Annotated in this window: 50 protein-coding genes and 3 pseudogenes (1 of these 53 cut by a window edge); 22 read left to right on the top strand and 31 right to left on the bottom strand. The window is 62.5% G+C overall.

What is annotated here, in order from left to right; translation table 11 throughout:
* Nucleotides 1-149: 149 nt before the first annotated feature.
* Complete coding sequence (locus ACVWVP_RS21505; RefSeq protein WP_457407897.1) at nt 150-1,040, bottom strand: LysR family transcriptional regulator; 891 nt, start codon at nt 1,038-1,040, stop codon at nt 150-152.
* Nucleotides 1,041-1,142: 102 nt separating this feature from the next.
* On the opposite strand from ACVWVP_RS21505, the gene ACVWVP_RS21510 reads away from it, so the two are divergent.
* Nucleotides 1,143-2,558: an aldehyde dehydrogenase family protein gene (locus ACVWVP_RS21510; protein WP_457407899.1), complete on the top strand. Its 1,416-nt coding sequence runs from the start codon at nt 1,143-1,145 to the stop codon at nt 2,556-2,558.
* A 134-nt stretch (nt 2,559-2,692) separates the two neighbouring features.
* The gene (gene mrdA / locus ACVWVP_RS21515) at nt 2,693-4,585 is read left to right on the top strand and encodes a penicillin-binding protein 2 (RefSeq protein WP_259174370.1); all 1,893 of its coding nucleotides are present in this window, start codon (nt 2,693-2,695) and stop codon (nt 4,583-4,585) included.
* Nucleotide 4,586: 1 nt separating this feature from the next.
* Here the strand turns inward: mrdA and ACVWVP_RS21520 are convergent, their stop codons facing one another.
* The gene (locus tag ACVWVP_RS21520; RefSeq protein ID WP_178925823.1) at nt 4,587-4,988 is read right to left on the bottom strand and encodes a GFA family protein; all 402 of its coding nucleotides are present in this window, start codon (nt 4,986-4,988) and stop codon (nt 4,587-4,589) included.
* A 135-nt stretch (nt 4,989-5,123) separates the two neighbouring features.
* On the opposite strand from ACVWVP_RS21520, the gene ACVWVP_RS21525 reads away from it, so the two are divergent.
* The 3 genes and pseudogenes from ACVWVP_RS21525 to ACVWVP_RS21535 all read left to right on the top strand — a co-directional run bounded on the left by ACVWVP_RS21525 (nt 5,124) and on the right by ACVWVP_RS21535 (nt 6,266).
* Nucleotides 5,124-5,525, top strand: a complete 402-nt coding sequence (locus ACVWVP_RS21525) for a sigma factor (RefSeq protein ID WP_457407903.1) — start codon at nt 5,124-5,126, stop codon at nt 5,523-5,525.
* A pseudogene (locus ACVWVP_RS21530) lies at nt 5,441-5,728 on the top strand (hypothetical protein); the annotation flags it as partial. The gene ACVWVP_RS21525 and the pseudogene ACVWVP_RS21530, both read left to right, overlap by 85 nt.
* A 79-nt stretch (nt 5,729-5,807) precedes the next feature.
* Entirely contained in the window at nt 5,808-6,266 is a 459-nt protein-coding gene (locus ACVWVP_RS21535) for an SRPBCC family protein (RefSeq protein ID WP_178925824.1), read from the top strand.
* Nucleotides 6,267-6,367: 101 nt separating this feature from the next.
* Here ACVWVP_RS21535 and ACVWVP_RS21540 read toward each other — a convergent pair whose 3' ends face one another.
* Nucleotides 6,368-6,952, bottom strand: coding sequence for a hypothetical protein (locus ACVWVP_RS21540; protein ID WP_457407906.1), 585 nt, complete (start codon nt 6,950-6,952; stop codon nt 6,368-6,370).
* 87 nt (nt 6,953-7,039) lie between these two features.
* Nucleotides 7,040-9,271, bottom strand: a complete 2,232-nt coding sequence (locus ACVWVP_RS21545) for a TonB-dependent receptor (protein ID WP_457407909.1) — start codon at nt 9,269-9,271, stop codon at nt 7,040-7,042.
* Nucleotides 9,272-9,488: 217 nt separating this feature from the next.
* On the opposite strand from ACVWVP_RS21545, the gene ACVWVP_RS21550 reads away from it, so the two are divergent.
* The 4 genes from ACVWVP_RS21550 to ACVWVP_RS21565 all read left to right on the top strand — a co-directional run bounded on the left by ACVWVP_RS21550 (nt 9,489) and on the right by ACVWVP_RS21565 (nt 13,898).
* On the top strand, nt 9,489-11,846 hold the full coding sequence (locus ACVWVP_RS21550; RefSeq protein WP_457407911.1) for a DNA polymerase II: 2,358 nt from the start codon (nt 9,489-9,491) through the stop codon (nt 11,844-11,846).
* A gap of 69 nt (nt 11,847-11,915) precedes the next feature.
* Nucleotides 11,916-12,494 (top strand): GNAT family N-acetyltransferase, encoded by a 579-nt coding sequence (locus ACVWVP_RS21555; protein ID WP_457407913.1) that lies wholly within the window; start codon nt 11,916-11,918, stop codon nt 12,492-12,494.
* Between the two features lie 12 nt (nt 12,495-12,506).
* Nucleotides 12,507-13,139: a glutathione S-transferase N-terminal domain-containing protein gene (locus ACVWVP_RS21560; protein WP_178925957.1), complete on the top strand. Its 633-nt coding sequence runs from the start codon at nt 12,507-12,509 to the stop codon at nt 13,137-13,139.
* Between the two features lie 165 nt (nt 13,140-13,304).
* Complete coding sequence (locus ACVWVP_RS21565) at nt 13,305-13,898, top strand: DUF4174 domain-containing protein (RefSeq protein ID WP_457407916.1); 594 nt, start codon at nt 13,305-13,307, stop codon at nt 13,896-13,898.
* A gap of 45 nt (nt 13,899-13,943) precedes the next feature.
* Here the strand turns inward: ACVWVP_RS21565 and ACVWVP_RS21570 are convergent, their stop codons facing one another.
* Genes ACVWVP_RS21570 through ACVWVP_RS21625 form a run of 12 tightly spaced genes read right to left on the bottom strand, consistent with a single transcriptional unit; the run spans nt 13,944 to nt 29,325 of the window.
* Nucleotides 13,944-14,993 carry an acyltransferase family protein gene (locus ACVWVP_RS21570; protein WP_457407919.1) on the bottom strand — a complete coding sequence of 350 codons (1,050 nt, stop codon included), beginning with the start codon at nt 14,991-14,993 and terminating at the stop codon, nt 13,944-13,946.
* A 37-nt stretch (nt 14,994-15,030) separates the two neighbouring features.
* Complete coding sequence (gene murJ, locus ACVWVP_RS21575; RefSeq protein ID WP_457407921.1) at nt 15,031-16,440, bottom strand: murein biosynthesis integral membrane protein MurJ; 1,410 nt, start codon at nt 16,438-16,440, stop codon at nt 15,031-15,033.
* A gap of 2 nt (nt 16,441-16,442) precedes the next feature.
* Nucleotides 16,443-17,876, bottom strand: a complete 1,434-nt coding sequence (locus ACVWVP_RS21580) for an O-antigen ligase family protein (protein ID WP_259174376.1) — start codon at nt 17,874-17,876, stop codon at nt 16,443-16,445.
* Nucleotides 17,873-18,976 carry a glycosyltransferase family 4 protein gene (locus ACVWVP_RS21585; protein ID WP_457407924.1) on the bottom strand — a complete coding sequence of 368 codons (1,104 nt, stop codon included), beginning with the start codon at nt 18,974-18,976 and terminating at the stop codon, nt 17,873-17,875. Before ACVWVP_RS21585 ends, ACVWVP_RS21580 begins: the two co-directional genes overlap by 4 nt.
* Complete coding sequence (locus ACVWVP_RS21590) at nt 18,967-20,184, bottom strand: glycosyltransferase family 4 protein (protein WP_457407927.1); 1,218 nt, start codon at nt 20,182-20,184, stop codon at nt 18,967-18,969. The genes ACVWVP_RS21585 and ACVWVP_RS21590 overlap by 10 nt, the downstream gene beginning before the upstream one ends.
* An 8-nt stretch (nt 20,185-20,192) precedes the next feature.
* The gene (locus ACVWVP_RS21595; protein ID WP_457407929.1) at nt 20,193-21,521 is read right to left on the bottom strand and encodes a beta-galactosidase; all 1,329 of its coding nucleotides are present in this window, start codon (nt 21,519-21,521) and stop codon (nt 20,193-20,195) included.
* Entirely contained in the window at nt 21,511-22,701 is a 1,191-nt protein-coding gene (locus ACVWVP_RS21600) for a glycosyltransferase (protein ID WP_457407932.1), read from the bottom strand. Before ACVWVP_RS21600 ends, ACVWVP_RS21595 begins: the two co-directional genes overlap by 11 nt.
* Complete coding sequence (locus tag ACVWVP_RS21605) at nt 22,701-24,692, bottom strand: GumC family protein (protein ID WP_259174381.1); 1,992 nt, start codon at nt 24,690-24,692, stop codon at nt 22,701-22,703. Before ACVWVP_RS21605 ends, ACVWVP_RS21600 begins: the two co-directional genes overlap by 1 nt.
* 14 nt (nt 24,693-24,706) lie before the next feature.
* Nucleotides 24,707-25,483, bottom strand: coding sequence for a polysaccharide biosynthesis/export family protein (locus ACVWVP_RS21610; protein ID WP_178926065.1), 777 nt, complete (start codon nt 25,481-25,483; stop codon nt 24,707-24,709).
* Between the two features lie 29 nt (nt 25,484-25,512).
* A complete protein-coding gene (locus ACVWVP_RS21615) occupies nt 25,513-26,424 on the bottom strand; it encodes a glycosyltransferase family 2 protein (RefSeq protein ID WP_178926064.1) in 912 nt (303 codons plus the stop codon).
* A gap of 1 nt (nt 26,425) precedes the next feature.
* Nucleotides 26,426-27,886 (bottom strand): mannose-1-phosphate guanylyltransferase/mannose-6-phosphate isomerase, encoded by a 1,461-nt coding sequence (locus ACVWVP_RS21620; RefSeq protein ID WP_457407935.1) that lies wholly within the window; start codon nt 27,884-27,886, stop codon nt 26,426-26,428.
* Nucleotides 27,886-29,325 (bottom strand): undecaprenyl-phosphate glucose phosphotransferase, encoded by a 1,440-nt coding sequence (locus ACVWVP_RS21625; protein WP_259174393.1) that lies wholly within the window; start codon nt 29,323-29,325, stop codon nt 27,886-27,888. The genes ACVWVP_RS21620 and ACVWVP_RS21625 overlap by 1 nt, the downstream gene beginning before the upstream one ends.
* 616 nt (nt 29,326-29,941) lie before the next feature.
* Between ACVWVP_RS21625 and ACVWVP_RS21630 the strand changes: the two genes are divergently transcribed.
* Nucleotides 29,942-30,571, top strand: a complete 630-nt coding sequence (locus ACVWVP_RS21630) for a LysE family translocator (protein ID WP_178925734.1) — start codon at nt 29,942-29,944, stop codon at nt 30,569-30,571.
* Between the two features lie 83 nt (nt 30,572-30,654).
* On the opposite strand, the gene inhA is transcribed toward ACVWVP_RS21630, so the two are convergent.
* The gene (gene inhA / locus ACVWVP_RS21635) at nt 30,655-31,335 is read right to left on the bottom strand and encodes an isonitrile hydratase (RefSeq protein WP_457407939.1); all 681 of its coding nucleotides are present in this window, start codon (nt 31,333-31,335) and stop codon (nt 30,655-30,657) included.
* A 90-nt stretch (nt 31,336-31,425) separates the two neighbouring features.
* On the opposite strand from inhA, the gene ACVWVP_RS21640 reads away from it, so the two are divergent.
* On the top strand, nt 31,426-32,394 hold the full coding sequence (locus ACVWVP_RS21640; RefSeq protein ID WP_457407941.1) for a GlxA family transcriptional regulator: 969 nt from the start codon (nt 31,426-31,428) through the stop codon (nt 32,392-32,394).
* Here ACVWVP_RS21640 and ACVWVP_RS21645 read toward each other — a convergent pair.
* The 6 genes from ACVWVP_RS21645 to ACVWVP_RS21670 form a co-directional block, all read right to left on the bottom strand.
* Entirely contained in the window at nt 32,364-33,290 is a 927-nt protein-coding gene (locus ACVWVP_RS21645; protein WP_178925737.1) for an alpha/beta fold hydrolase, read from the bottom strand. The two genes, ACVWVP_RS21640 and ACVWVP_RS21645, sit on opposite strands and share 31 nt — an antisense overlap.
* A gap of 84 nt (nt 33,291-33,374) precedes the next feature.
* Nucleotides 33,375-33,848, bottom strand: a complete 474-nt coding sequence (locus ACVWVP_RS21650; protein ID WP_457407944.1) for an isochorismatase family protein — start codon at nt 33,846-33,848, stop codon at nt 33,375-33,377.
* 49 nt (nt 33,849-33,897) lie between these two features.
* Entirely contained in the window at nt 33,898-35,724 is a 1,827-nt protein-coding gene (locus ACVWVP_RS21655; protein ID WP_457407945.1) for a glycoside hydrolase family 15 protein, read from the bottom strand.
* Nucleotides 35,717-36,517 carry an SDR family oxidoreductase gene (locus ACVWVP_RS21660; protein ID WP_457407946.1) on the bottom strand — a complete coding sequence of 267 codons (801 nt, stop codon included), beginning with the start codon at nt 36,515-36,517 and terminating at the stop codon, nt 35,717-35,719. The genes ACVWVP_RS21655 and ACVWVP_RS21660 overlap by 8 nt, the downstream gene beginning before the upstream one ends.
* Before the next feature lie 138 nt (nt 36,518-36,655).
* A complete protein-coding gene (locus ACVWVP_RS21665) occupies nt 36,656-37,147 on the bottom strand; it encodes an ester cyclase (protein WP_457407948.1) in 492 nt (163 codons plus the stop codon).
* A 41-nt stretch (nt 37,148-37,188) separates the two neighbouring features.
* Nucleotides 37,189-38,301: an alkene reductase gene (locus ACVWVP_RS21670; protein WP_457407949.1), complete on the bottom strand. Its 1,113-nt coding sequence runs from the start codon at nt 38,299-38,301 to the stop codon at nt 37,189-37,191.
* A gap of 111 nt (nt 38,302-38,412) precedes the next feature.
* Here ACVWVP_RS21670 and ACVWVP_RS21675 point away from each other — a divergent pair, with 111 nt between their 5' ends.
* The 6 genes from ACVWVP_RS21675 (at nt 38,413) to ACVWVP_RS21700 (ending at nt 45,029) form a co-directional block, all read left to right on the top strand.
* Nucleotides 38,413-39,324: a LysR family transcriptional regulator gene (locus tag ACVWVP_RS21675; protein ID WP_457407950.1), complete on the top strand. Its 912-nt coding sequence runs from the start codon at nt 38,413-38,415 to the stop codon at nt 39,322-39,324.
* Between the two features lie 129 nt (nt 39,325-39,453).
* Nucleotides 39,454-39,954: a sigma-70 family RNA polymerase sigma factor gene (locus ACVWVP_RS21680; RefSeq protein WP_176999320.1), complete on the top strand. Its 501-nt coding sequence runs from the start codon at nt 39,454-39,456 to the stop codon at nt 39,952-39,954.
* 32 nt (nt 39,955-39,986) lie between these two features.
* Nucleotides 39,987-40,937, top strand: a complete 951-nt coding sequence (locus tag ACVWVP_RS21685) for a FecR family protein (protein ID WP_259174621.1) — start codon at nt 39,987-39,989, stop codon at nt 40,935-40,937.
* Between the two features lie 97 nt (nt 40,938-41,034).
* Entirely contained in the window at nt 41,035-43,440 is a 2,406-nt protein-coding gene (locus tag ACVWVP_RS21690) for a TonB-dependent siderophore receptor (RefSeq protein WP_259174405.1), read from the top strand.
* 304 nt (nt 43,441-43,744) lie between these two features.
* The gene (locus ACVWVP_RS21695; protein WP_457407953.1) at nt 43,745-43,918 is read left to right on the top strand and encodes a type III secretion effector protein; all 174 of its coding nucleotides are present in this window, start codon (nt 43,745-43,747) and stop codon (nt 43,916-43,918) included.
* A gap of 478 nt (nt 43,919-44,396) precedes the next feature.
* Nucleotides 44,397-45,029, top strand: coding sequence for a type III secretion effector protein (locus tag ACVWVP_RS21700; protein WP_457407954.1), 633 nt, complete (start codon nt 44,397-44,399; stop codon nt 45,027-45,029).
* Between the two features lie 6 nt (nt 45,030-45,035).
* On the opposite strand, the gene ACVWVP_RS21705 is transcribed toward ACVWVP_RS21700, so the two are convergent.
* Entirely contained in the window at nt 45,036-46,187 is a 1,152-nt protein-coding gene (locus tag ACVWVP_RS21705) for an MFS transporter (protein WP_457407956.1), read from the bottom strand.
* A gap of 356 nt (nt 46,188-46,543) precedes the next feature.
* Between ACVWVP_RS21705 and ACVWVP_RS21710 the strand changes: the two genes are divergently transcribed.
* Nucleotides 46,544-47,530, top strand: a complete 987-nt coding sequence (locus tag ACVWVP_RS21710; RefSeq protein ID WP_457407958.1) for a diaminopimelate epimerase — start codon at nt 46,544-46,546, stop codon at nt 47,528-47,530.
* 17 nt (nt 47,531-47,547) lie between these two features.
* Here ACVWVP_RS21710 and codA read toward each other — a convergent pair whose 3' ends face one another.
* The 5 genes from codA to ACVWVP_RS21735 form a co-directional block, all read right to left on the bottom strand.
* Complete coding sequence (gene codA / locus ACVWVP_RS21715) at nt 47,548-48,783, bottom strand: cytosine deaminase (RefSeq protein WP_457407960.1); 1,236 nt, start codon at nt 48,781-48,783, stop codon at nt 47,548-47,550.
* A gap of 46 nt (nt 48,784-48,829) precedes the next feature.
* A complete protein-coding gene (locus tag ACVWVP_RS21720; protein WP_178924323.1) occupies nt 48,830-49,453 on the bottom strand; it encodes an NUDIX hydrolase in 624 nt (207 codons plus the stop codon).
* Between the two features lie 8 nt (nt 49,454-49,461).
* On the bottom strand, nt 49,462-49,902 hold the full coding sequence (locus ACVWVP_RS21725) for a GNAT family N-acetyltransferase (protein ID WP_178924325.1): 441 nt from the start codon (nt 49,900-49,902) through the stop codon (nt 49,462-49,464).
* 92 nt (nt 49,903-49,994) lie between these two features.
* Entirely contained in the window at nt 49,995-50,351 is a 357-nt protein-coding gene (gene queD / locus ACVWVP_RS21730) for a 6-carboxytetrahydropterin synthase QueD (RefSeq protein ID WP_003190259.1), read from the bottom strand.
* A 154-nt stretch (nt 50,352-50,505) separates the two neighbouring features.
* Nucleotides 50,506-51,585: a patatin-like phospholipase family protein gene (locus tag ACVWVP_RS21735; RefSeq protein ID WP_457407965.1), complete on the bottom strand. Its 1,080-nt coding sequence runs from the start codon at nt 51,583-51,585 to the stop codon at nt 50,506-50,508.
* A 150-nt stretch (nt 51,586-51,735) separates the two neighbouring features.
* Here ACVWVP_RS21735 and ACVWVP_RS21740 point away from each other — a divergent pair, with 150 nt between their 5' ends.
* Genes ACVWVP_RS21740 through ACVWVP_RS21750 form a run of 3 tightly spaced genes read left to right on the top strand, consistent with a single transcriptional unit; the run spans nt 51,736 to nt 54,037 of the window.
* Nucleotides 51,736-52,059 (top strand): PepSY domain-containing protein, encoded by a 324-nt coding sequence (locus ACVWVP_RS21740; RefSeq protein ID WP_178925841.1) that lies wholly within the window; start codon nt 51,736-51,738, stop codon nt 52,057-52,059.
* Nucleotides 52,059-52,727 carry a response regulator transcription factor gene (locus tag ACVWVP_RS21745; protein ID WP_259174420.1) on the top strand — a complete coding sequence of 223 codons (669 nt, stop codon included), beginning with the start codon at nt 52,059-52,061 and terminating at the stop codon, nt 52,725-52,727. The genes ACVWVP_RS21740 and ACVWVP_RS21745 overlap by 1 nt, the downstream gene beginning before the upstream one ends.
* Complete coding sequence (locus tag ACVWVP_RS21750) at nt 52,724-54,037, top strand: sensor histidine kinase (RefSeq protein WP_457407969.1); 1,314 nt, start codon at nt 52,724-52,726, stop codon at nt 54,035-54,037. The genes ACVWVP_RS21745 and ACVWVP_RS21750 overlap by 4 nt, the downstream gene beginning before the upstream one ends.
* 142 nt (nt 54,038-54,179) lie before the next feature.
* On the opposite strand, the pseudogene ACVWVP_RS21755 reads toward ACVWVP_RS21750, so the two are convergent.
* Nucleotides 54,180-54,689: pseudogene (locus ACVWVP_RS21755) on the bottom strand (methyl-accepting chemotaxis protein); the annotation flags it as partial.
* A 348-nt stretch (nt 54,690-55,037) separates the two neighbouring features.
* A pseudogene (locus ACVWVP_RS21760) lies at nt 55,038-56,327 on the bottom strand (HAMP domain-containing protein); the annotation flags it as partial.
* A gap of 248 nt (nt 56,328-56,575) precedes the next feature.
* On the opposite strand from ACVWVP_RS21760, the gene ACVWVP_RS21765 reads away from it, so the two are divergent.
* Nucleotides 56,576-56,611, top strand: partial view of a Na+/H+ antiporter family protein gene (locus tag ACVWVP_RS21765; RefSeq protein ID WP_259174622.1) — the start only. Its footprint extends 1,284 nt past the window's final position; 36 of the gene's 1,320 nt are visible here — the first part of the coding sequence; the start codon lies at nt 56,576-56,578; its stop codon lies off the right edge, out of view.

Genomic DNA, 56,611 nt, shown 5'->3' on the forward strand with positions numbered 1-56,611 from the left:
GGTTTCCCCATGTGAGAGTAGGTCATCGTCAAGATTAAATTCCGAAACCCCATTTGCGAAAGCAGATGGGGTTTTGTTTTGGGCGGTCGAAAAGCAGACCTTACTATCAGCGACGCTCACCCATGAGCCTAAGCCCAAGCCCCTTCACATCAAAACCCCTTCTCCCTGATCAACTCAATAAGCGCCCTCAACCCGGCAGGCACATGGCGTCGGCCCGGGTAATAGAGGCGCAGCTTGTCATAGGCGGGCGTCCAGTCTTCCAGCACGCGTACCAGTGTTCCTTGCGTGAGGTCCGTGGCGGCGTTCCATTCCGTCAGGTAAGTAAGCCCCATTCCCGCTCTGGCGGCTTGAAGCATCAAAGTGGGGTTATCAAGTGTCAGCGCACCTTGTACATCCACCGCAATCGCTTCACCGTGACGTGCAAACTCCCAACGATAGATCGCACCGCTCGGCATTCGACTGCGTATGCACTCATGGGCGCCCAGATCCAGGGGGCTTAAAGGGGCAGGGCGCCTGGCAAAGTAGGCAGGGCTGCCCAATACCGCGAACCGCTGAGGCGGACTGATATCGACAGCGATCATATCTTGCGCAACGCTATCGCCCAGGCGGATCCCGGCATCAAATCCTTGCGCCACGATATCGACAAGGCGCCCTTCAGTGACGATATCCACCTTCATTTGCGGATAGCGCTGCATGTACTCCAGCAGCAGTGGCATCACCTGCTTGGCGGCGCCTGCTGAAGTATTAAGGCGCAGAGTACCGCTCGGTGCGGCCTGACTATTCCCCGCTTGTTCAAGCGCCATACGGATGGTCGACAGGGCGGGCGTCACCGTGCGCACAAACTCCGCGCCAATCTCCGAAAGGGACACGCTGCGCGTCGTGCGATTGAACAATCGCACACCCATTCGTGCCTCAAGCGCGGCGACCGAGTGACTCAGCGCCGACGTCGACACATTCAACTCTGTCGCCGCCGCCCGAAAGCTGCGATGCCGGGCGACTGCCAAGATTGCTTCCAGCTCGTTCAATCCCGATGTGTTCATTGTCCTGAATTACTCATCAAGTCGTTCCGATTTGTGCGGATTATCAGATCAATCATAGTGGCTTACCGTAGGGCATACCAATTGAGTGCCTTCGGAGGCTCCATGCTTCAGATCAACCAGATCTACATAAATGGTCAGTTCGTGACGCCCCACGGTGAAGAACGATTCGACCTGTTCAACCCCGCGACCGCCGAGCCCATTGCTCAGGTCCGCCTGGCTGACGAGCACGACGCAATCAGCGCGATCAGCGCCGCCAAGCAGGCATTTCCCGAGTTTTCCCGTACACCCAAAGCGACGCGCGTTATTTACCTCAAGCGCATGCACGCAGCCGTAGCCTCTGTAGAAGCGGAGCTCACTGCCGCCATTATTCTTGAGTACGGAGCGCCGTTATCGCGTGCGCAATGGATGGCCAAGCATGCCGCGAGCGTGCTGCTGGACGCCGCAAACGTATTGGATGATTACGTCTTTACACGGCGCATCGGTATTGCCGAAGTGACCCTGCAACCCCTCGGCGTTGCCGGGCTCATCACACCTTGGAACAGCAATGCCGGTTTCATCTGCGGCAAGCTGGCTGCGGCGTTAGCCGCCGGGTGTACGGCGGTGATAAAACCCAGCGAAATGAGCGCCCTGCAGACCTCCATCGTCACGCGCGCGTTGCACGAAGCGGGTTTGCCGCCAGGAGTGTTCAACATCGTCACGGGCCGAGGTGAAACCGTCGGTGCCGTGCTGAGCACGCACCCGGATATTGCGAAAGTCTCGTTCACCGGGTCTACCGCCGTCGGCAAACAAATCCTGCGTGCCGGCGCTGAAACCTTGAAACGAATCACGCTCGAATTGGGTGGGAAATCTCCGGTACTGATTCTCGAGGATGCCGATCTCGCTAGCGCTGTACCCATGGCCATTCAAGCCGGTTTCATGAACAGCGGCCAAGCCTGTATCGCCGGCACCCGCATTCTTGTACCCGCCCACCGCCTGGCAGAAGTCGAAGCATTGATGGTCGAGGAAGTGGCGAAGGTCCAGGCAGGCGATCCCAATGATCCAGCCACCAGCGTTGGCCCCATGGTGAGCCTCAAGCAATGGCAGCGCGTCCAGCGATACATACACATCGGCATGGAAGAGGGCGCCCGCTTATTGGCCGGTGGTCCAGGATTGCCAGAGGGCGTCACCACGGGTTGGTTTGTGAAACCTACGGTCTTCAGCCGTGTGTCGAACCAGATGACCATCGCTCGTGAAGAGATTTTCGGCCCCGTCCTGTCGATCATCACCTACAGCGACGAGGAAGAAGCCCTGGCGATAGCCAATGACACGGCCTACGGCCTCCAGGCGTACATCCTGTCTTCGGATCTGCCAAAGGCCCACGCACTGGCCACGCGCATCGAGGCGGGCCGCGTGCTTATCAATACGTTGGCCCACGAACCTCGCGCCCCCTTTGGTGGGTTCAAACAGTCAGGTATCGGCCGCGAGTGCGGGACGTTCGGTTTGGAGGCATTTCTGGAGCCAAAATCCGTCCTGTCCTGACAAAACGGCATGCCGTTGGGGAAATCGATGCAAAGTGTTTCTGCATTTTTGGTATGGTGCAGCACATTTTCACAAGGATTGATCTTTTATCCGCAGGATGCGGCGTCGACCTTCTTCAACGAGATGCTGTAGAAATGCCTGAACCGATACCGATCAAGGATCACGAAAAAGAAAACCGCCTGGTCAACAAGCGCCTGCTTGCCTGCGCACTGCTGGTGATTGGCATCACCTGCGCCCTGGTTGGGCGCATGTATTTTCTGCAGGTGGTGCAGTACGACTACCACTCCACGATTTCTGAAAACAACCGCGTCCATGTATTGCCGATCACGCCGACCCGCGGGCTGATCTATGACCGCAACGGCGTCGTCCTCGCTGACAACCGCCCCAGTTACAACCTGACCATCACCCGCGAGCGCACCACCGACCTCAAGGGCGAACTGGACGCTATCGTCAGCCTGTTGCATCTGCCAGCCGAAGACCGCGCCGTGTTTGACAAGGCGCTCAAGCAGGCTCGCCATCCTTTTGTGCCCGTCACGCTGTTCTATGAGCTGACCGAAGAACAGATCGCTGTATTGGCGGTGAACGAATTCCGTTTGCCTGGCGTAGACGTCGAGCCGCAATTTGTCCGCCACTATCCATTGGGCGCGCATTTCGCCCATTCCATTGGCTACGTCGGCCGCATCAACGAGAAAGAATCCAAGGCCCTCGACTCGGTGGAATACCGCGGTACCCAGTCCATCGGCAAAACCGGTATCGAACGCTTCTACGAGTCCGAACTGCACGGCCACGTAGGCTACGAAGAGGTCGAGACCAACGCCCAGGGCCGTGTGTTGCGCGTGCTCAAGCACACCGACCCGATTCCCGGCAAAAACATCGTATTGAGCCTCGACGTTCACCTCCAGGAAGCCGCTGAAGAAGCGCTGGGCGATCGTCGCGGTTCGGTGGTCGCCCTCGACCCGCAGACCGGCGAAGTACTGGCCATGGTCAGCAAGCCGAGCTTCGACCCCAACAGTTTTGTGACCGGGATCAGCTTCAAGGAATACGCCGCCCTGCACGATTCCATCGACCGCCCGCTATTCAATCGGGTACTGCGCGGGCTGTACGCGCCGGGTTCGACCATCAAACCCGAGGTGGCCATCGCTGGCCTCGACAGCGGTGTGGTCACAGCGCAAACCCGCGTGTTCGACCCCGGTTACTACCAGTTGCCCGATTTTGACCACAAATACCGCAACTGGAACCACAGCGGCGACGGCTGGGTGGACATGGATGCCGCGATCATGCGGTCCAACGACACCTACTTCTATGACTTGGCCCACAAGCTCGGCATTGATCGTCTGCACGATTACCTGGCCGAATTCGGCCTTGGCCAGAAAGTGTCCCTGGACATGTTCGAAGAGTCAGCAGGCCTGATGCCATCCCAAGCCTGGAAGCGCGCAACCCGCCGCCAGCCCTGGTTCCCGGGTGAAACCGTGATCCTTGGCATCGGCCAGGGCTACATGCAGGTCACGCCGCTGCAATTGGCCCAGGCCACCGCGCTGATCGCCAACAAAGGCGTGTGGAACCGACCGCACCTGGCCAAGACGATCAACGGCGTGCCGCCTGTGGATAATAACCCGATGCCGAACGTGGTCCTCAAGGACCCGCGCGACTGGGAGCAGGTCAACCACGGCATGCAGCTGGTTATGCATGATCCGCGTGGTATCGCGCGGGCGGCCGCACAGGGTGCGCAGTACCGTATCGCCGGCAAGAGTGGTACGGCGCAGGTGGTCGCGATCAAGCAGGGCGAACGCTACGACCGTAACAAGACGCTGGAGCGCCACCGTGACAACGCCTTGTTCGTGGGGTTTGCGCCAGCGGAACATCCGAAGATCGTGATCTCGGTGATGATCGAGAACGGCGAGGCCGGTGGCCGCGTGGCGGGCCCGGTGGTGCGGCAGATCATGGACGCCTGGCTACTGGATCAGGACGGTCACCTGAAGCCGCAATATGCGACGCCCGCCAAGGCGCCCGGAGACCCGCACGTCTGAGTCACACCTTCCACGCGTCCCACTGCTCCACGCCTTCATGTGCCAGCCATGGCACATCGTGGGCTGTCCAGATGTGCGAGGTGGGCCGTACGCCAGGATCATCGTCCAGCGTCGCCACTCGCACAATCACATGGGGTTGATGCCCTCGCTCGGCCATCAGATGTGAGCCGCAGCGAGAGCAGAAATGCCTGAGCTTGCCCGGCGAAGATTCATACGAGGATAAAAGCGCCTCACCTTGTGTCCAGCGAAAGTGCTCGCGCATCACCCCTGCGGTTGCCACAAAAGGCGCCGCATGCACTTTGCGGCAGCTTTCGCAGTGGCAGTGGCTGATGGGCATATCCAGGCTGTCGAGTTGATACTGCACAGCCTTGCAAAAACAACTTCCGTGGAGCTGTTGACTCATTGCGTGCCATCTCAAAGGGGGAGGGCACAATCTACCTTTTGCGGGCACGCTGCGCATTAGAGTCATACAAGTCGTTACCCTTATTCCTACATTGCTTTAAATTGCAAGGCGTTCTCATTCGTACGCAACATCACTATGCCTCTGTCTGCTGTGCCTCACACTTCTCGTGAACCCGTTGGGCAGCTCTACGGCGATCACCACCGTTTGCTGGTCAGTTGGCTGCGCGCACGCCTGGGTTGCTCACAGCAGGCGGCGGAACTGGCTCAAGACACCTTTGTCCGCTTGTTGCTGGCCGAACGCATTCAGCCCGTGGCCGCTGAATTGAAAGAGCCCCGGCACTTTCTGGTGACGGTTGCCAAGCGCGTGATGATCGACAGTTTCGCCACAAAGCCCTTGAGCAAGCATACCTCCAGGCCTTGGCTGAACAACCGCAAGGCTCTGCCATTTCGCCGGAAGGTTCCTACACCACCGGCGCCACCAGCACTGCGACCAAGCTGCCGCTGTCCCTGCGCGAAACGCCGCAGTCGGTCAGCGTAGTCACCCGCCAACTGGTGGATGACCAGCACCTGTCCACGCTCAACGAAGTGCCGGCCAACTACCAGGTGGACGAGCACCTGTCCGTGGGGCTGAACGTCAACAACCTGTTCGACAAGAAATACTACGACGGCATGGGCACGTTCAACTCTGGCTCCTACGGCGAGCCGCGTAATGCGATGGTCAACGCCAAGTGGAAATTCTGAGGGTCTAGCACTGCCAGTGCGTGGCCGAAAAGGTTGCGCATTGGTCGATGTCGCCTACTGTCAATGGAGGAGGTGACTTATGCATGTACTAGATCGCATCGAACGAAAAGTCCTGCTCAATGCTTCACGTAAGCAGGTGTGGGAGGCACTCACCGATGCCGAACAGTTTGGCAGCTGGTTCGGTATCGCCCTCAAGGGCAAAGCCTTCGCTGCCGGGGAAACCCTCGAAGCGCCGATCACTTACCCGGGTTACGAGCATGTGACCTGGAAGGCCAGGATCGAACGCATCCTGCCGCAAACCCTGTTTTCTTTCTGGTGGCACCCTTATGCGGTCGAGAAAGGGGTCGATTACGACAAGGAGACGCCCACCCTGGTGGAATTCACCATCGAAGACCGGGCTCCTGGCATTCTGCTGCGGGTGGTGGAATCCGGTTTTAATGCCGTGCCCGAAGCCCGTCGCCAAAAAGCTTTCAAGATGAATTCCCGTGGCTGGGACGAACAAATGGGCAACATCGAAACCTACCTCAACCAAGCCTGACCTCTTGTAGTGAGCGGGCTTGCCCCGCGCGGCGGTGTACCAGCCACCTGAAGCTAACTTGACACACCGCTGCGCGGGGCAAGCCCGCTCACTACAAGCTGTCAGCCTTCGTGGGCCGTGGTGATTTCCAGGGTGTCGGTGAAGGTCACCAACACACTCTGCCCCACCTTGAGGTCTTTAAGCCCCGCACGAATCTCTGGTTTTTCCACATTCAGCACCTTGGTCGCCCCCGTCGGGTTTTCCAGGGTGACCTGGTTTTTCTTCAGGTCGATGTGGGTGATCTTCAACTGCACCTGCACCTGGCGGAACGCTGCGCCGCCGGGGTTCGGGTTGTCGGCGGTCGCACGGATTACGCCGGTTTTTTCACTGGCATCCGGTGCACTTTTGTCGATGTCGGTATCGAGCACGGCCGCAACCGAATGGGTGGTCAGCACTTTGACTTGATCACCTACCTTGAGATTGCCCAGGTCCTTGGCATCCTCGCTGAGCTGCACATGCACCGGGTTGCCTTGGGCGCCCACCAGCACCACTTGATGCTTGGCAGCATCCACCGACAGCACCTTGGTGGTCACTTCATCGGCTTCAAGGGATTTGGACAGCGGGATGTCGGCGGCGTAGGCGAGGTTGCCGGCGGCCAAAAGTGTGGCCAGGGCAATGGCCTGGCGAAGCGTGCGAATAGTGTTCATTGAGTGGACTTCCCTGTGAGTGAAGCCCTGAGTCTAGTGGCGAGCCGGCGATGCGCAACTGCGCCGGCTTGCCCTCCAGTCAAACGTTTAGAAATCCACCGTCGCCGACAGCTTGGCCACGCGCGGATCGCCCTGGGTCAGGTAACCCCCGAGTGCCGACTCCCAGTACTTGGTGTTCGCGACGTTCTCCACGGTCGCGCCCAGCGTCACATCACGCTGTTGCACCTTGAAGCTGTAGCGTGCACCCACATCGAAGCGGTTCCACGTTGGCAGGCTCAAGTTGTTGGCGGCGTCGGCGTACTGGCCACCGGTACGCAGCATGCGGCCGTTGACCGTCACGCCTTGCAGGCCTGGCACATCCCAATCTACCCCGGCGTTGAGCTGGAACGAAGGCACGCCGACCGCACGGTTGCCGTCATTGGCGCCGCCCGCGGTACCGCTGACTTCGGTGTGGATGATCGTCGCGCCGCCCAGCAGGCGCAGGCCGGCAACAGGCTCGCCGAAGACGTTCAACTCGACGCCCTTGTTGACCTGCTCACCCTGGAACACAAACGTCGCGGTGCCATCCCCGTTCAGCTCAGAGTAACCCTGGGTCGGTTGTTCGATGCGGTACACACCCAGCGTTGCGCCGTAGCTGCCCATGTCCACTTTCACCCCGGCCTCGGTCTGCTTCGAGCGGGCGGGTGCGAAGGTCTGGTTCTTGTTGGTCACGTTGGCGCCGGCAAAGGTTGTCGGTGCGGTCGGCCCGGACGCCAGGCCTTCGATATGGTTGGCGTAGAACGACACATGGTCCCACGGTTTGAACACCAGGCCGTACACCGGCGTGGTGATGCCCTTGTCATAGTTGGCCGTGCGCTCGCCGGTGCCGTAGGCATAGCCTTGTACCACCAGTTCCTGACGGCGCAGGCCGGCGGTGAACAGCACGCGGTCATCCAGGAAACCAAAGGTGTCCGACACCGCTGCACTGCGGGCGAAGGTCTTGGCGGTGATGCCCGGGTCGTTCATGTCGCCACCCGTGAAGCTGCCCTTGACCGGCTGCGCCACGTCGACCGGGTTGTAGATATTGCTGGCGTGCTCGGTGAAGTCAAAGTCGTAGGCATTGCGAGACTGGGTCCAGATCCCGGTCAAACCGACGTTCAGTTTATGGCTGACGGCGCCGGTCTGGAACTTGCCGTTGAGGCCGGCCATCAGGCTGGTGTTGTCTTCCTGGTGAGCGATGCGCGAGCCGGTCACGGTGGCGTTGCCCAGGGTGTCGTTCACGGTGGTCGAAGAGTAACGCCCGATCTCGTTGGTGTGCTTGGCACCGGCTGCAAGGTAGGCCGTCCAGTTGTCGTTGAGGTCGTACTCGCCACGCAGCATGCCGAAGGTATCTTCCAGGCTGGTGGTCGCCCAGCTAGGCGCGTAGTTGGTGTCGGCCGAAGGGGCGTCGGGAATGTGGGTCAGTGTTTGCCCGAGGAACACCGAGTTGCGCCCGCCGTTGACCTGCTGCTTCTGGTACACGAAGTCTCCCGACAAGCGCAGGGCATCACCACGGTAGTCCAGGCCGACCGAGAACAGCTTCGAGCGCTGGCTCTCATCGTCCACACCGGTATCGCCTTCGCGCTGGGAGAGGTTCACCCGCGCGCCGAAGCGGTTGTCTTCGCCGAAGCGCTGGCCGATGTCCAGGTGTTCGCCCACCCGGCCGTCGTTGCTGATGTCGGTGCTGAAGCGGCGCAGCGGCACGTCGTCGGCGCGCTTGGGTTGCAGGTTCACACCGCCCCCAATGCCTGAACCGCCTGGGGTCACGCCATTGATGAAGGCGTTGGGGCCCTTGAACACTTCAACCCGCTCCAGGGCATCGGTGGACATGAGCTGGCGCGGCACGATGCCGTACAGGCCGTTGAACGAGATATCGTCGCCATTGAGCGGCAGGCCACGAATCACAAAGGCCTGCGATTGGTTGGCATACCCTGACGCCTGGCGCACCGAGGAGTCGTTGAGCAACACATCGCCGACGGTTTGCGCCTGTTGGTCGCGGATCAGTTTTTCGGTGTAGGACGCCATGCTGAACGGCGCGTCCATGATGTCCTGGTTGCCCAGCACACCCAACTGGCCACCGCGTGCCACTTGGCCACCGGCATAGACTGGGGGCAGGGCGCTTGGCGCTGGCGCATCGGCGTTGATGTTGGTGGCGCCCAATTCCAGTGTGTTGCCGTCCTGACGGTTATTCGCATCCTGCGGGGTGACGGGGGCGGCAGCGTGAGCGCCAAGGCTCAAGGAGCAGCAAAGGGCGAGCAGGGTGGGGCGAAACGGCACGGAAAGTCGGGTACGGGTGGGCATGGTCGATCCTGACGGCGAACCGTCACTGTGAGGAATGGGGCAACAACGTTGCGCGTCCTCGCTGCGCGGATACGACTCCGATGCAAATGATAGTGATTGTTATTAATGTTTTGCAACAAATTTGTCGGATTGCGGTCTGCGTGCGCGTTAACGTGCCGCGTTTGTGCAGATGCCGAGTAGAATCACGCCCTGAAAGCGATTCCAGAGGTGCGGTACGGTGGATTTACAGCAGGGTTTTGTCCTGACCCGGCATTGGCGCGATACCCCGACGGGCACGGAGGTCAGCTTCTGGCTGGCCACCGACGCCGGCCCGCGGTTTATCCGACTCCCCATGCAGACGTCGGTGATGTTTATCCCCGAGGCCCACCGCAAGCCACTGGACGGGTTGCTCAAGGGCGAGCGCGAGATCGAGCTGCGCCCGCTGCAATTGCAGGACTTTCATCATCGCCCGGTGTTGGGCCTCTACACCCGCCAGCACCGCCAGGCCATGGACGTGGAAAAGCGCCTGCGCGCAGCCGGTGTCGATGTCTATGAAGGCGACGTGCGCCCGCCCGAGCGCTACATGATGGAGCGTTTCATCACCGCCCCGGTGTGGTTCGGCGGCACCCCCGACGCCAACGGTGCGCTGTCCGAGGCGCAGATGAAGCCCGCCCCCGACTACCGTCCGCCGCTCAAGCTGGTGTCCCTCGACATCGAGACCACCGCCCAGGGCGATCTCTATTCCATCGCCCTCGAAGGCTGCGGCGAGCGCCAGGTGTACATGCTCGGTCCGCCCAACAAGGCCGACGCGGTTGACTTCAAACTCGACTACTGCGACACCCGCGCCCAATTGCTCGAACGCCTTAATCAATGGCTGGCCCAGCACGACCCCGATGCAATCATCGGCTGGAACCTGGTGCAGTTCGACCTGCGTGTGCTCCATGAACATGCCCAGCGCCTCAAGGTGCCGTTGATGCTAGGCCGGGGCGACGAGCCCATGGCCTGGCGCGAGCACGGCAACCGCACCCATTTCTTTGCGGCGGCGGCGGGGCGCCTGATCATCGACGGCATCGAAGCCCTGCGTTCGGCCACCTGGAGTTTTGAATCCTTCAGCCTGGAGAACGTCGCGCAAACCCTGCTCGGCGAAGGCAAGGACATCTCCACGCCGTACCAGCGCATGGATGAAATCAACCGCATGTTCGCCGAGGACAAGCCCGCCTTGGCGCGCTACAACCTCAAGGACTGCGAGCTGGTCACGCGGATTTTCGAGAAGACCGAGCTGCTCAAGTTCCTGTTGGAACGGGCCAGCGTTACCGGCCTGCCCGCCGACCGCAGCGGCGGTTCCGTCGCCGCCTTCACCCACCTGTACATGCCGCTGATGCACCGCCAGGGTTTCGTCGCGCCAAACCTGGGCGACAAACCACCCCAGGCCAGCCCCGGTGGATTTGTCATGGACTCGCGCCCCGGCCTCTACGAATCAGTGCTGGTGCTCGACTACAAAAGCCTCTACCCGTCGATCATCCGCAGCTTCCTCATCGACCCGGTGGGCCTGGTCGAAGGCCTCAAGCACCCCGATGACAGCGAGTCGGTAGAGGGCTTTCGCGGTGCGCGTTTCTCCCGCACCCGACACTGCCTGCCGTCCATCGTCGCGCGGGTTTCCGAAGGCCGCGAAGTGGCCAAGCGCGAACACAACGCGCCGCTGTCCCAGGCCCTCAAAATCATCATGAACGCCTTCTACGGCGTGCTGGGCTCCAGCGGCTGTCGCTTCTTCGATACGCGCCTGGCGTCCTCGATCACGATGCGCGGCCACCAGATCATGCGCCAGACCCGCGCGCTGGTAGAGGCCCAGGGGTATGAGGTGATCTACGGCGACACCGACTCCACCTTCGTCTGGCTCGGCAGTGCCCATTCCCAGGACGACGCCAGCCGCATCGGCCTGGCGCTGGTGCAGCACGTCAACGACTGGTGGCGCGAGCACTTGCGCAGCGAGTTCGGCCTGCAAAGCGCCTTGGAATTGCAGTACGAAACCCACTTCAGCCGCTTCCTCATGCCCACCATCCGTGGTGCGGAGGAGGGCAGCAAAAAGCGCTACGCCGGCCTGGTGGTGCGTGGCGATGGCAGCGAAGAAATGGTCTACAAAGGCCTGGAAACCGTGCGCAGCGACTGGTCGCCCCTGGCGCGGCAGTTCCAGCAGGAGCTTTATCAACGCATCTTCCATCGCCAGCCCCATCAGGACTACGTGCGTGACTACGTGCGGCGCACCCTGAGCGGCGAACTGGACGACCTGCTGATCTACCGCAAGCGCCTGCGCCGTCAACTGGACGACTACGAGCGCAACGTGCCGCCCCATGTGCGTGCCGCGCGCCTGGCGGATGACTACAACGATCGCCTGGGGCGTCCGCGCCAGTACCAGCGCGGTGGCTGGATCAGCTACGTGATCAGCGTCAATGGCCCCGAACCGCTGGAAGTGCGCCAGGCGCCCATCGACTACGACCACTACGTCACCCGGCAATTGCAGCCGGTGGCCGACGCGATCCTGCCGTTCGTGGACGACGATTTCAGCACCCTGGTGGGTGGGCAAATGGGCCTGTTTTAAAACGCTTGATTCGTGCGGGCGCAAGCCTGCACTCTCTGTCTCTGACGACCCTCAGACGGCAGCACCTCCATGACCCAGATCACCCTGACCGGCACCACGGTCGAACTCCAACCCCTGCTCCGCGACCACAAGGCCGCCTTGCTCGACGCCGCCGCCGATGGCGAACTGTGGGACCTCAAGGTCACCAACGTCCCGGGGCCGGACACCGTCGATCAGTACATCGACACCGCCCTGGCCGGGCGTGATGCGGGCACCGTCATTCCGTTCACCATCGTGCGCCGTGACAGCGGCCAGGTGGTGGGCAGTACGCGGTTCTGGAAGGTCGACCGGATCAACCGCAAGCTGGAAATCGGCCACACCTGGTTGGCGCAATCCACGCAAAAAAGTGCGGTCAACACCGAAGCCAAACTGCTGTTGCTGACCTACGCCTTCGAAGTACTCGACTGCGTGCGCGTACAATTCACCACCGACGAACTCAACGAGAAATCTCGCGCCGCGATCCTGCGCCTGGGCGCCGTGCAGGAAGGCATCGTGCGCCACGAACGCATCATGCCCGACGGGCGCAAGCGCAACTCGGTGCGCTTCAGCATCATCGATTCGGAATGGCCGCAGGTGAAGGCCGGTTTGCAGGCCAAACTGCAACGCTAGGAGGAAAGGCCCATGTACACGCTTTATGGCATCGACGAATCCGGCTCCTGCATGATCGAAATCGCCCTGCAGCGCTGCGCGGTGCCGTGGCGACGGGTCGACGCGGCCTCATGGGCCGAGGGCGAGGGCAGTGATGAACTGGCGCGCATCAACCCGCTCAAGCAGGTGCCCACTTTGGTGACGCCGGATGGCCAGGTGCTGACGGAGAGCGCCGCGATCCTGATCCACCTGGGCCTGGAATTTCCGGGCGCCGACCTGCTGGGCGGCAACCGTGCACAGGTCATCCGCGGCCTGGTGTACATCGCCGCCAATTGCTACTCGGCCATCGGCATCATCGACTACCCGCAACGCTGGCTGGGCAACGTCAATGAAACGGTGCAGACACAGCTGGTCACCGGCACCCGGCGCTACCTGCACCAGGCCTGGGTGGTGTTCGCCGACCAGTTTGCCGAGCAGTTGTTTGCTCCAAGCGGCGAGCCGAATGCACTGGGCCTGATGGCGGCGGCAGTGTCGCGTTGGGACGAATCACGGGAGGCGTTGAACGGCCTCGCCCCGGGCTTTGCACAAACCCTGGCCCAAGTGGACGCCGACCCCATCGTGGCCCCCGTGTTTGCACGGCATTGGCCGCAGTGGAAGGTCTCATGATGTTTCCGTAATCAGTGGAAACAATCACCGCAGACCCGGTCCAACCCCTTGCGTAGCGGGCGTCCTGACCTACGCTTTCTTAAAGTGGTGTAGGAATCATCCTTGAATTTGACTGTCGCAGACATGAAACTCAAGAACCCTGCATGGAATTGAAAGGAGGTGCGCATGCTCATCCGGTCGCTGACCCTGGCTACCTTGATGGCTTTTACGGGGCCGCTGTTGGCCGCTGATGATATCAACCCGCTCAAGCAGGATTTGGGCAAATCACGCCCACTGGTGGTGGTGGAACTGGACTCCGGCAACCCGACCCTGGCCACCCTCAAGAAGCAATTGAACGAGCCCGCCACCAAGCAGTCCTTCGAAGAACGCAACATGGTGTTCTACACCGTGTCATTCGGCAGCATCGGTGCCGAAGGCGAGAAGTTCGCCAAGGACCCCAAAGACAGCAAAAAGCTCACGCCACCGGAAACCAACGCCCTGATCCGCGCCCTCAAGCTGGGTGCCGGCAGCGGTACCAAGGTGATTCTGGTGGGCAAGGACGGCGAGAAGAAAGTCGAGAAGACTGTGCCACCGGACACCCTCGACCTGAAGGAATTCTTCAGCGCCATCGACCAGATGCCCCAGGCTGAAAAAGACCTGGCCGCACCGGCCGAACCCGAGCCTGCTGCGGCGCCTCCCGCCAAAGGGGCCAAGCCCGCCAAACCGGCCAAGCCGGAAAAACCCGGCAGCAAACCAGCCCCCCAACAACTCGACGACTAAACACATAACCCCTGTGGGAGCGAGCAAGCCCGCTCCCACATTTGTTCAGCGTTGTTCTTGAGATGACTTACGCACCGGGAACGGGAAGTAGAAGAACCGCAAGAACGCCACCCGCTTGATCACTTCCCCGATCAACAACGGCACCACCACCGCCACCACAAAACCCACGCACGCCGCGACAAACGCGTGCAGCCCCAGCCGCTCCAGCAGGTCAACCGTCTTGTGCTGGATCTCACCGTGGAAGATCAGCAGGATCAGGGTGTTCTGGCCAATGTAGGTCATCGCCCGTGTGATGAGGGTCGACACCATCAGCACCCGCGCCAGTGACCAGCACGCGTACACGCCGAGCACCGCCAGCAGGCTGGTCCACAGCCAGTGGTCATAGCGCCGTTGCGCCAGGTCCATGGTGGCGTGGCTGCCAAGGAACACGGCGGCGAACAACGCCACCGAAATCACCAGCGCCAGCCACGATCCTTCGTGCCGACGCAGCCAGTCGCGCAGCAGGTAGCCGCAGATGAAGTAGGTGCTGCTGATCAGCGTGATTTCGAGGCCGAAGGGCAGGCCGGGCACCACCCAGGTCTGGCCACCGATGCTCACCGGTACTTGCCAGAACCACGGCAGTATCCAGATGCCGATCAACAGTTGCAGCACCATCAGCAGACAGCTCACCGGCAGTGACAGCTTCAGGCGCTGGATCAGGCGCAGCATCACCCAACTGAACAGGATCGCTACCCAGAAGTGCGGCAGAAACCAAAGCGCCTGCCAGGGAATGGTATCCACCGAGGCATATAGAACGCCGCCGATGTCCGGTAGCAGGGGTTGGCCGCGCAGTACGTCGCGTACGATCACATAAACCAGCATGGTGAAGAAAAACGGCTTGAGCAGGCCGTCGGCCTTGCGCACCGCCATCTCCACTAACGGCTGCTCGGGCTTGAAGAACACACCGGACAGGAAAAAAAACAGCGGCAATATGAACGAGGCAATAATCGGGTACTGCAGCTCCAGCGAGTTCGCCACGAACCAACTGTGACCGTACACGATCATCAAGATGCCGATGCCCTTGGCGATGTCCATTTGAATCCAACGATGTTTCACGTGACCTCTCCCTCTCGATAAACCCCTGTAGCGCGCCTCACGCCTTGCGCCACGGCTTCAACCACAGCCCCATCCCAAGCAACACCACCGCACCCGCCAGGGTGCTCAGCCCCAATTGCAACCACACGCCATCAATCCGAAACAACGCCAACGCCGCCAACCCCATCACCAGCGCACTGAGCCCCCATTGCCGGGCCCAGGGCAGGGCGCCGAGCAGCGATTGACGCTGCATCAGCAGCAACGCCGTGCAGATCACCCCCGCCAGTGCCGCCAACGGAATGCCCGCCAGGCCGAACACAAAGGGCAGGGCGCCGAGCAATACAACGTTGACCAGGCTGCCGAGCAGTTCGCAACGCAGCGGCTGGCGCGTGTCGCCGGCCGCGTAGGCATAACGCGCCAGCAACGCGTTCCAGGCACCGAACACCAGCGGCACGGCAAACCAGGCCAGCAGCAACGGCAACGGCGAATCGGCCGATTGCTTGGGCAGCAGCAAGGCCACCAGGCTCGGCGCGGCGGCCACCAGGCCCACACCGGCCGGCAAGGTCAGCACGCTGGCGGTTTCCAGGCCGCGCTTGAGCAGGGCCAGGCGCTCATCGCCCTGGCGCCGGCTCATCATGCCCAGCAGTACCTGGTTGAGGCTCATCAGCGCAATCAGCGGCAGGTTCATCAGCTTGCGCGCCAGGTTGACCCAGGTCACCGCGCCTTCACCGAGCAACGACGCCACCAGCCGCTCGATCAACGCCAAGCCCTGGCTGGCGCCGTTGCTCAACAGCAATGGGCCGATGCGTTGGCCCAATTCCCGCAGCGGTGTAAAGGACAGTTGCCAGCGCCACGGCCGCCAGCCCAGGCGCCAGATCGACGGCAGCAGTGCCAACGGCATCAACAAGCTGCCGGCCAGGCACGCCAATGCCAGGGAGTGCGGTTGCGTGGCGGTGCCGGCCAGGGCGAGGTAGGTCACCGGCGGCAGGTTGAAGAGCAGCGAGCCCAACCCCGCCAGCACAAAGCGTTCGCTGGCCTGCAACGGAATACTGAACAGCGCATGCAGCATCAACCCCGGCACGCACCAGGCCACGATCTGCAGGTTGCTACTGGCCAAGGCTGTGGCGCTGGTTGCCAAACCGGGGCCGAGCAACTGCACCAGCCAGGGCGCCAACACCGTCAGCAGCAGGCCTGTGACCAGGGCAATCAACATCAACGCCGGAAACAGCACCGCCAGCCAATCCAGGCGCTCGCCGTCCTTGCGCTCCAGGTACAACGGCAACGCGGCGGCACTGAGCACGCCACCGGCCAATGACATGCGTAACGCTTCGGGCAAGAACAGCGCGATCAGGAACGCATCGCTGCGCTCTCCCGCACCCCAGGCCGCCACCAGCAACCATTCACGGGCGAACCCCAGGCACAGGCCCAGCAGGGTCGCCAGGGTCAGCCAGACGGCGGAGCCGAGCATGGCTAAGGCCGCGCGCCGTCTAGGAGAGATTTGCCCGGCGCTACGCTCTTGACCTGCGGCAGGCGTGCCGGAAACAACCGGCGAGCCTCCAGCACATTGATGCCCACCATCAACCAGAACAGCGCCACCATCACCACGGCAAAACTGAAGTAGTGGTCGAACAACCCACTGACCAGCGCAGAAAGAATCCCTGCGGTACTGCCCAGCCACAGCGCATTGTCCTTGGTCAGCCGGATCGGGCCTTTTTCAGGGCGCGCTTCACGCCACCAGCGCACGGTCACCGCGACAAAAAACAGCATGCCGGCGATGCCGGTCTTGTAGATGAAGTTCAGCCAGAGGTTGGAAATCCCTAGGAAGTGCGTGCCGGGCACCGGTGGGTCGACCTTGAAGCCAATCCCGAACGGATAGGCCGCCATGGCTGCGGGGAACATGCGGTACTCGTCAAAACGCACTTCGGTACTGGCGTTGCTCGACGAGAAAATCGTTGCCAGACGGTCTTGCAACGGCGGGTACGCCATCACCAGCGCCACGGTCAGCGCCGCGCCGATCATCAACAGACGCCCGGTGTACGGCACACGTCGCGTGGCCATCCACATCAGCACCAGCGCCAGGCTGACCATTGCGCCACGGCTACTGGCCAACAGCAGGGCTGCGGCGCCGAGGCACGCCACGCCCAGGCCCAGTGCTCGCTTCCAGCCCTGTTCGGTCATGCCGAAGCAGAACGCCAGCGGCAGCAGCAATGCCATGATTCCGCCGATGGCGTTCGGGTGCATCCACGGCGAGCCCATGCGCGAAGACATCGCCTCAAGGCCGAATTTGAGCATCTCGAAGTTGCCGTAGTTGAACACCGCCAGGATCGGCGCAATGCCTGCGCCGGAGCGTGTGCGCACGAACACGGCGATCGACAGCACCAGCATTGCCAGGGAACCCAGCAACAGGGCAATCACCAACGATTCGCGCTGTTTGTGTTCCGTCAGCAACTTCGCGCAGAGGAACACCGCCGACAGGCTCAGCAGCCAGCGCAGCCAGTTGGCCACGCCACTGGTGTCAGCGTGGATGGTCACCTGGCCGACGATGAACGGGAACACGCTGAACAGCATCAGCCACAACAGCATCTGGTCGGTGGGGCGACGGGTGAGGCTCGGTGTGTCGGGCAGGCGCGCCAGGAAGTTGTGCCACAGCACCGCGCCCCAGGTCAGGGCCAGGATCGCCTCGCTGACCGTACTGCGAATGCCCAGGTTGACCGTCGAATACGGCATGAAGGTGGCCACCCCGGCAAACAGCAACAGGCCCCACAGGGGAAAGCGCAGGATGGTCACCGCAGCCGCCAGGCCGATCACCGCCAGGAACGCCTTGGCCGGTGACAGCGCCAAGGCGAGGGCACCAAACAGCAGGCCGAACAGGATCGCGACGAGGCTTGCCAGGGATAGTCTCACTTCAATTCCTCGATCAGTTCGGCCAGGCGCCGACGGTACGCCTGGCGGTTGAAACGCTCGGCCCATTGGCGTCGTTGCTCGGGCGATTGTTCATCGGGCCTCTCGCACAAACCCACCATCAGCTGCACCAGGGCCGGGCCGTCGGTGGGCGAAAAGCGCGGCGCCGACGGCGGGGTGATTTCATCCAACGACGTGCCGCTGGCCACCGCCACCGGCGTGCCGACACTGAGGGCCTCGATCACCGGCAAACCAAAGCCTTCGGCGTAGGAGGGCTGCCACAGGCGTGAGGCCTGGCGGTAGAGCGCATGCAGCTCGGCGTCCGACACACCGCTCAAGGCACGGATGCCCGGCAGGTTGCGTTGGGCTTCGGGCAAATGGTCGAGGCTGCCCACCAGCACCAATTCCGGCACGCCCGGCGACTGGCGACGCGCCTGCTGCCAGGCCTCCACCAGGAACGGTACGTTCTTGCGCAATTCACGGGTGCCTACCAACAGCCAATAGCGTTCGGGCAGTTGGCGCGCGGTGAGGTCGGCTGCCAACTCGACAAAGCCATCGACCTGATTGGGCAGCACACGGATCTTGCCGGCGGCCTTGGGAAACAACCGCGCGGTTTCATCGGCGCTGTACTGCGACGGTGTCCACACCCGGTCAGCGCTGTGCACCGCGTAGGCAATCGACAGGCGATCGCTGGTCTTGTAGATCAACGCCTTCAAGCGGTTGGCGTGGTAGTTGTTCAAGGTGATCTGGAACAGGTCATGCAACAGCACCACCGTGCGCAAGCCTTTGGGCTTGGGCGGCAACGGCAGGCCCATGTTGAAGGTGCTGATGTACACATCGATGTGCTGCTCGCGCAACGCACGCGGCAGGAAGCCCGCCTCGAAACGCAGGCGATTGTGCGGTTGGTGCATGGCGGTCTTCGCGCAGCCCCAGGCCGGGCAGTGGGCCTGCAAGCGGGTTTCATCGCCCAGGGGCGCCACGGTGAACCGCGCCAGCTCGATCTGCGGCAACGCACGCAGGGCATCTTCCAGGGCGTACACCTGGCGGCTGATCCCCGATTGCGGCGACGTGCCGACGGTGCGGTAATCCAGGCCTACACGCATGCGGGCTCCTTTTGCTCGAGTGGCGACAGGCTGGCGTACACCTGCTCCAGCTGGCTGGCCGCCACACTCCAGTCATGGGCGCGGCGCACATAGGCGCGCCCGGCTTCGCCCATGGGCGCGGCGGCGTCGGGAAATTGCAGCAGGCGCACCACCGATTCCGCGAGGCTGGTGGCGCTCTGGCCGCCGAGGTAGTCCAGGCCTTCGACCAGGTCCAGGCCGGACACGCCTTGGTCGGTGCTCGCCAGCGGCAGGCCGGCGGCCAGGGCTTCGAGTACTTTCAATTTGGAGCCGCCGCCATGGCGCAACGGCGCAAGGAACACCGAGCAGCTCGATTGCAGGTTCAGCAGGTTTGGCACAAAGCCTTGCCACTCAATGCGCGGGTCCTTCCAGCGTTCGCGCCAACTGCCCGGCATGCCGAAACCACACACGCTCATGCGCGCCTCGGGGCAACGCTCCCAGACCTTGGGCAGAATCTCGTCCAGGGCCCATTCGATGGCGTCCACGTTCGGGGCGTATTCGTAGTTGCCCAGGAACAATACACGGCGTGTCGACGGGTCGGGACGGGCCGCGGCAAAGTGATCGCAATCTACTCCATTGACCACCACCGGCACCGCTTTGCCGGCGATCTTTTCCAGCACCTGGGCGTCCGTGTCGGTGACCGCCACCACCTGCGCCGCCTGGCGCATCACCCGGCGTTCCCAGCGGGCATAGCGCCATTGATCGTAGCGAATGAACGGCAACGCCCAACCCGGCAAACGGTCGTAGGTGGCGGCGCCAAGGGCCGACTCCACGTTGTGTTCGGTCAGCACGAACGGCTGGGATTTGCGCAGCAGCGTGTCTTCATAGGGCTGGAAGGTGTAGCTGTGTTCGATCTGCACCACGTCCCAATGCTCGTTGAGCAGCTGGTTGAAGGTGTCCTGCAGGGGGCCCGACAAACCGTTCACGCTGGCCAGCAGCGGGTAGGGCGCAAACAGCCCGGCGACGAAGGTCTTGAAGCTGCGCAGTGGGCGACGCGGCAGGATGATCAGTTGTTCGAGAAACGCCTCCAGCACCTGGCGATCGGTGAGCGACACTGGGTGTTTGTCATGCAGCAGCAAGGTGATCCGATGCCCACGGGCGGCCAGGCTGCGCAGCAGGTGGAACTGGCGCGTCTTGCCACCGCTGGTGGCGGGCCAGGGCGAGTAGGGCAGGATCCATAGAATGCGCATGGCGGGCTTCAATCCCATAACAGAATTTGCAGGTTCGACTTGACCGGTACGGTCAGGCCGTTGGTGCCACTCACCGGGGTTTGCGTGCCGCGCAACGGGTCGTAGAGGGTGGCGCTGGTCAAGTTGGGCAAGTGCGCGCTGCCGCCTTCGGCCGACCAGAAGAACCACAGCTTGTGCCCGTCGGCGCGGGTCCAGCCGATGCTGAACAGGCCGTCGGGCAACTGGTCGGCGGTGGGCGGGTCGCCGGGGGTGAGTTGCGGGCCGCTCACATCGAGGAAGTTCTTCAGCGCGGTGTAGGCCGGCTTGGGGTTCGCGTCGATGTCCAGCAAGCCGTAATACTGGTCACGCACGCTGGCGCGTTGGTCGAGGTCGCTGAGGGTGAACAGGAAGATCTTGTCGTAATCCATCGCACTCATCAGCGCCACGCGCCGCACGATGTAGTCGGCCTGGCCCTGCTGGGTGATCAGGTCCTGGGCGTCCTTGGGCCCCGGGTAGGTGGACCAGCCCCATTCGGTGCTCCACAGGGTTTGCACGCCTGCACCACGCAACGCTTGATTGAGTGTGGTGGTCTTGCTGATGAAATCCAGGTTGGACGGGTCGTTGCCTTCGGGCAGTTGGGTGTAGGGGTGATAGGAAATGGTGGTATTGAGGCTCGCCACCCCCAACGCGCCGAGTGCACTGAACATGGTCTGGCCGTTGGGCATCTCACTGAAAAACGCCATGCCTGCGGCCACCACGGGTTTGTTCGCGTCCACGACGCGCAATGCGGCCGCGGTGGCGGTCAGCAGGGTGGCGTAACCGGCCGGATCGGCCACCGGGCGCCAGAAGCCGAGCAGGTTGGGCTCGTTCCACACCTGCCAGGCATTCACGCTGGGGTAGCGCTGGGACAGCAACGCCATGCGGTTGGCAAACAGGTTCGGGTCCTTGGGTGGGTACTGGTCCTGATAGGGCGCACCCACCGGCGCGGTGGTGGCGAAGGGCGCCGAGCCCACCAGGTAGAACACCGACTTGAGCTGGTTGGTTTGCAGGTTGCCCACCAGTTGATCCAGCGTGGCGATCTGGTACTGGCCCTGCGCAGGTTCCAGCTGATCCCAATGCAAGTCCAGGCGCACCCATTCCAGGCCCAGCGCCTTGAGACGGTCGATCTGCTTCTGGTAGAGCGTGGGGCTGAACCACAGGAACTGCGCGTTCACCCCCAGGAAGTCTTTCCACACCACCACCTTGCTGCCTTTGAGCACATGGTTTTCGGCGTCGGCCTGGCGCCCCCACAGGAAGGCGGTCAGGCCCAGGGCGGCGATGACGGCAAGGGTGGCCAGGTAGGTGCGTTTACGCGCCATAGGGAACTCCCGCAATCGCCTGTTCGAAGCGCTGCTTGAACTTCTGCGCGGTCAGTGGCCACAGGCGTTCGCGGCCGATTTCCCCGGCGCGTTCCGCCCAGTCCCGAGCCAGCAACGGCGTGCGCGCCAGGCGCAACAACTGCTCGCTCAACGCCGCCACATCGCCCTCGGGGAAGATCGCACCGTTGCCGCTTGCCACTTCTTCGGCAAACGCGCGGGCGTTGGAGGTGATCGCGCCGCGCCCGCAGGCCGTGGCCCAAGACAACGCGCCACTGGTGCCACGCTGGCGGCCCAGCAGGCCGAGTTTTTTCGATTCACGGTACGGCAGCACCATCACATGGTGCGCCTGGATGGTCTGTGCGATCTCATCGGCCGGCAGGTTCAAGCGCCAGTCGATCACACCCGTCAGGCCCAGTTCGGCGATCTGGCTGTTCAGCTGTTCCAGGTAGTTGCCGCCCGCACCAAACGCCATTTCAGGGGCAGTGCCACCGGCCAGGGTCAGGCGCACACGGTCACGCAATTCGGGGGCTTGTTTGAAGACGTCGGCCAATGCCTGCAACAGGTCTTCAATGCCTTTGCCACGGTAGATAAACCCAAAATACAGCAGGTGCAAGGTGTCCAGCGAAGGCAGCGGTGCCGGGGCAATGGCCAGGTTGGCGTGGTTGATCACCGCCACCTTGCCGGCCGGCAACTGCATGCGCTCGCTCAGGCAATCGGCGCCCAGGCGAGTGAGGGTGATCAGGCGCGTGAGGCCTTTGGCGACCTGGCGCTCTTCGCGCAACGTCAGCGGGTCGGCCAGCACCACCGCCGCTTGCGGCAACGGGCTGGGCAGGCGTTCCAGCAGGTTCAACGGGAAGGGCAGGCGTTCGCGTCGCCACACGATGCGCTCCGGGTCATGCACGGTGGCCGTCAGCGGCAGGTTGGGGTAGGCCTTGCGCAGTTCGCGCAGGGCCAGGAACTCACCGAGCCGGCCGCCGCCCAGTTCGGCGTGGACCAGGTCCACGCTCTGCCAGTCGAAGCCACCGAGAGCCCGCTGGACCGCCTCGCTGTTGCCTTCCACGCCCGCCAACGGTGTCGCCACCGTCACGCCCACTTGCTCCAGGGCCGCCTTGAAATGGTTCGCGTAGTCGGCGATCCCGTTTTTTTCCGGCGGCAAAGGAGCGAGTAGGGCGATGCGCATCAGAACGCCCCCCGGTACTTGGCGATGGTGCGGAGTACCTTGGCCGGTACTTCGAACTTGCGACGGTTGATGATGATGCCGTCCACCTTGCCGAACGCGGTGTTGAGGATCGACAGCGCGTGTTCCACCACCGGTACCGTGCTTTTCTGGGCTTCCACCACCAGGCCGATCAGGTCGGCACGGCGCAGTGTGATAAACGCATCGCGGTTGTCCAGCAGTGCCGATGCATCCAGCAATACCACCTCACCCGGCTCGGCCGCCGCCTGGCCGCCGACACGGACGTTGATACCGTTCTCCTGCAGCAACAGGCGCAGTTGCTCCACCACAAAGGTTACCCCTTCGCCGTGTCGCGCCGAGGTCAGCCCGAGGGTCAGGCCATGGTCGGCAATGCGGTCAGGCTGCAGCAGGCTGTACAGCCGGTAGATGCTGGCGTTGAACGCGTTGGTACTCTGCGCGGTGGTGGTATCCAGTTCCGGCAGGGTGGTCCACAGCGGCAGGCCGAACTTGCGCTCCACCAGGCCGCCGTCGTGAATACGCTGGTCCAGCAGGTAGCACAGGTAGATCACCAGCAGCCCTACGACGATGGCAAACGGGATCGCCAACACCAGCATCACCAGGGTTTTCGGGAAGATGCGGCCCGGGTTCAGGGTGGCTTCTTCGATCACCGCGATGTTGCTGATCTGGCTGTTGTCCAGCTCACGGTCGATGCGCGATTTTTCCAGGTTGTCCACGTACAACGCGTAGTTGCGCTCGGTGGTGTTCAGCTCGCGGGAGAGGCGGGCCAGTTCCGGTTCAATCTCCAGCGCATCCTTGCGTTGCGCTTCCAGGTTCACCAGTTGTTTCTGTTGTTGAACCAGCTGGGTGCGCAGCGCCAGGTTGTTGCTGGTTTCATCCAGCAGCACGCGCTGCAAGTGGATTTCCAGGGTGTTCGGCGCGCGGTTTTCCGAGCTCTGCACGGTGTTGCTTTCACTGGCGACCTGCACCCGCATGGCCTGGATCGACGCATCCAGGGCTTTGACCGGCGGCGCGTTATCCGTGTAGGTGCGCATCATGTCGGCCTTTTCCAGCAACTTCTGGTTGAGCAGGCGACGCAAGTCTTGCTGTTGCGGGTTGAGCGCGATCTGGCGAACCGTGGTCACTTCCTTGGGCTGGCCCTTGAGTTGCTCACGGGTGCTGGCGATGGCGCTGTCGGAGGAGGCGATCAACCGTGTGGTGTTGAAGGTTTCGCCACGCAGCACGTTGATGCGTTCGGACAGGTCTTCCAGGCGATCGGTGATGCTCGCTGCGCCGATTTCATTGAGGTGCGTGAGGATCTGCTGCTTGTAGCTCTTGATCTCGTTGGCGCTGGTGTTCACCTGGCCTTCATAGAACGCGTACAGGCTCTTGCGGCCCAAGGCCTCAGTGCGTTCGGCGATGTAGGTTTCGACCCAGTTCTTGACCACGGCCTGGGCGATTTCCGGGTCGCCCCATTTGAAGCTGATGTCCATCACCGTGGAACCTGCGGCGTGGCTGACCTCGAAGTTCTTCTCAAGGCTGGCGGCCAGGCGCTCCACCGGCGTGGTCTTCTCGACGATGCCGACGGTTTCCAGCACCACGCGCAGGCCATCGAACACGCTACCGACACCGGCCTTGACGTAGTACTTGGTGCGCTTCCAGAAGCCTTCGGGCGGTGGCGCGTTTTCGATGATTTCCAGGTAATGCTCGGCCACTGCACGCACGATCGGGCGCCCGGTCAGCAGGCGCTCTTCGTCGACAATCGGGTCACGCTGGGTGCTGGGCATCACCAGCGCCTGGCGGTTGCTGATCTCGATCGGCAGGGTTGAGTCGCGGCCTGGCTTGACCAGCAGGCGTGCGGTGGATTCGTACTTGGCCGGCAGCAGGAACGCCCCCAGCAGGATGATCACCAGCGCCGCGACGGCCGCCAGCTTGAACTCGTGCCGGAAGATGAAGAACAGGCGCAGAAGATCACGAAAAGAACGGATCTCGATCATGGGATGTCGCTCCTTTAGTTATTGCCGCCGCTGGTTTTGGTGTAGTTGTAGCCAACCCCAATGGATTTGGTGAACGGGATCAATTGGTTCAAGTAGGTATCCACTCCCTGGATGCGTTCGCCCACGTTGGATTTAGGCACGAACACCACGTCGCCCCGTTGCAGGCGTACCGGTTTGCGCCCGTTCGGGCCGGGTTTGAGGTACTGGCTGAAATCCAGGAAATAGGCGTGGTAGGCGCCCTGGGCATCCTCGCGCAGCAAGGCGACCATGCTGGCATCGCCCGAGGGGTTCACCCCACCCGCACCGATGATGGCTTGCTCCAGGGTGTTGGCCGTGCCGATCTGCACCGCCGTCGGGTTGTTCACTGCGCCGCCGACGATCACCGAGTTGCCCGGTGCCTGGTTGATGTTCACCGTCACCCGAGGTTCGCGGTAGACCGGGGCAAGCTTGTTGCTCAGCTCCGTCGCCAGCTCCGAAGGCTGGCGCCCGGCAACCTGGATCGGCCCCAGGAACGGGTAATTGATCTTGCCGTCGGTTTGCACCGTGTACAGCGTCAGCTCGTAGATGGTGCTGACGTTGAACGCCGACAGCGTCGGCATCTCCCCGGCATCACGCACGATGCGCAATTGGTCGCCGACGCGGATGCGTTCCACGGCCTGGGGCAGTTGTGCCAACTGTTCGAGGGCGCGCTTGCCGTCCTCGACGGCCTGGCCATCCGGCCGGACGATGCGCGCAGGGGTATTGCAGGCGGCCAAGGCAATCATGGCCAGGACGAGCAGGGTTCGTTTCATCAATTGGGACTTCCTGTTGGTCATGATGCTCACCTCCAATAACCGGGGAACATGCTGATGCGCCGCTTGAGGGCGAGGGGGAGCCGGCGTTCCAGGTGACCCAGCCGGTAGCCGAGCAACTTGAACGCGCTGCGCACCAGTACTTCGGGTACGCGGTGCAATGCACCGGCTGCGCGTAACGCCGCGAGCTCAGCCAGTACATAGCGTTTACCTTCACCGCCCGCGTCGCCAAAGGCCTGACGGATCCAGGGTTCGCGACCGTAGAACACGCCAATGTCGAAGTAGCGGTGAAACTCATCCATGAGTCGGTAATCGTGGGAGTGGTACACCCGCGCCGAAGCGGCGTAGCGCACCTTGTAGCCTTCCAGCAGCATGCGCGCGGCCACGTAGGCGTCTTCGCTGCCGATCACATCGGCGGGGAAGCCTCCGACGGCCTGCAAGGCGCTGCGTCGGTACACCGAAAACGAATCGGAGCTGAAGCAGGTCTTGATCCCCAGTTCCGGCGCATCGGCCAGGCTTTTGCTGCGGCTCTGGTCCGGGTAGTTGAAGTGCCGCGATTGCGCGCCCAGCACCCCGGCACCCGGGTGCGGCAACTGGCGGCCGTAGGCCACGCCGTTGAGCGGGTCTTGCTGCAGTTCGTCAAGCAGGTTGGCGAAGGTGTCGGGGGCGGCCGGGATCGCATCCTGGGTCATCACGATCAAGGCCTCGCCCTCAACCTGCTCGCTGGCCCAACGCCGCGTGCCGCCGTGGTTGAAATCACGGGCATCGATCACTTCGACCCGCGCGCCAAACTCACGAAAGCGCGCCACGGTGTCATCGCTGGAGGCGCTGTCGACCACCAGCATCTCGTCCGGTTGCAGGCTTTGCATCTGCAGTGCCGGCAGCAGTCGCGCCAGGTGGCTGGACGCGTTGCGGGTCGGGATGATCAACGCGGTGCGCATATTATTTCTTCACGTCGAGGGGCGCGCGCCCGTAGATGTCGTCGAAGCGCACGATGTCGTCTTCGCCCAGGTACTCGCCGCTCTGCACCTCGATCATCACCAGGTCGATGATGCCGGGGTTGGTCAGGCGGTGCTTGTGCCCGGCCGGGATGTAGGTGGACTCGTTGGCGTTGATCAGGAATTCGCGCTCGCCATTGGTGATCTGCGCTGCGCCACTGACCACCACCCAGTGTTCGCTGCGGTGGTGATGCATCTGCAGCGACAACGACGCCTGGGGCTTGACCACGATGCGCTTGATCTTGAACCGGCTGCTTTCCTCCAGCACGGTGTAGGTGCCCCACGGCCGGGTGACGGTGCGGTGCAGGCTGAACGCCGGATGGTTCTGGCGTTTGAGTTCGGCAACGATGTAGCGCACATCCTGGCTGCGGTTGGCATCGGCGATGAGCAGGGCGTCCGGAGTGTCCACGATGATCAGGTCACGCACACCGACGGCGCCGAGCACGCGTTTGGGTGAGTCGATGTAGCAGTTGTGCACGTCATGCAAAATCGCTTCGCCATTGACCTGGTTGCCATGGGCGTCGCTGGGGGTGAGCTGGCGCAGGGCTTCCCAGGAGCCGATGTCGCTCCAGCCGATGTCGCACGGCACCACCGCCACTTGCTTGGATTTTTCCATCAGCGCCACGTCGATGGAGATATCCGGCGCGCTGCCAAAGGCTTCGGCCTCCAGCTCACGCTGGCGTGAGGTCTTGTTCTGCAGGCTCTGGCTGTGTTCCAGCGCGGCTCTTGCAGCGCTGAGCACGTCCGGCGCATGGGTGGCGAGTTCGTCCACCAGGGTGCTGGCCTTGAAGCAGAACATGCCGGCGTTCCACAGGTGCTTGCCGCCGTCGAGGTAGGCCTGGGCGGTGGCCAGGTCAGGTTTTTCGACAAAGCGTTTGACACGGTTGCCGGTGTCCAGCGCTTCACCTTTTTCGATGTAGCCAAAGCCGGTTTCCGGGTGGTCGGGCTGGATGCCGAAGGTCACCAGGTAGCCGGCCTCGGCGAGGTCGCGGGCCTGGGTCACGGCGTGGGCGAACGCCACTTCATTGAGGATCAGATGGTCGGCGGGCATCACCAGCAATTGGGCGGCGTCACCAAAATGTTCCTGCACGTGCAACGCCGCGACCGCGATGGCCGCCGCCGTGTTGCGACCGAACGGCTCCAACAGCAGGTCCAGGGGCAGGTGCGCCTTGTTCACCCCACGGTAGTCATCGAGGGTGCGAAACAGCAGGTCACGGTTGGTCACCGTGAGCACGCTTTCCACGCCGGGCAACTTGGCGGCGCGCTGGAAAGTCTTTTGCAGCAGGCTCTGGCCGTCGCGCATGCGCATGAACGGCTTGGGCATGTTCTGCCGGGACACCGGCCACAGCCGCGTGCCCGAACCACCGGAAATAATGCAGGGAATCAATCCGTTGAGGGTATTCATCAATAGACCTCCTTGGTGGACAGGACGGCGGGGACCGTCATGAAGACGATGTACAAGTCAAACCACACCGACCACTTGGAGATGTACTCCAGGTCGTACTCGACACGTTTCTGGATCTTGAACAGGGTATCGGTCTCGCCCCGGTAGCCGTTGATCTGCGCCCAGCCGGTGATGCCCGGCTTGACCCGGTGCCGCGAGCTGTATTCGCTCACCGCCACTTCGAACGGAATGCCGGCGGCCTTGGTCGCCGTGGCGTGGGGGCGCGGGCCGACCATGGACATGTTGCCCAGCAGCACGTTGAACAACTGCGGCAGCTCGTCGATGCTGGTCTTGCGGATGATGCGGCCCACGCGGGTGATGCGCGGGTCTTTGCGGGTGGTCTGCTGCTCGGCGGTGAAGTCGCTCTGGTCGGTGAACATCGAGCGGAACTTGAACACGCGGATCTCGTTGTCGTTGTAGCCATAACGGTTCTGGCGGAACAGCACCGGGCCTTTGGAATCGAGCTTGATCGCGATCGCCGTCGCGAGCATCACCGGGGACAGTGTTATCAGTGCCAGGCTGGCCAGCAGCAGGTCTTCACAACGCTTGATAAACGGCGACCAACCCCGCAGCGGCAACTGCGAGGTGTTGAACATCAGGATGCCGCCCACGTCGGTGATGCGGCTGTGGCCGTAGCGCAGGGCCGCCATGTCGGGCACCAGCATCACGTTGACCGACATTTGCCGCAGGCGATTGACCAGCCCATGAATGCGCTGCTCGGCGGCCCAGGGCAGGCAGATCATCACTTGATTGACCTCTTCGGAGCGGATCAGTTTTTCCAGGTCGCGGGTGTTGCCCAGCAACGGCAGGTTGCTCAGCTCCTTGGGAATGCGTTCGGTGCGGTCATCGATGAAACCGATCAGGCCGGAGCGGATGTCGCCGTTGCGTTGCAGGTGGTCGGCGACGTGCACGGCGGTGTCGGTGAAGCCCAGGATCACCGTGCGTTGCAGGTATTTGCCGTTGCGCATCAGGTTGCGGTACAGGCGCAGCATCACCAGGCGTTCAACGCACAGCAGGCCCAGGCTGGCGAAGTACCAGGCGGCCAGGTTATGTGGGTTGAGTTGCGGGAACATCTGCAGGATCTGGTACATGAACAGCAGGATGCAAAACGCCGCCGTCCAGGCCACTACTTTGGTGCGCAGGCGCAGACGATTGCTGAACAGCTCTTCGGAATAGATGCCCATGGCCTGGAACATAATGATGGTCATGACCGCGAAAAACAGCAGCAGGCCGAGGAAATGAGGGCGCATTTCGGGGTCCATCGGGTCGAGGAAATACACCAGGACCAGCGGTGGCAAGATGGCCGTCAGGCCATGGATCAACTTGACGAAAACAACAAAGAACTCAACAAAACCGGCGCGCGTCAAAAACAGGCTATCGACTGACGACTTCTCTCGCATAAAACATCCCTCATTGCACTCCAGGCTCTCTGCTCGGCTGTTTGATCAATAAGGCAGCGAACTGCTTTAGAGCGCGAGTCGAACTACGGCTACTCTGGGTAAAACGCAACTACTCCATCCTGGACGGAGGAAACCTGCGGGGTAGTGACTTAAGGAGTGTTCCCTGTGTATTGCTTAGTCAACGAATTGACGATGGTGCGGAGGTGGTGTGCTAGACACGTTAATTAATCTTTTTTGCGGCATTTTATTGACTTTCCTTGTCCGGACACTCGGCGATTGGGTGTGATTTTGAGTGTAGGAACAAATGTGAGAATTTTCCTGTTTAACCGGAAAACCTTTTTTGAAGAGGCATAGGAAACGGGGACAAAGAAGGGGTGACAGGGTGCACTAAGTGCCCGGTCACTGGGGCGTTCGCGGGATCGGAAGTTGTCTTTCAAACTCACGGTGAAATGGCGCGGTTCTCCCTGTTAGTTGCTTCCAGAGGCGGTGTTCAAACCGGTTCGACGACAGCGGGGGCGTGTGATCAGTGACGCCGGGCAATGTATCCAGCACAATTTTTTGTTCGCCCCCGAGCGTGCGGATTAATCTGCGGGTTTTCCCAATGGAGGGTGTGAGCATGATCGACCTGGCGACCCTGGCGGTGTTTTCCGGTGCAGTCTTGTTGCTGCTGTTATCGCCGGGGCCGAACATGGCTTTTGTGATCAGTCACGGTGTTTCCCACGGCTGGCGCGGTGGCATGGCCGCGACCCTGGGCATCAGCGTGGCCGACCTGCTGCTGACGGCGTTGACCGCCACGGGCGTGACGGCGCTGGTGGCCAGTTGGCCGCCGTCCTTTGATCTGATCCGGTACGCGGGGGTGGTCTACTTGCTGTGGCTGGTGTTCAAGACCTTGCAGAAAAGCTCTGGGCTGGACACTGACGCGGTCAACCGTGTGCCACTTGGGCGGGTGTTTATGCACGCCACGCTCAACAGCTTGCTCAACCCGAAGGCGCTGTTGTTTTTCGTGGTGTTCCTGCCGCAATTCGTGCAACCGCAGGCGGGGCCCATTGCCCTGCAGTTGATGCTGCTCGGCGGGGTGTTGACGTTGATTGCTACGGTGTTTCATGGCCTGTTGGGCGTGTTCGGGGGCGCGTTGAGCCGGTTCTTTTCCAGCCGATCCCAAAGCGCCTGGCTGCAGAAATGGGGGCTGGCGACCGTGCTGATGGTGCTCGCGGCGCGATTGGCCGTGATGTCCCGCCCGACCTGACACCACGAATCCCGAACGATGCGACATCCCTGTAGGAGCCGGCAAGCCGGCTCCTACAGGGTTTTGAGCTCCTACAGGTGTTGTCAGCCCAGGCGTGCCGCGGCCCGTGCGACGATTTCACCACGGGTCTTGCGCGATTCGGCGGTGCGTTTGCGTGCTTCTTCCAGCACATGCTTGGGCGCGGTCTCCGGGCTGCCCGAATCGAACGGTGGCGCCGGTGCGTATTCAATCTGCAATTGCACCAGTTGTGCGGCCGCTTCGCTGTAGAGCTCGGCCGCCAGGGTCAGGGCAAAATCGATCCCGGCCGTGATGCCGCCTCCGGTCAACAGGTTGCCGTCACGCACCACACGCGCTTGCACCGGGGTCGCGCCGAGCGGGGCGAGCAGGTCGTGGTAAGCCCAATGGGTGGTGGCTTTGCGACCGCGCAGCAAGCCCGCTGCGCCCAGCACCAGCGAGCCGGTGCACACCGAGGTCACGTAGCGCGCGGTCTGTGCCTGGGCCTTGAGGAAGTCCAGGGTCTGCGGGTCTTCCATCAACGCACCCACGCCGGAACCCCCCGGTACGCAGATCACATCCAGGTTCGGGCACTCGGCATAGGTCATCGTCGGCGCGAACACCAACCCGGTGCTGGACGTGACCGGCGCCAAGTCCTTCCACACCAGGTGCAGCTTCACGTCGGGCAACGAGCCGAGTACGTCATACGGGCCGGTGAGGTCGAGTTGCTGGATACCGGGAAACAACAGAAAGCCGATCTGCAAGGTCATGAATGAAGCTCCGATAAAGGGGTGGACGGCTTCACTGTAGAGGCCTAGGCTTTGGCGAATACGCCATTGAGCCCACAAATCACGCCAATCATGCCGAGACTCATCCACGTACTCGCTTTTGAGAATGCCCAGGTGCTCGACGTAACCGGGCCACTGCAAGTGTTCGCCTCCACCAATGACCTGGCGCGCCAGCGCGGTTTGCCGCTGCCCTACGCGGTGTCGGTGATCGCCGCTCAGTCGGAACCGGTGAAAACCTCGGCCGGGCTGGCCCTGGTGGCCGAGCCGCTGCCCGCCGTCGACCAGCCCTGTGACACCCTGGTGATCGCCGGTGGCTGGGGCGTGTACGGTGCCGCCGAAGACCCGGCCCTGGTCGACTGGGTACGCGAAAAGGCCCGGCATACCCGGCGCATGGCGTCGGTGTGCACTGGTGCGTTCCTGCTGGCGGCCAGTGGTTTGCTCGACGGTTGCCGCGTGGCCACCCACTGGACGCGCTGCGAAGAACTGGCGCGCAAGTTTCCGCTGCTGACGGTGGAGTCCAATCCAATCTTCATCCGGCAAGGCGCCATCTGGACGTCAGCCGGTGTCACCGCCGGCATCGACCTGTGCCTGGCGCTGGTAGAAGAAGACATGGGACGCGCCATCGCCCTGGAAGTGGCGCGGCACCTGGTGGTGTTTCTCAAGCGCCCGGGGGGCCAATCGCAATTCAGCGTGGCGCTGTCCCTGCAAAAGGGCGACAGCCGTTTTGCCCAGCTCCATGCCTGGATGGCGGAAAACCTCACCCTCGACCTCAACATCGCCACTCTGGCCGCCCAGGCAGGCATGAGTGAACGCAGCTTTGTGCGCCACTACCGCGCCGAGACCGGCCAGACCCCGGCACGGGCCGTCGAGCTGATCCGCGTGGAAACTGCGCGCCGGCAATTGGCGGACAGCAGCGCCTCGATCAAACGCATTGCCGTGCAATGCGGTTTCGGCTGTGAAGAGACCTTGCGCCGCAGCTTCCTGCGGGCTTTGTCGGTGACGCCCCAGGCTTACCGCGAACGTTTTTCGCCGGTGTCGTAGGCACGTAATGCCTGTAGCGCTTCAAGGGTGATCTGCGGCGCTTCCTGGAACACATTGTGGCCAACGCCGGGCAGTACCTGGCGGCGATAAAAACCGGTGAAGTGGTCTACGTCGTCATCTTCCTCCGGCGCCGGGCCCACGCCATCGTCGGCGCCGCACAAGGAAATGCTCGGCACCGAGATCGGCGGTTTCAGCGCCAGGGCCTGTTCGATGGGCTCCAAGGCCGGATCGCCCGGGGCGTACATGAAACGATGACGGTACGAATGAATCACCACCTCGACAAAATCCGGGTTATCGAACGACGGCGCCGTCTTGGCATACAGCCCTGGCCCCTCGGCCCAGGTTGGCGACCACAGGCGCCACAACAGCTCGCATAACTCGCGGCGGTTGGCGGTCAAGCCGTCCACGCCACGCTGGGTATGAAAGTAGAACTGGTACCACAGCCGATGCTCCGTCTCCGGCGCCCTGGGCTTGAGTGACTTGGCAATGTCCTGGATGTTGTAGCCGTCCCCGGTCACCAGCGCGCGCACCCGCTGCGGCCACAGCGCCGCGACGATGCACGCAGCACGCCCACCCCAGTCAAAGCCGACAAGGGTGGCCTGGGGGATCGACAGCGCATCCATGAAATCCAGCAGGTCGGTGCCCAGCGCCGCCTGTTGCCCGGAGCGCATCACCTGCTCACTGACAAACCGCGTCGGGCCATACCCGCGCAAGTACGGCACCAACACGCGGTAGCCGCGTTCGGCCAGCACCGGTGCAATCTCGTCATAGCCACGCGGGTCATAGGGGAAGCCATGCAACAGGATCACCGGCTCGCCACTGGCGGGCCCGTAGGCCTCATACGCCACATTGAGCATCGGGGTGCGGACATAAAGCCGCGAAGCAGTTGGACTCATGGTGGGCTCTAACGCAGTAGCCGAAGGTGCACAGACTTTAGCCCAAACCGATGACGGCGCGTGGTGCAGTTTAAGGCAGGGGGGTTACTTGTCTAGGCCGAGGTCGGCACTTTCCAACACGTGTTTGAAGTGGTGCCGCCACAAATCCACCCCCAATTTTCCCGACCGATCCAGCGACGAGCCCACCGTCAAATCACTGATCAACGTCGGCTGCAACCCGGCATCAAACAACGCAAAACCCGCCGCCAGCACGCAGGTGTCGGTCTGGATGCCACACACCAATACCCGTTCCGGCGCCAGCGCCTTGAGGTAGGCGATCGTCTCGGGCGTGGGTGCATAGCCGTGCTTGATGAAGATGCGATCCGCCGCAATCAGGCTGTGGTCATCCGGTGCGGGCTGCCAGCCCAGTTGGCGGGCGAAGGGGGTGATGCTTTCGTCGTGGCGTTCCACGGTGGCCACCGACGGCAAGTGGCCGAGCAGGGCGTTGATGCCGTCGATCAGCCACGCCGGTGGGTTGAAGGACGGTTGCACGTCGATGATCAGCAGTACCTGGCGCATTGCAGCTCCTGAGGGCGGCCCGAGGGCTGCCCATTGTGCACACGCCGCTTCAGGGTTGCCAGGTGGTCTTCTCCCCGCTGAGTTTGCGGTCCAGGAAGGTCGCCGCACTGATCAATGCCAAATGGCTCAAGGCCTGGGGCGTGTTGCCCAGGTGCCGGGCCTGGCTGTCGAACTCTTCGGCGTACAAGCCCAAGGGGTTGGCGTAGCGCAGCAACTGCTCGAACTCCAGGTGAGCCTTTTCCACTTGCCCGGCGCGGGCCAGGCATTCGACGTACCAGAACGAGCAGGCGGCGAATGCGCCTTCGGTGCCTTGCAGGCCGTCGATCTGGCTGTCGTCGTTGCGGTAGCGGTAGACCATGCCGTCGCGCACCAGGCTTTTCTGGATCGCCTCCAGTGTGCTCAACCACCGCGGGTCGGTGGCCGCGACAAAGCGCACCAGCGGCATCAGCAGCATCGAACCGTCGAGTGCCGTGCTGCCGATGTGCTGCACGAAGTGGCCGCGCTCTTCATTCCAGAAATTGCTCCAGATGTCGGCATAGATGGCTTGGCGTGTTTCATCCCAGCGGGCGAAAGGAGCGGGCAGCGAGCGTTTGGACGCCAGGCGGATCGCGCGGTCCAGCGCCACCCAGCACATCAGACGCGAGTGCAGGAAGTGATGCTGCTCGCCGCGCATTTCCCAGATGCCCACGTCCTGTGTGTTCCAGATTTCGCAGACCTGGTCGGCGACTTCCACCGTGTGTTTCCAGCCTTGGTGAGAGATGGCTTCGCCGTACTTGTTGACCAGGTACACCGCGTCCATCAGCTCGCCGTAGATATCCAGCTGGATCTGGTCGAACGCCTCATTGCCGATGCGCACCGGCTGGGCGCCACCGTGGCCGCTCAAGTGCGCAAGCGTGGCTTCGGGCAGTTCCTGGCGGCCGTCGATGCCGTAGAGGATATTGATTTTGGTCGGTTGGCCGCAGCAATCGCTGACCCGGCCCTTGAGCCAGCGCATATAGGCGTTGGCTTCCTCGACAAAGCCCAGGCGCATGAACGCATACACGGTGAACGAAGCGTCGCGGATCCAGGTGTAGCGGTAGTCCCAATTGCGCTCGCCGCCGGGCGCCTCGGGCAGGCCGAAGGTGGCAGCGGCGATGATTGCGCCGTGTTTGCGCGAGGTCAGCAGCTTGAGCGCCAGGGCCGAGCGGTTGACCATTTCACGCCAGCGCCCCCGGTAGTTGGATTGGGCGATCCAGCCGCGCCAGAATTTCAAGGTGTGCGCCAGGACGAGGTCGGTGCAGCGGCTGTCGACGCGTTCGTCGTCTTCACCGCCGAGCACAAACTCGGCGCCTTCGTCCTGGGCCAGGGTGAAGGTGGCGACGGCTGCAGCGTCTTTGATCTGCAACGGCTGGCTGCTGGCGAGGAGGAGGCCGGGTTGGCCGTCGGCGCTGAACAGCACCTTACCGTCCACGGCGCTGGCCCGGGTGGACGTGCGCGCATAGTCATGGCGCACGGCGCAGCGCAGGTGAATGGTTGCGTTGCCGCTGACCACCCGCACCCGCCGCACCAGCAGCGGCAGGTCGTCGATGTCTTCGCTGATCACCAGCAGGTCGGTGATTTCCACCACGGCTTCGTCGCTGAGCCAGCGGGTTTGCAACACGTTGGTGTCGGGCAGGTAGATCTGCTCGCGGCGGGCGTGGGGCAGGTCAGGGGTGAGCTGGAAGGCACCGGCCTGGGGGGTGTCCAGCAGCGAACAGAAGATCGACGGGCTGTCGAATTCCGGCCAGCAGAAAAAGTCGATGCTGCCCTTGTCGTTGATCAGCGCCGCACTGCGCATGTCGCCGATGATGCCGTGGGCATCGATGGCACTCTGAGGTTCGTTGTTGAAATCAACCATTGCCACGGAACTCCGGATACAGGCTCATGCCGCCATCGATAAACAGGGTGCTGCCCACCACATAGTCGGAAGCATCGCTGGCCAGCCAGACCACCGCATTGGCGACGTCTTCCACATCCCCCACACGACCGTAGGGGATCAGCTTGAGCAGTTCTTTTTCGGCGGCGCCTTCGGTGGCTGCGCGATTGATTGCGGTACGGATCGCCCCGGGCGCAATACCGTTGATGCGGATACGTTGTTCGCTGACTTCCTGGGCGAGGGTGCGCATCAACATTTCCACGCCGCCTTTGGACGCCGCGTAATTCACATGCCCGGCCCAGGGGATCACCTGGTGCACCGAACTCATGTGGATGATCTTGCCGGCCGCCCGCGACACACCATCACGCACGCCCTGGCGGTTGAAAATACGCACGGCGGCCCGCGCGCACAGGAACTGGCCGGTGAGGTTGACGCCGATCACGGTGTTCCAGTCGTCGAGCGTCATGTCGACCAAGTTGGCGTCTTTCTGCAGGCCGGAATTGGCCACCAGGATATCCAGGTGGCCGAAGGCATCGAGGGTTTGCGCGAACAGGCGTTCGACGTCGGCCTCTTTGGACACGTCGCCGCCAATGGCGATTGCACGCCCGCCGCTGGCATTGATCTGCGCCGCCAGGGCTTCTGCCGGCACCGCCTGGGAATTGTAATTGAGCACCACCGCCGCACCGGCTGCGGCCAGGGCCTTTGCCGCGCCTGCCCCAATGCCGGAGCTGGCGCCGGTGACCAGGGCCACTTGTTGCTGCAACGAAATCTGCATCGCCCACCCACCGTTTTATGAGAGTCCTCTCAGCTGACTGGTGCGGCGCTGTGGAAGTTCACCGGGGTTGGATGAAGACCGATTCATACATAATGTGGCAACAGTATTTGTCCATTCGCTCGGGTTTTACCGACGGTTTCAAGGCTTGATGACCCCGATCTGCTGCAAAAAGGTCAGGTTATCTTCCAGGTGCCAGTTCTCGGCAATCTTGCCGTCGGCGATGCGATAGATATCCGTCGCAATGAAGTTCACCGCCTGCCCCTGGCCCTGCACGCCGTTGAACGTGCCGGTGAAATGCCCGGTGAAGCGCAGGTGCGAAACGACCCGATCACCGCTGACAATCATTTGCTGCACCTCGCACTGCAAGTCAGGTACCGCGCCGTGAAAAGCCTTCGACGCCGCCAGTGGGCCTGCGAGGCCTTGAGGGCGGCCTGGCGGCAAGGCCCGGTCCATAAAATCGGCGGCCAACGCTTCACGCGCAAGTGCCGGGTCGCCGGATGACCAGAAGGTTGCGTAGCGGCGTGCTGCGAGGGTCTGCGCCTGGATGTGCGTGGGCTTGGCGCCTGGCTCGGTAATAAGGACTTTGGGTTTTAGCAGTGGCGGTTCCGCAGCCGTGACGAGCGGGCTCATGACAGCAGCAGCTAGCATTGCGACGGCCATTAGCGTACGCATCAGGCTTCTCCCGCGGTGAGTGTTGGATAGTCGCTGTAACCCTTGGCGCTGCCGCCAAACAGTGTGGCGTGGTCGAGTGGGGCGAGGGGCAGGTCCTGGGCCAGGCGCAATGGCAGGTCCGGGTTGGCCACAAAAGGCCGGCCGAACGCCACAAGGTCGGCGTAGCCGTGGCTGATGACCCACTCGGCACGTTGGACGTCGTAGTTGCCGGCGACGATGATCGGGTTGCTGAAGCGGGCACGTATCGCTTGGCGGAAGGCTTCGGTAAACACCGGCGCGTCATCCCAGTCGGCCTCTACCAGGTGCAGGTAGCCGATGCCTTTGCCTTGCAGATACTGAGCCGCCTCAAGAATGGTCGGCAGAATATCCGGGCAGGCCATGCCGCGCGCGGTCAGGAACGGCGCCAGGCGAATCGCGGTGCGCTCGGCGCCGATTTCCTCGCTGACTGCGTCGACCACTTCCTGCAAAAAACGCAGGCGGTTGGCGCGCGAGCCACCGTACTCATCGGTACGCGTGTTGGAGGTGGTGCGCAGGAACTGGTCGATCAGATAGCCGTTGGCCCCGTGAATCTCGACGCCATCGAAGCCCGCACGCATCGCCCGGCGCGCAGCCTGGCGGAAGTCCTCGACGATCTGCTGGATTTCGGCGTGGGTCAGTGCGCGAGGCGTCGGGCAATCGACCATGGCGCCCTGCCCGGTGGCGGGGTCGACTTTCCAGATTTGCCCTTCAAAAGGCTCGGCGGAAGGCGCCACGGGCAACTCGCCGTTGTGAAAATCGGGATGGGACAACCGCCCCACATGCCACAGTTGCAGGAAGATGCGCCCACCCTCGACGTGCACCGCTTCGGTCACGCCCTGCCAGCCGTGTACCTGCGCTTCGCTGTGGATACCGGGGGTGAAAGAGTAGCCCTTGCCTTGAGGTGAAATCTGCGTGGCTTCGGTGACGATCAAGGCCGCCGAAGCTCGCTGCGCGTAGTACTGCGCGTTCAGGGCATTGGGGATATCGCCGGGTTGGCTGCTGCGTGCACGCGTCATGGGAGCCATGACCACGCGATGGCGCGCGCTGATTCCAGCGAAGGTGATCGGACTGAACAGCGTCGAGAGTGTCGTCATGGTGAAGATCTCCTGATGGTGAGGTGATTACATGGCGCCAGTCTGCGACAGGGGATCCAGATTGATAATTGAGCTACTGTTTGATGGATATTCAAAAAAATTGGAATAATCATGGACAACTTGGGTGACATCCGTTTGTTTGTCGAAGCCGCGCAGTTGGGCGGTCTCTCGCTGGCAGGTCGCAAATTGGGGCTGTCGCCGGCCGCCGCCAGCGCGCGGTTGCACAAGCTTGAGTCCTCGTTGGCTACCCGCTTGTTCGAGCGCACCACGCGTCAACTGCGCCTCACCGATGAGGGCCGGCTTTATCTGGAACACTGCCGCCAAGCCCTGCAAGCGTTGGACGATGCCCGTGCGGCACTGTCGGCAGAAAAAAACGAGATTCGCGGCAAGATCCGTATTTCGGCCACTTCGGACTTTGGCCGTCATGTCCTCAACCCATGGCTGGACGAATTTACGGCCCGATACCCGCAGGTGGTGCCGGCGCTGCAGTTGTCCGATTCACTCTCGCACCTGATCGCCGACGACGTCGACCTGGTGATCCGATTCGGCGTGCCCCCGGACAGCTCGCTGATCGCCCGACCGCTGGCTGACAATCGCCGCGTGCTGTGCGCGGCGCCCGGTTACCTGGCCCGCAAGGGCACGCCGGACCATCCGCGACAATTGGCCGATTTCGATCATATCGTCGCGGGGCAGTCAGGCTGGTCGAATGAATGGCGCTTGCAGCGTGGCGCGGAGGAGGTGCTGTTCAAGGTACCGCTGGAGGCAGCCCGGGAAACCAACGACGGTGCTCTCGCTCGGCAATGGGCGGTGGACGGCCATGGCATTGTGCTGAAGTCAGTCTGGGACGTGGCGGCGGATCTCGCCGCCGGACGCCTGATACGGCTGATGCCCGAGTGGCAAACAGCTGAAGCGCCGGTGCATGCGCTTTACCCGCGCAGCCGTTATCTGGCGCCGAGGGTGAGAGCACTGTTGGATTTTTTGCGTGAACGGTTCGAGCAGGCTTCGGGACAGATGCCGTGCTAAGGCGGTGTGGCGGGGCGAGGGCCGATATTTTTTTGGGTAATCCATTAACCACAGACACGACGGGTAGCAATTGCTCCACTTAATAGGAAGCATTACTATTCACGCCCCCGCCTTCCCAGTGCACCCGCGATGATTCCTCAGCCGCCCCGCAGAACAGGCTTTTTCGAGCATTACGAAGAGTTGATCGGAACCTGGACGCGCCGCCTGAGAAACCGTCAGCAGGCCGAAGACCTGGCCCACGACACCTTTGTGCGGGTGCTCGAGTCGCGTTCGACCGAGGTTGAGCAACCGCGCGCCTATCTGCATCAGACGGCGCGCAATATCGCCGTTGACGCCTACCGCCGCGAAGACCGTCGCGAGACGCTGGCGCTGGAAGCCCTAGAGCAGAGTTCGCCTCACAGTGGCGACCCGGAGCATTTCATGCACGCGATCCAGTTGGCGGACTCCATCGAGCGGGCTTTGGCCGAGTTGCCGCTCAACTGCCGCAAGATCTTCATCTGGCAGAAAATCGAGGGCCTCACCCAGCAGGAAATCGCCGTGCGCCTGGGCCTGTCCAAGAACATGGTGGAAAAGTATATGATCCGCACCCTGCGGCATCTGCGTGACCGCCTGGACGCGATCGCCCCATGAACCCAGCTCGCCCTGAAACAGGACCTTCCATGATGGATAGCCGTGCCCGCGACGAAGCCGCGCAATGGTTTGTACGCCTGCAAGACGGCCCGTTGAGCGGTGAAGAGCGCCAACGGTTTGATGCCTGGCGCGCGGAGCAGCCCTCGCATCAATATGAATTCGATGTCTTGCAAGGGCTGTGGAGCGCCACCGATCTGCTGCCCAAGGCCCGGTTGCAAGCCCTGTGCGATGCGCCGGCCGAGCGCCCCAAACGCCGTGCCCTCCTGCGTTATGCAGTGGCTGCGAGCGTGGTGGCTGTCGCCCTGGGGCTGGGCCTGTTCAGCGGCCTGGATCACCCGAAACCCTACAGCGCCGAATTCAGCACCCGCCTGGGCGAGCACCGCCAGGTGGCGTTGCCCGACGGTTCGGTGATGGACCTCAACAGCCGCAGCGTGGTCGCCGTGCACTATGAAAAGGGCCGGCGCGGTGTGGAGCTCAAACAGGGCGAAGCGATGTTCAGCGTCGAACATGACACCAGTCGCCCCTTTATCGTGGCGGCCGGGGCAGGGCAGGTGACGGTCACTGGCACGCGGTTTGACGTGCGCCGTGATGACGACCAGACCCGCGTGGTGGTGGAGGCCGGCACGGTCAAGGTACAAGGGCGTTCTGCGGACCAGAGCGTGACGCTGACGGCAGGCCGGGGCACCCATATCGATGCACAAGGGCAAGTCGCCACAGCGTACGCCGTGAACGCTGACGAACTGACGGCCTGGCGCACGGGCAAACTGGTGTTCAACAACGCCAGCCTCGGTGAAGTGGCGCGGGAAGTGTCGCGCTATCGCGAGCAGCCATTGCGGGTCAGCACGGCCGCGGTGAGAGACCTGCGCTTGACCAGCGTGTTCAAGTCCAGTGACACCGACGCCTTGCTCAAAGCCTTGCCGCACATCCTGCCGGTGGCCTTGCGCACCTTGCCGGATGGCAGCCAGGAAATTATTTCACGCTGACGTTCAGGTTTTTTCCGAGTTCTTCGTCTTCTCCTGCAACTGCAACTGGTTTGCATTAACAGCCGCACACTCTTGCGATCACAGGACTAGGTTCGACGTGAAAAAACTCGCCGTGAAAAACAATAAAGTCTCCCGCTGGGCGCCCCTGGCCCTCGCACTGGCCGTCAGCGCCGCGCTGCCCGAAGCCTATGCCGATGACGGCATTCACATCCGCGCCCAACCTTTGGGCGCGGCGCTGAGCCAGCTGGGCCAGCAGACCTCCCTGCAAGTGTTCTTCAGCCCCGACATGGTTGCCGGCAAGCAGGCGCCTGCGGTCGACGGCAACCTCTCGCCTGAACAAGCCCTGCGCCAATTGCTGCAAGGCAGCGGCCTGGACTACCAGATCGATGCGGGCTCCGTGACCCTGCGCCCGCTGAGCAAGGGCACCGGTGAAGCTGGCTCGCCCCTGGAACTGGGCGTGACCGACATCAAGGTGGTCGGCGACTGGCTGGGTGACGCCAACGCCGAAGTGGTGCAGAACCACCCGGGCGCACGTACCGTGATCCGTCGCGAGGCGATGGTGGAGCAGGGCGCGATGAACGTCGGCGACGTGTTGCGCCGTGTGCCGGGTGTGCAGGTGCAAGAGTCCAACGGCACCGGTGGCAGCGATATTTCCCTCAACGTCGGTGTGCGTGGTCTTACGTCGCGCCTGTCACCACGTTCCACGGTGCTGATTGACGGCGTACCGGCCGCGTTTGCCCCCTATGGCCAGCCGCAACTGTCGATGGCGCCGATTTCCGCCGGCAACCTGGACAGCATCGACGTGGTGCGTGGCGCCGGCTCCGTGCGTTATGGGCCACAAAACGTCGGTGGCGTGATCAACTTCGTGACCCGCGCCATTCCCGAGAAATTCTCCGGCGACGTCGGCACCACCCTGCAAACCTCGGCCCACGGCGGCTGGAAGCACATCGAAAACGCCTTCGTCGGCGGTACGGCCGACAACGGTATTGGCGCGGCGTTGCTGTACTCCGGTGTGAAGGGCAACGGTTATCGCAGCAGCAATAACTCCAACGACATCGACGACGTGATCTTCAAGACCCACTGGGCCCCGACCGATCAAGACGATTTCTCGCTCAACTTCCACTACTACGACGCCAGCGCCGACATGCCCGGTGGCCTGACCCAGAAGCAGTTCGACGCCAACCCGTACCAATCGGTGCGTGACTGGGACAACTTCAGCGGGCGCCGCAAAGATATGTCCTTCAAGTACATCCGTCAGATCGACGACCGTACCCAGGCCGAAGTGCTGACCTACTACTCCGACAGTTTCCGTGGCAGCAACATCGCCAACCGCGACCTGAAAACCATCGGCTCCTACCCGCGCACCTACTACACCTTCGGCATCGAGCCGCGGGTGTCCCATGTGTTCGACGTGGGCCCCAGCACCCAGGAAGTCAGCCTGGGTTATCGCTACCTCAAGGAAGGCATGCACGAGCAGGCCAGCAGCCTGAACCTGGTCAACAATGTGCCCACGCCAGGCGGTCAGAGCGATGGCCATGTCTACCAGGACCGCACCGGTGGCACTGAAGCCAACGCCTTCTATATCGACAACAAGGTCGATATCGGCAAGTGGACCATCACCCCGGGTATTCGCTTCGAAGACATCCGCACCGAATGGCACGACCGCCCGGTGGTGGCCCTGAACGGCACCCGCACCCAGGAAAAACGCCGCGAGGTCCACAACAACGAACCGCTGCCGGCCCTGAGCGTGATGTACCACGTCTCCGATGCCTGGAAACTGTTTGCCAACTATGAAACCTCGTTTGGCAGCCTGCAGTATTTCCAGCTGGGGCAGGGCGGCACCGGCGACCAGACCGCCAACGGTCTGAACCCGGAGAAAGCCAAGACCTACGAGATCGGCACGCGCTACAACGACAGCGTCTGGGGCGGCGAAGTGACGCTGTTCTACATCGACTTCTCGGATGAACTGCAATACGTCAGCAACGACGTGGGCTGGACCAACCTGGGCGCCACCAAGCACCAGGGGATCGAGACCTCGGCCCACTATGACCTGTCGAACCTGGACCCACGCCTGGAGGGCCTGACCGCCAGCGCCGGTTTCACCTACACCAAGGCCACCTCCGAAGGTGACGTGCCGTTCAAGGGCCGCGACCTGCCGTTGTACTCCCGTGAAGTGGCGACCCTGGGCCTGCGTTACGACGTGAACCACTGGACCCACAACCTGGACGTCTTCGCCCAGTCCGGCCAACGTGCGCCCGGCACCGGTACCACCTACATCACCCAGGGCACTGCCGATGGCCAGTACGGCGATATCCCGGGTTATGTCTCGGTCAACGTGCGCAGCGGATATGACTTTGGCGCGCAACTGTCGAACCTGAAACTGGGTGTGGGCGTGAAAAACGTCTTCGACCAGCAGCACTACACCCGTTCCAGCGACAACAACGCCGGGTTGTACCTGGGCGAGCCGCGCACGTTCTTCGTGCAGGCCAGCGTCGGGTTCTGACCTGCCGTCGACGTGAACAATCGCAGCCCCAGGGCTGCGATTTTTTTTGCCGGTTTTTTGTGTCTGGAACGGTTTATGCCCAATTGCCACATAGGTCACATCCGCCGGCTTGATCAAGCCGGGCGTTATTCAGATCTCGAGTCAGGGCCAACCAATGACGTCTACCTCGTTTCATTCTTCGCAGAGCATGCGGCACGAGCCTTTGCGCGGTGTGGGTGAAGCTGAACCGCCAGCGCCCGACGACAATGCAGTCGGGCTGGCATCGCCGATGCTGTCAGATGACCATGCCGCCCAAGTCCATCGAATGAGGACCTTCGTTGGCCAGCGCAAATTCCAGGCGCCTGTCGCCGATGACTTTTCCCGCGGCATGCTGGCCAGTGGGCAACCTCCAGCTCCCCGCAGTCAATCTTCGAAACGCACCGGCACTGCGCTGATCAACGACCTGGTCGCCTGGTGGCGCAAGCAGAAGGCGGACTGATCCTGCACTCACCGGGTTTTTACATGCTGAAATTGGTATTCGTGTGCAAACTGGAACTGCCGGGTTTATCCAGCCACATACTTGCAGCCGGCTGATGGGTTCAACGCGTTGAGCCTGGCCACTACGGTGGCATTCATCGAGCAAGTATGCATTTGAGACAAGTTGGAGAAACCGCATGACTATCGAGGGCGCATTACCTCACGCATGGCAGACGATCTTGGACGGATCGGCTGCACGGCCGGCCGCGCCTCCCCCCACGGCCCACTCGGGCGCGTGGAGCGGGGCCCCGGGCACGGCCCAGGCTCAAGACCTTCCACAGGGGCCAGCGTCTCGCAGGCCTCTGTTGTTGCGTGGAGCGCTGTCGGGGTTACATCGGCGCGCGTTGCAAAACCCTCCTGCTGCGCGCACGACCTTTTCGCAACCCGGAGCAACATCGACGGACAGTCAATTGGCCGCAGCCCTTGAGAAAGGCTATGACATGTTGCACCCCTTCCTGAAGGACGGACGCTTGACCTGCTCGTCACTGCAGCTCCTCGCCGCCCAGCGCATGGGTGAAAGCGAGGCATTGGACCGGGTGATCGCGGTGGCCCGGGAAATACTCCAGCGCCCCCGGTTGAGTGATGCAATCCTGAGCAGCGAGGGTGACATCACCCGTGACAGCCTGCGGGCCGCCGCCAGCGCGTTGCCGGGTAACAGCTCTCCAAGTGTGTACAGCCAGGACCCGTTCCATGCCCAGGGCAATGCCCAGGTGGTCCAGGCGTTTCAAGGTCTGTTCGAGCAGTTGAGGGATAAGTCCAAGGACCGTAGCTATTTTTTCGAGCCCCACCAATTCGTGGAAATCGTCACGCTCAAGAGGGTCATGCAGGATCCTTACGACGTCGATCAAAGAGGTGAGGCCGTGCTGGACCCTTCTACTGGCATGCCCCGGCCGAAGTACAGTGAGTTGTGTGTCTACACCGCGAAGAACATCATCGAACGCCCGGGGTTATTGCGTTCACTGGAGCGTGCCAATGGTGCTCGGCTGTTCGGCCCGCCCCACCAGGAAGGCTGGCTGAGCAACAAGAGCCTCGATCGCTGGTTGGAGCAGGATGAGGCTCACAAAGCGAGGTGACGGAGCCTACACCTTGAGGATCTTGCCACTGATCGCCACCGCTGCCAGCAACACCGCGATCAGCACAAAGGCCGTGCTCAGGCTGCTGCCATGGGCGATAAAGCCGATCACGGCGGGCCCGGCCAGGATGCCGGCATACCCCAGGGTCGTGATGGCCGGCACCGCGATATGCTCCGGCATGACCTTTTGTTTGCCCACTGCGGTGTACAGCACCGGTACGATGTTCGAGCAGCCGGCGCCCACCAGCGCGTAGCCCAGCAACGCGGCTTCCCAGGCGGGGGAAAGCGTGGCCAGTAGCATGCCCGCGGTGGCCAGTGCGCCACCGATCACGATCACGCGGGTGGCGCCCAGCCGGTGCACGATGGCATCGCCCGTCAGGCGCCCGGCTGTCATGGTCAGGGCGAAGGCGGCATAGCCCAGGCCCGCATAAGCTTCATCCAGGCCACGTTCGGCACTGAGGAACACCGCGCTCCAGTCAAGCACGGCGCCTTCAGCCAGAAACACGATGAAGCACAGGCAGCCGATAAACAGCACCACGCCATGGGGAATCGCAAAGGCCGGTCCCGAGCTCTCACTGCCGTAGGGCAACAGGTGCGGCCCGGCCTTGAGCAAGGCCACCGCCATCACTGCGATCACTACAAGAGTTGCCTGCAAGGGGGAAAGGCCCAGTCCCAGCAACCCGGCCACTCCTGCCGCACCGACGATGCCACCCAGGCTGAACAGCCCGTGAAAGCCCGACATCATGGTCTTGCCGCTGGCGCGCTCAACGATCACCGCTTGCAGGTTGACTGTGGAATCCACGGTGCCCAGGCCCGCGCCAAACAGGAACAAACCGGCCATCAGCCAGGGAACCGAACTGACGGTCGCCAACATCGGCAGCGCCACGCAGATCAGAATCGTTCCTGCGGTCAGCACGCGTCGGCAGCCGTAGCGCGAGGCCAAGGCACCCGCCACCGGCATGGCGATGATCGAACCCACCCCCAGGCATAACAGCAGGAGGCCCAGCGTGCCCTCGTTGAGTTGCGCGCGTGCCTTGGCATAGGGCACCAGTGGCGCCCACGCGGCGATACCGAAACCTGCGATAAAGAAAGCGATGCGGGTCGACATTTGTTCCAGCCGCCCGGGAACCACGGGCGCTGGGGTGGGGATGGCAGTCATGAAGAATCCTTGGTTTTGCGTTCAAAGAACGATGTCCGGCGCGACATCCTTGCACATCAGGCCGCATCGAGCGAGCCGGGTTCCCTGATGAGCAGGATCGACGTGACACTCATGAATATTATTTTTACAAACATGGAACGTGAGGCGCTCTGCCAACCACACAGGCTTTGTCAGACGTGGCCTGGAGGGGGCGTAATCTTTGTGAGCACTGATGAACCCCAGAGTTCTTGCAAGGGGGACCACCTTCCAGGCCACTTCTCGACTGAACTCAGCAGGTAGTTTCAACCGACGGTTTCCCACACAATTGCGTGGCTTATTTCTTTTTCAAAAGTCAGCGACTGCTGGGGAATCACGCTATGACCCACTTCTACGATGCCCGCGGCAATATCTATGGCGTGATCAGCCCGGCCCTATTAAGACGCCAAGGCATCAACATCCCTGATAGCGCCGCCGAAGCTGCGAATAGCCGCCAGGCGTGGGCGGCTTCAGCCATCGCAGCCGAATGTGGCTGGGGCTCATTGCCACGCCCTGCGGATGCCAAGGCCCACCGATGCGATGGGCTATTGGTCGGGCCGTTCCAGGCCGAGGCACCGTTCGATGTGCTGATCGTCAACACCGACGGCTCCCTCGCCGAGCGCAGCGGCAATGGCCTGACCATCTTCGCCCAGGCCCTGACCGACCAGGGCTTGCTGAGCCAAGGGTGTGAGTTGCGGGTGCATCACGATAAAGCTGATGCGCAATCGCCGGTCATCACCCGGGTGGAGCCTGCGGTCTACGAGCACGTGACGGGGTTCTGGCTGGCACTGGGTTTGCCCGAGTTCGGGCCGCAGGCAGTCGGTGCCCGTGGCGTGGACAGCGTGAAAACAGCGAACCGTGAATTCAGCCAGGTGGCCTCACTGACGGCGCTTGAGCCGCAATGGTCGTGCAGCCAGTTCGTGCGTGTGGGCAACCCGCATTGCGTCACGTTGGTTCAAGACGCCGCGCTGCTGCCAGATAATGCCCGAATGCATCAACCTGCGTTGTTTGAACCCTTGAAAGCCATTGCATTCGCGCCACCGGCGGGCGGTGGCGTTCCGTGTGTCGCGGGGGTCAATTTGCAGTGGGCGGCCCGTGGACAGGGCAATCAGGTACTGGCGCGGGTATTCGAACGCGGGGAAGGGCCCACGGCATCCTCGGGGACCAGCGCCAGCGCCGTGGCCTGCGCGGCGTGGCGAGCAGGCTGGGTGGCCGGTGGCGAAGTCGCTGTGGTGATGCCGGGCGGTACGGCGCCTGTGCGATTGCTGACACAGGGCGATACCTTGCTGAGCGTCAGCCTGTTTGGCACGGCACGGCCACAAACCTGAAACAGCATCCAGGCGCGTTACAAAAACGTCACCTGCGCCGGCTGCCGCTTCATTAACACCTTGCCATGGCGGATCGAATACAGCGCCAGGCCCTGGCTGCGAATCATCTCGTAGTCGCTGTCTGCCGACAGGACCAGCAGGTTCGCCGGGCGCCCCGGCTCAAGACCGTAACGGTCGCCCAAGGCCATGGCCTTTGCGCTGTTGTCGGTGACCAGGTCCAGGGCGCTTTGCAGGGTGCGATAGCCGAGCATGTGGCAGATGTGCAGACCGGCTTCAAGCACGCGCAGGATATTGCCGTTGCCCAGCGGGTACCAAGGGTCGACGATGGAGTCCTGGCCGAAGCAGACGTTCATGCCCGCTTCCAGCAGTTCGTTGACGCGGGTGACGCCCCGGCGTTTCGGGAAACTGTCGAAGCGGCCCTGCAGGTGGATGCTTTCGGTGGGGCAGGAAACAAAGCTGATGCCCGAATGCCCCAGCAGGCGGAACAGCTTGGCGCAGTAGGCATTGTCGTAAGAGCCCATCGCGGTCGTATGGCTGGCGGTGACGCGCGCGCCCATGCCACGGCTGCGGGCCTCTTCGGCGAGCACTTCGAGAAAGCGCGAGTGTGGGTCGTCGGTTTCGTCGCAGTGCACATCCACCAGGCAACCGGTGCGCTCGGCCAAGTCCATCAGGAATTTCACCGAGCTTACGCCCTGGTCGCGGGTGTATTCAAAATGGGGGATGCCGCCGATCACATCGGCGCCCAGTCGGATGGCTTCCTCCATCAGTTCCCGGCCATTGCGGTAGGACTCGATGCCTTCCTGGGGGAAGGCGACAATTTGCAGGTCGATCAGGTGCGTGCTTTCTTCGCGCACTTCCAGCATGGCCTTGAGCGCCGTGAGGTCTGGATCGGTCACATCGACGTGGGTGCGTACATGCTGGATACCGTGGGCCGCCAGGGCCTCGATGGTTTTCTTGGCGCGAGCCTTGGTGTCTGCCTGGGTGATGGTGGCTTTGCGCTCGCCCCAGCACTCGATGCCTTCGAACAGCGTGCCGCTCATGTTCCAGCGCGGCTCGCCGGCCGTGAGGGTGGCATCGAGGTGGATGTGGGGTTCGACGAAGGGCGGGATCACCAGGTTGCCGGCAGCGTCTAGGTCATCGCCCGCCAGTACGGGCGCCGTGGTTTGCGCGGTGATGCTGGCGATCCGGCCATGTTCCAGGTGCAGATCATGCAGGCCTTCACGGTGGCGCAGGCGGGCGTTGATGATGTGCATGGTCAAGTTCCTCTTGGGCAAAAAGCAATCAGGCGTTCAATGTGGTTCAGTCGAACAGTGTCTGGGAGGTCTCGCCGCGATGAAAGGCAAACGCGGCTTCCAGGTCGCTTTCGATGGTGCGCCCTCGGGACAGCGGCGGCAGGTCATCCAGGCTGAAAAAGCCCACTTCGGTGGTTTCGAACCCGGCCATGGGGGCCAGTTGATCGACGCGCTCACACAGGAAATACAGCTTGTAGAAGTCCCGCACATCCGGGCGATACAAGCCTTTGGCCTTGTGGGTGACGCTGTACAGCGCCCGTGCGGTGACGGTCAGCCCGGCCTCTTCACGGATCTCCTTGACGATGTTTTCCGCCGCCGACAGGCCGATATCGGCATAACCGCCCGGCAATGCCCAGCAGCCATCGGTCAATTCGCGCACCAGCAGGATCCGGTCGCCTTCGATCACCGCGCCCCGCACGTCGATCATCGGGGTGGAATAGCGCTTGGCAAAGTCCGGCACCAACCCGGTGATGCGTTCCAGGGGTACGTTGCCCAGTTGCGCCAGCATGCTGTGGGCAATCTCGGCGATTTCCTCCAGGCGCTCGCGCTCGAAATCGTCGGTGCAAAAATGCAGTCCCGTGGAGGCCAACGCCTGCAAGCGTTTGGCCTGGGCCAGCCAGGTGTTTTCCATGGATGCTCCTAAAGGGTTTTGCGCATGTACACCCGATGCAGGCCGTGTGCTTCGGCCCGATGGGTCTCGATGTAACCACGACGGGTGTACAGGGCAATGTTTTCAGTCATTGCCACGTTGGTATAGAGCCGGATAGCCGAGTAGCCGGCGTCGCGCGCCTGGTGTTCGGCAAAGTCCATCAGGTGGCGTCCCAACCCCAGACCCTGGGCTTGCGGGGCGACAGCCAGGTTGTCCAGCAACAGTGCGTCGGGAGCATCCAGCAGGATAATGAAGCCCTGTACCTGCCCGGCATTGTCCAGCACGTGTACGCCTCCCGCCGCGACAAGCGCCTGATAGTTTTCCAGCATCGGACCGGGTTGGCGGCCGATACGCGTGATGTAAGGCGAGTAGGCGGCTTCAACGATGGCTTCGATGGCGGCCACATCATGGGCGTTGGCAGGGCGCATCATGACAGCGTGCTCCGAGTGGGCTGGAGGCCACGACTGTACGGGAGCCGGACATAAAAAAACCACCCGAAGGTGGTTTTTCAGCAGCCGGTGGCTTACTCGCCGCGGTAGATGCAACCGCTGGTGCAGGTCTCGTGGATGCGGATTGCACTGAGTTCCGGCAGCAGGGGCTTGAGCTCATTCCAAATCCACTTGGCCAGCACTTCGCTGGTCGGGTTTTCCAGGCCGGGAATGTCGTTGAGGTAGTTGTGGTCGAGACGCTCGTAGAGCGGCTTGAAAATCGCCTTGATCTCCGAGAAGTCGCGAATCCAGCCGGTATGGGGATCCAGGTCGCCGCTCAGGTGGATCGCCACCTTGAACGAATGCCCATGCAGGCGCCCGCATTTGTGGCCTTCCGGTACGTGGGGCAGGCGGTGGGCGGATTCGAATGTAAATTCCTTGAAGATTTCCACAGTGTTTTCAGCTCGGTCGGTGTCTGGCAGGCGGCGAGTTTAACAGCTTGATCCCACACCGCGCATACCGTCCCTCTGTAGGCGCCGGCTTGCCGGCGAAAAATCCAACAGGCGCCGCGTTATCGTTGATGCCCATCGCCGGCAAGCCGGGCGCCTACAGGGGCTGGAGTCGCTCGCCCAATTGGTTGTTATCGGCCAATTCCAGGAACTCATCCCCCAAGCGCCGGCTCTCGCTCATCGCGGTTTGCCAGTACTTGTTGCGGCTCGGGTCATCGCCCATGAAACGCTTGAAGTCACTGCGGTCCGGCAGCTTGCCGTGGGGCAGGCGGGCCAGGTAGTCCTTGGACGGGGCGAGTAGCAACACATCCTGCAAGCCCTGTTGATTGCTGCGCCGCCACGGCAGGCCTTTGTCGAACCAACCGGGGATGACCCGGTCGGTGAAGTGCGGGTAAAGCACGATGTCATCGCCGTGGTAGGGCAGGTCGAGGTGGTAGTCCAGCAGGCCACCGTCGCGGTAGGTGCCCGCGCCCGCGCCTGGCAGGTCGCGCACGCCTTGCATCACCATAGGGATCGAGCCCGAGGCCAGCAGCGCCTGGCGCAGGTTACCCAATTCCAGGTCGAGGAAGCGCGACGGGAAATCCTGCAACGGATGCACCGGTGGTGCCTGGCGCGGGTCGTGGATGATCAGTCGCTCGAAATGCCGCGACAACCGCGCGCGGCCCCGCAGGTTATCGGCGATCACCGACGACAGGCCCAGCCCGAGGCGGCCACGGTGGTCGTCGGCGAGCAGGCCATGGCTTTTGACCACCATGATGTTCAGGCGGTAGTCGGGGTTGTCCAGCACCCGTGCATCACGGCCGGCGAGCAAGTCGTCGAGCATGCGCTGGCAACTGCGGCTGACTTCGGCCATGGTCACGCCTCTGGCAAAACGTTGTTCGTTGTACAGGCGACCGAGATCGAGCAGGCCTTGGACCGGGTCGGGCAAGCAGGCGCTGGCAAACCGCCAGGAACCGATGGACGCGCCGATCAGCGCGCGCTCCCGTGGCATGCGTGGCAGCCAGTCGCCGAACAGCGCCAGGTCCAGGCCCTGGATACCCAAGGCCTTGGGGCCGCCGGCCGCACCGGGTAGGATGCCGACATCGGCGGGCTTGAGGCCTTGCTCACGAATGCGCGTAAAGGCCCGTTTGCCGGCCTTGAGGGTCAGGGCAGGAAACTTGATGTGGATGGCAGTCATACCAGTCTCAGTTAAAGCGAGCGGATCAGTATAAGAAATCTCGCACAACAGTTGGGGAAATGGACTATCGGCAATTGCCATGGTGGCAATTCAGTTTCAGTTAAGTTGCGGCGGTTAACGTGGCAACGTCAAGAAACAACAGGATTGGTAATGAAGGTATATCGACGCACGGGCGGTCGAGTGGCGCTGGTGTTGCTGCTGATCAGCTCAGGCCTGGCGGCCCATGACCTCGGACAGGACGAAGCGCTGCGCCTGCGCCAGAAGGGGGTCATTGCACCCCTGGAAGATTTGTTGGGGCCGGCGTTTGCGCGCTACCCTGGGTCCAAGCTGCTGGACGCCGAGCTGGAAGAACACGACGACCGGCCGGTGCGCTACATCTATGAAATCGAACTGTTGACCGCCGACGGCGTGGTGCGTGAAATCGAGCTGAATGCCAGCACCGGCGAGCTGCTCAAAGATAAGGAAGACGACTGATGCGCCTGCTCCTGGTGGAAGACAATGTGCCCCTGGCCGATGAACTGTTGGCCGGCCTGCAGCGCCAGGGCTATGCCGTCGACTGGCTGGCCGATGGGCGCGACGCTGCGTACCAGGGCCGCAGTGAACCCTACGACCTTATTATCCTCGACCTCGGTTTGCCTGGCCTGCCGGGGCTTGACGTGCTGGCGCAATGGCGAACTGCCGCCTTGGCCACGCCGGTGCTGATCCTCACTGCCCGGGATTCGTGGGCCGAGCGCATCGAAGGGCTCAAGGCCGGTGCCGACGATTACCTGGCCAAACCGTTTCACCCTGAGGAACTGTACCTGCGCATCCAGGCGCTGTTGCGTCGCTCCCACGGCCGTGCCAATCAGCCCACGTTGCAGGCGGCGGGCTTGCACTTGGATGAAGGCCGTCAATGCGTGTTGCGTGACGGCGAAGAGATCCAGCTGACCGCCGCCGAATTCCGTCTGCTGCGTTACTTCATGCTGCACCCCGAACAAATCCTCTCGAAAAGCCACTTGGCCGAGCACCTCTATGACGGCGAGACCGAGCGCGATTCCAACGTGCTGGAAGTCCACGTCAACCACCTGCGACGCAAATTGGGCCGCAGCGTGATCGAAACCCGGCGTGGCCAGGGTTACCTGTTTGGCGCAAGCCCCGCATGAGGTCGATTCAACGGCGCCTCAGCCTGGGGCTGATCAGTGTGATGGTGGTCGTCGGCGTGGCGCTGGCGCAAACCAGCCTGTGGTTGTTCGAAGCGGGGTTGCAGCGCTACCTGGAAGCCGGGCTGCGCAACGACGCCGAGAACCTGCTGGTGGCGCTGGTACGCGCGGCAGGCGGCGTGCAGTTGGATGAGCAGCGCTTGTCGCCGGCCTACCAACGGCCGTTTTCCGGGCATTATTTTCGCATTGATTTTGACGATACCCACTGGCGCTCGCGTTCGCTGTGGGACCAGGAACTGCCACGCCTGCCCGAGATCGGGCTCAAGGGCAACCTGCAATTGGGGCCGGAAGGTCAGCAACTGCTGGTGCTGCGCGCCGACTACAAGCGCTATGGCCGGTTGATCTCGATCAGCGTGGCTCAGGACTACACGCCCGTGCGGGAAAGTTTTCGCCTGATGCGTCGGATTGGCCTGATCCTCGGCCTGGCCGCGCTATTGTTGGTGTTGATCCTGCAGCGGGTTACCGTGCGCCGTGCGTTGCGCCCGTTGGAAACCGCGCGCGAACAGATCGCCCAATTGCAACAAGGCCAGCGCTCGCAACTCGACACGCAGGTGCCGCTGGAGCTGGAACCGCTGGTGGCGCAGATCAACCACCTGCTGGCCCACACCGAAGACAGCCTCAAGCGCTCGCGCAATGCCCTGGGCAACCTGGGCCACGCCCTGAAAACCCCGCTGGCGGTGTTATTGAGTGCGGCCTCGACCGAAGCCCTCAAGGACCACCCCGAATTGAGCAAACTGTTGCGCGACCAACTGGAGCAGGTGCAGCAACGCCTCAACCGCGAGCTCAACCGCGCACGCCTGGCCGGTGAAACCCTGCCAGGCGCGTTGTTCGACTGCGAAAAAGAACTGCCCGGCTTGCTCGCCACGTTGACCATGATCCACGGCGAACACCTGGACCTGAGCTACCACGTGCCCCCTGGCCTGCAACTGCCCTGGGACCGTGAGGATTTGCTGGAGCTGCTGGGCAACCTGCTGGACAACGCCTGCAAATGGGCGGATGCGGATGTGCGGTTGAGCGTCAGCGAAACAGCGCAAAGCTATGTGCTGGCGGTAGACGACGACGGTCCCGGTATCCCTGAAACGCAACGCGACCAAGTGCTCAGCCGAGGCGCACGCCTGGACGAGCAGATCGACGGCCACGGTTTGGGCCTGGGGATTGTGCGCGATATCGTCGAAGTGTGGGGCGGGGTGCTCCAACTGCAAGCAAGCGAGCTGGGCGGCCTCAAGGCCTTGATCGAACTGCCCAAACGCTAGAATTGACACGCCACCGATCAACAATGTGGGAGCTGGCTTGCCTGCGATGGCATCACAGAGGTGTGACTGACACACCGGGTTGCCTGCATCGCAGGCAAGCCAGCTCCCACATGGGATCGCCACCCCATTCGAGGGCAATCCGTTACACCCGAAACTGATCCATCAACCCCTGCTGCTGATTGGCCAGGCTGTTCAGCGCCTGGCTCACCCGCGCCGATTCATTGGCCTGTTCCGACAACGACTCGGTCACATCCCGGATCGTCGCCACGTTGTTGTTGATTTCCTCGGCCACCGCGCTCTGCTCTTCAGCGGCGCTGGCGATCTGCAGGTTCATGTCGCTGATCACCGTCACCGCATCGCCGATCTGGCGCAGGGCGGTCACGGCCTGGCCGACCTGCTCGACGCTGCCTTGGGCCTGGCGATAGCTGTTGCCCATGGCGCCCACCACATCTTCGGTGCCACTTTGCAGGTGTTCGATCACCAGGCGGGTTTCTTCCACCGACTCCTGGGTGCGGCGCGCCAGGTTGCGCACTTCATCGGCCACCACGGCAAAACCGCGACCGGCTTCACCGGCACGGGCCGCTTCGATCGCTGCGTTGAGGGCCAGCAAGTTGGTCTGCTCGGCGATGCCGCGAATCACTTCCAGCACCGAACCGATTTTCTCGCTGTTGGCCGCCAAGCCTTCAACCTGGGCCATGGCCGTGCTCATGTCGGCGGCCAGGTTGCCAATGTTGGTGGTGGTGCGGTCGATTACCGTCAGGCCTTCACGGGTCGACTGGTCGGCATCGCGCGCTGCCTGGGCTGCCTGGGCGGCGCTGCGGGCGACGTCCTGAGCGGTGGCGCTCATTTCGTGGGAGGCGGTGGCCACTTGATCGACCTGGCGATATTGCTGCTCCATGCCAGCACTGGTTTCACTGGCGATGGCGGCCGATTGGTCAGCGGTGCCACGGGCGTCCTGCACCGAGCGCTTCACCTCGGCAATGATCGGTTGCAGCTTGTCGAGGAAACGGTTGAACCAGCCGGCCAACTGCCCCAGCTCGTCCTGCTTGTCGTAGGCCAGGCGGCGGGTGAGGTCGCCTTCACCGCTGGCGATGTCTTCCAGCATGCTGGCCACGCCAAGGATCGGCCGGGTCACGCTGCGGGCCATCAGCCACACGAGGATCAGGCCAAGCACGGCCGCAAACAGGCCCAGGCTCAGCTCGAGCAAGGTGCCCTTGGCATTGTCGGCATCCAGTTGGGTTTTCAGTGCCTCGGCCGGGGCCACCAGCACTTTTTCCGGCACATCCAGCAACACGCCCCATGCCTTGCCGTCCGGGATCGGTGCAAACGGCGCCAGCACCTTGAGCTGATGGTCGGTGCGCAGGCTGCGCAGTTGGTTGCTGCTGGCCAGGGCGCTGATCAATTGCGCGCCGTTGGCGGTGTCGACCTTGTCCAGGCGCTGGCTGAGCTTGCCGGCGTCCGGGCTGTAGCCGGCGAGCAGGCCGGTAGGGCTGAGGATGCTGACTTGGGTCTGGCCGTCATACAGCTTGTGGCTCGCCTGTTGGCTCACGGCCTGCAGACTGTTTAGGTTGATGTCCACCGACAGCGACGCGATGACTTTGCCGTTGACCATCAGTGGGAACACGATGCTGGTCATCAGCACGTTCTGCCCGTTGATTACATAGAAGTACGGCTCGATCACACAGGGCTTGAGCGTGGTGCGCGGACAGGTGAACCAGGCGTTGGCCTTTTCACCGCTGGGGCCGACGCGGGTGTCGGCCATATCGCTTTCCGGCAGCGCCATCGACTCCAGTTTGCCGGGCGTGGGTTGCGACCAGTACAGGGCGAAGCGGCCCTTGTCGTTACTGCCCAGTTCTGCCTGGTTGGCGAACAGCTCGTCCTTGCCATCCAGGGCGTTGGCTTCGAACACCAGGGACAAGCCGAGCAAGTCGGGGTTGGCCTGTAGGGCCGCCTTGACCTGGCGGGTCAGGTCTTCGCGGGTGTCGAACGCATCCAAAAAGCGTTTTTCGGCCTGCTCGCGCAAGAACAGCACTTGGCGGGAAAATCCGTGGCCGTATTGATACGCGTCCATGAACTGACGGCGAATGCCCAGGGCCTGGGCTTCACCCTGGGCTTCGATGCGCGCTTGGGCGGCTTGATCGAGCATCTGCATGCTGGACGCCTTGACCTGCTCCGAGCTCTGTTCCATGCGATACAACGACAAACCCACCAGCAGGGTCACGATCCCCAGCAGGCACAGGCCGGCGAGCAGGGTGATTTTCCATTGAATGGAAAGCTGTCTGAGAGACATCGAGGCGCATCCTTAACCTGAAAACACAGAGAGCCTTTGTATCGGCCGCGTTTTTTGGTTCTTTATTATTTAAACGTTCAATTTAAACCCAAAAGCGGCGCCGTTTTTTGACATGCAGCCGCGCCTGCTGCAAAGTGCGCGCCCTCTAATAAGACCTCCTTCAAGCCTGCACGCTGGCAGCCATCCACCCGATGGCCGCCTGGGCGCGGGCATGCCTGTTTTTTATGTTTCTGCTTGAGGTAACCATGATTAACGCAGTCATTGCCGCGGTCGGCACCATGCTG

This window comes from Pseudomonas sp. TE24901, from assembly GCF_054058375.1.

Excerpts from the sequence above, each read along its gene's own strand:
- ACVWVP_RS21505 (WP_457407897.1), bottom strand. The coding sequence starts at position 1,040 with ATGAACACATCGGGATTGAACGAGCTGGAAGCAATCTTGGCAGTCGCC.
- ACVWVP_RS21510 (WP_457407899.1), top strand. The coding sequence starts at position 1,143 with ATGCTTCAGATCAACCAGATCTACATAAATGGTCAGTTCGTGACGCCC.
- mrdA (WP_259174370.1), top strand. The coding sequence starts at position 2,693 with ATGCCTGAACCGATACCGATCAAGGATCACGAAAAAGAAAACCGCCTG.
- ACVWVP_RS21520 (WP_178925823.1), bottom strand. The coding sequence starts at position 4,988 with ATGAGTCAACAGCTCCACGGAAGTTGTTTTTGCAAGGCTGTGCAGTAT.
- ACVWVP_RS21525 (WP_457407903.1), top strand. The coding sequence starts at position 5,124 with ATGCCTCTGTCTGCTGTGCCTCACACTTCTCGTGAACCCGTTGGGCAG.
- ACVWVP_RS21535 (WP_178925824.1), top strand. The coding sequence starts at position 5,808 with ATGCATGTACTAGATCGCATCGAACGAAAAGTCCTGCTCAATGCTTCA.
- ACVWVP_RS21540 (WP_457407906.1), bottom strand. The coding sequence starts at position 6,952 with ATGAACACTATTCGCACGCTTCGCCAGGCCATTGCCCTGGCCACACTT.
- ACVWVP_RS21545 (WP_457407909.1), bottom strand. The coding sequence starts at position 9,271 with ATGCCCACCCGTACCCGACTTTCCGTGCCGTTTCGCCCCACCCTGCTC.
- ACVWVP_RS21555 (WP_457407913.1), top strand. The coding sequence starts at position 11,916 with ATGACCCAGATCACCCTGACCGGCACCACGGTCGAACTCCAACCCCTG.
- ACVWVP_RS21560 (WP_178925957.1), top strand. The coding sequence starts at position 12,507 with ATGTACACGCTTTATGGCATCGACGAATCCGGCTCCTGCATGATCGAA.
- ACVWVP_RS21565 (WP_457407916.1), top strand. The coding sequence starts at position 13,305 with ATGCTCATCCGGTCGCTGACCCTGGCTACCTTGATGGCTTTTACGGGG.
- murJ (WP_457407921.1), bottom strand. The coding sequence starts at position 16,440 with ATGCTCGGCTCCGCCGTCTGGCTGACCCTGGCGACCCTGCTGGGCCTG.
- ACVWVP_RS21585 (WP_457407924.1), bottom strand. The coding sequence starts at position 18,976 with ATGCGTGTAGGCCTGGATTACCGCACCGTCGGCACGTCGCCGCAATCG.
- ACVWVP_RS21590 (WP_457407927.1), bottom strand. The coding sequence starts at position 20,184 with ATGCGCATTCTATGGATCCTGCCCTACTCGCCCTGGCCCGCCACCAGC.
- ACVWVP_RS21595 (WP_457407929.1), bottom strand. The coding sequence starts at position 21,521 with ATGGCGCGTAAACGCACCTACCTGGCCACCCTTGCCGTCATCGCCGCC.
- ACVWVP_RS21600 (WP_457407932.1), bottom strand. The coding sequence starts at position 22,701 with ATGCGCATCGCCCTACTCGCTCCTTTGCCGCCGGAAAAAAACGGGATC.
- ACVWVP_RS21605 (WP_259174381.1), bottom strand. The coding sequence starts at position 24,692 with ATGATCGAGATCCGTTCTTTTCGTGATCTTCTGCGCCTGTTCTTCATC.
- ACVWVP_RS21610 (WP_178926065.1), bottom strand. The coding sequence starts at position 25,483 with ATGAAACGAACCCTGCTCGTCCTGGCCATGATTGCCTTGGCCGCCTGC.
- ACVWVP_RS21615 (WP_178926064.1), bottom strand. The coding sequence starts at position 26,424 with ATGCGCACCGCGTTGATCATCCCGACCCGCAACGCGTCCAGCCACCTG.
- ACVWVP_RS21620 (WP_457407935.1), bottom strand. The coding sequence starts at position 27,886 with ATGAATACCCTCAACGGATTGATTCCCTGCATTATTTCCGGTGGTTCG.
- ACVWVP_RS21625 (WP_259174393.1), bottom strand. The coding sequence starts at position 29,325 with ATGCGAGAGAAGTCGTCAGTCGATAGCCTGTTTTTGACGCGCGCCGGT.
- ACVWVP_RS21630 (WP_178925734.1), top strand. The coding sequence starts at position 29,942 with ATGATCGACCTGGCGACCCTGGCGGTGTTTTCCGGTGCAGTCTTGTTG.
- inhA (WP_457407939.1), bottom strand. The coding sequence starts at position 31,335 with ATGACCTTGCAGATCGGCTTTCTGTTGTTTCCCGGTATCCAGCAACTC.
- ACVWVP_RS21640 (WP_457407941.1), top strand. The coding sequence starts at position 31,426 with ATGCCGAGACTCATCCACGTACTCGCTTTTGAGAATGCCCAGGTGCTC.
- ACVWVP_RS21645 (WP_178925737.1), bottom strand. The coding sequence starts at position 33,290 with ATGAGTCCAACTGCTTCGCGGCTTTATGTCCGCACCCCGATGCTCAAT.
- ACVWVP_RS21650 (WP_457407944.1), bottom strand. The coding sequence starts at position 33,848 with ATGCGCCAGGTACTGCTGATCATCGACGTGCAACCGTCCTTCAACCCA.
- ACVWVP_RS21655 (WP_457407945.1), bottom strand. The coding sequence starts at position 35,724 with ATGGTTGATTTCAACAACGAACCTCAGAGTGCCATCGATGCCCACGGC.
- ACVWVP_RS21660 (WP_457407946.1), bottom strand. The coding sequence starts at position 36,517 with ATGCAGATTTCGTTGCAGCAACAAGTGGCCCTGGTCACCGGCGCCAGC.
- ACVWVP_RS21665 (WP_457407948.1), bottom strand. The coding sequence starts at position 37,147 with ATGAGCCCGCTCGTCACGGCTGCGGAACCGCCACTGCTAAAACCCAAA.
- ACVWVP_RS21670 (WP_457407949.1), bottom strand. The coding sequence starts at position 38,301 with ATGACGACACTCTCGACGCTGTTCAGTCCGATCACCTTCGCTGGAATC.
- ACVWVP_RS21675 (WP_457407950.1), top strand. The coding sequence starts at position 38,413 with ATGGACAACTTGGGTGACATCCGTTTGTTTGTCGAAGCCGCGCAGTTG.
- ACVWVP_RS21680 (WP_176999320.1), top strand. The coding sequence starts at position 39,454 with ATGATTCCTCAGCCGCCCCGCAGAACAGGCTTTTTCGAGCATTACGAA.
- ACVWVP_RS21685 (WP_259174621.1), top strand. The coding sequence starts at position 39,987 with ATGGATAGCCGTGCCCGCGACGAAGCCGCGCAATGGTTTGTACGCCTG.
- ACVWVP_RS21695 (WP_457407953.1), top strand. The coding sequence starts at position 43,745 with ATGAGGACCTTCGTTGGCCAGCGCAAATTCCAGGCGCCTGTCGCCGAT.
- ACVWVP_RS21700 (WP_457407954.1), top strand. The coding sequence starts at position 44,397 with ATGTTGCACCCCTTCCTGAAGGACGGACGCTTGACCTGCTCGTCACTG.
- ACVWVP_RS21705 (WP_457407956.1), bottom strand. The coding sequence starts at position 46,187 with ATGACTGCCATCCCCACCCCAGCGCCCGTGGTTCCCGGGCGGCTGGAA.
- ACVWVP_RS21710 (WP_457407958.1), top strand. The coding sequence starts at position 46,544 with ATGACCCACTTCTACGATGCCCGCGGCAATATCTATGGCGTGATCAGC.
- codA (WP_457407960.1), bottom strand. The coding sequence starts at position 48,783 with ATGCACATCATCAACGCCCGCCTGCGCCACCGTGAAGGCCTGCATGAT.
- ACVWVP_RS21720 (WP_178924323.1), bottom strand. The coding sequence starts at position 49,453 with ATGGAAAACACCTGGCTGGCCCAGGCCAAACGCTTGCAGGCGTTGGCC.
- ACVWVP_RS21725 (WP_178924325.1), bottom strand. The coding sequence starts at position 49,902 with ATGATGCGCCCTGCCAACGCCCATGATGTGGCCGCCATCGAAGCCATC.
- ACVWVP_RS21735 (WP_457407965.1), bottom strand. The coding sequence starts at position 51,585 with ATGACTGCCATCCACATCAAGTTTCCTGCCCTGACCCTCAAGGCCGGC.
- ACVWVP_RS21740 (WP_178925841.1), top strand. The coding sequence starts at position 51,736 with ATGAAGGTATATCGACGCACGGGCGGTCGAGTGGCGCTGGTGTTGCTG.
- ACVWVP_RS21745 (WP_259174420.1), top strand. The coding sequence starts at position 52,059 with ATGCGCCTGCTCCTGGTGGAAGACAATGTGCCCCTGGCCGATGAACTG.
- ACVWVP_RS21750 (WP_457407969.1), top strand. The coding sequence starts at position 52,724 with ATGAGGTCGATTCAACGGCGCCTCAGCCTGGGGCTGATCAGTGTGATG.